The following is a 57,671-nucleotide window of genomic DNA, read 5'->3' as shown; positions in this document are numbered from 1 at the left end:
GCTGCTTATTGACTGCAAGAATATAAAAACCCCGGTGCCACCGCCCAAAAACAGGCGTGGGAAAAGGCACCGGGGACCCCCAAACGAGAGGGACAGAAGGGCGTGAAATCATGGAAACACGCAGAAGAAAGGATAACAGCAATGGCAAAGAAAACGGAACACACGGAACACGAATTCACCGTGTATTTGACGAGTTCAGAAGTTGCAAAAATGGCCGGGGTAGAGGTCGCGACCGTGAACAGCGCGCGCAAGAAGGGTGACCTGCACCCCGCCTCGCGTACCGGCAACACCTGGGGTTATTTCGAATCCGAGGTTCGCCGCTGGATGGATTGGCGTGAGGAGAACCCGCCGAAATCCCGAGCGTGGGGCTGGAATAACAGCGGCACCCCGCGTCCACATGGTGTTGAGGTCAAAGAAAAGAAGGATAAATGAGCGTTTTTTCTTGTGTTCCCCGCGCGAGCGGGGATGAGCCCGGGGCAACCGCCGGGCGAGCCGCAATGCCTTGGTGTTCCCCGCGCGAGTGGGGATGAGCCCAAAGTCCTGATTGAGGCTCTGGAGCGGCGTATGTGTTCCCCGCGTGAGCGGGGATGAGCCCTGCCATTGCATCGTCAGCTTGAGCGCGTTCAGGTGTTCCCCGCATCAGTGGGGATGTTTTAGAAAGCCTTGTTTACCAGTCCTCCCCAAAAAGGAGGGCTGGTAAACAGTGCACCCAAAAATATCAGCCTAACTATGTTCAATCCGCACCCCAGCGGCTCCGCAATGCTTCCCTTGCCTCCCTCGTCCAACCCATGCCAACTTCCGGCAAACGTTGCCAGATAACGCCCCTACTTCGTTGAATACCGAAAATGGGCGTAAAATCACCGCCGTTTCGTCTTCGCTTTAAACGGGACTTTAAGGTACGCTAGATGACTGGGTCAGGGAACCGTGCCGGTCTCACTCACCGCGCATCCGCCCGACAGACACCCGCACCCCGTACGCTGCGTCTCACTCACGCACACAGGGGAGGGAACCACCGTATCGGCCTCACTCACCGTTTACGCCGCTGTCCGCGCATCCTGCCACCCGTAACTCACTCAACTCAAACAAGAACTGAATAGGACAATCATGCCCTTGCTTACCCATCGACTCTCACGACGATTCTTTGTAAAGGGTGCTTCCGCCGCTGCTGCTGCAGGCGTACTGACCCTGCAGGCACAGGCCGCTCAGGCTGACGAAGCTCCCGCAAACCTTGCCCCGGCAACCGAGGAAACCAAAGGCCCGCGCCTCGTCATTCAGCGCGCCACCATCACCGAAACCGGTATGACCGTCAACTACACTGCACACGGTCTGCGCGAATTCCTCACCGAAGGCACCACCCTGACCGTACGCCACGGCTACGTTCGTAACGACTCTTTCGAAACTCTGCGCTCCTGGCCGCTCACCCCCGAATTTGACGGTGACGCTGACAGCTTCAGCGGTAGCGACCAGTTCCCCATCGAGCTGATGCAGGGTGAAGGTGTTGATCACGCCCTGCAGCTGGATATTTGCTCTGACCCGTGGGGCCAGGAGATTACCCACCAGATTGCTGCGCGCATCCCCATGGCTGAGACTAAGATTCTGAAGACTTCTTTCGAGGATGTTCCGGATAACCACCCGTTCGCTGAGGATATCCGCATGGCGAACCAGAAGAAGTGGCTGATGCCGAACCCGCAGACTGGCGCGTTTGAGCCGGACCGCCCTGTGACCCGTGAGGAGCTTATTGCTCTGCTGAACCACGCTGCAGGTCACGCTGGCGTGAGCGAAAACTCGGATGTTGCACCCTTCGCGGATGCGGCAGACCGCCCGACCGCGAACGCGCTGCACTGGGCTCGTGACCGTAAGATCACCGAGCCGCTCACCGGTGGCGACAAGATTGACCCGACCGCACCGGTTTCTCACGAGGAGCTGGCGGCTGTGCTGTTCCAGTACAACGCGGAGGTTCAGCTGACCGAAATGAAGGAGGGCACTGGTTCTCGTTTCCGCGACGTGCTCGGTGCGGGTACTCTGCATCGTTACGTTGCGTGGGCTGGCGCGAACGACATCGTGCTGGATGCTTCGGGTGTGTTCAACCCGACCGCGCCGACTACTCGCGCGGAGCTGGCTCGTTTCATTCGCCGCTACAAGCTGCAGAACCTGCTGTTCACTGACTTCTCGTATGTCTCCTAATTTTTAGTCACCCCTGGCACCGTGTCACTTCGGCACCGTGTGTTGGGGTGCGTGGAACCCCCGTCTTCTGGCTTTGCTGGAGGCGGGGGTTTTGCTGTGCCATGTCGTGCCTCGCTGCTGTATTGCCGCACCTCAGGGAGTTTTAGTCGGGGAGTTTTAGTGACAGGCTGTGCCTGGCATATGAAATTTTGCGTCATATATACCTGAAATCTTGAAAAATCCTGTGCGCTAAGTAAGTATTACCTAGAAGGCAAGTTAATGGCTACCTTACTTAATACTGTGTGAAGACTAGTTTCCTTCCTCGTGGGCCCACGAAACCCACATCAGAGAGCAGGAAAAACGCGGCACCTCACCACCCATCGGTGGGGGAGAGAAGCACCTCCACACACCACCCACGAAAAAGGACATACATATGAAGCTCGCATCAAGCAAGGCATTCAAGGGTCTCGCCGTTGGATCGCTGGCACTGGCAATTTCCGGCGTTGCCACCATCCCCGCATCGTTCGCGGCAGAATCCACCCGGGCAGCAAGCCAGAGCAGCGACGCTCGCACCATCACCGACAAGGCGATGGCAAAGATCACCCAGGGTCTGCCCGGTCAGTTCCAGGTCGCATACTCCAAGAAGACCAACAAGATTTGGGTTGCGGGCACTGCAGACCGCGACGAGCACGTTTCCACTATCGCTCGTATTGACGCGAACTCCCTGAAGATTGAGGCAGTTGCTGAGCTGCCCATCGTCCAGGACGCGAAGGGCTACTCCTACGAGGGTGCGTACGGTATCACCGTCGATGACGAGGAAGGTACCGTGTGGGTGACCAGCACCCGCGATAACTCCGTTGCCGTGTACGATCAGGCGACCATGAAGCAGCTGTGGACCAATGCGGGTCTGAGCAAGGACGACCCGAACTGGATTGAGCACCCCCGCGAGGTGCGTGTCGATCACGAGTCGGGTAAGGCTTTCGTGACCGGTCGCTTCTTTGTCTCGGCTATCGATCTGAAGACCAAGCAGGTTGAGAAGATTCAGCTTGAGGGCGCACCCGATGGCGGTACCCGCTACATCAGCATGAACATTCTGGTGGACGGCGGTAAGCTGTACGTGCCCGAACGCACCGGCGGCAAACTCTTCGTGATCGACACTAAGACCTTCAAGGTCGAGAAGACCATCTCTGTGAAGGGCGATAAGGACGGCGATGTTCGCCCCTCCGACGTGGCTGTTGACCACTCGCAGAACGAAATTTACGTCTCTTCGCAAGGCGTGAAGGGCGAGAACTCCGGTGTATCCGTGTACGATGCGACCACCTATGAGTTCAAGAAGTTCATCCCCTTCGGCACCCAGGCGCTCTCGCTCGATAACGATGAGGCCAATGATCTGGTGTACGTGACCGACTTCGGCACCGGCAAGGTGGGCGTGATTGACGGCGGCGCAGCAGACAAGCTGATCGCTGAGGTCGCCATGAACGGCGGCAAGGCAAACGACCTGGTCGTACTGCCCAACGGCTCCGTTATCGCTGTGGACAAGCAGGCTGGCGCAACCGCAACCGTGCCCTACGTCCTCGACGGCACCACCGGCACCGTCAGCACCTCAGATAAGGTCACCAGCAAGCCTTCTAAGGACAAGCAGGGCAACGAGGTTCCCGCCAAGACCTCCGAGATTCAGGCGAACTCCATCCTGAAGTTCAAGGTCACCGCAACCGCAGGCGACAACTCCGAGGTCAAGCAGGTCACCCCCGAAACCCGCGAGTTCCAGGGCTACCCGGCAACCGCCACCAAGACCAAGGCGGCCGACAACAACGCAACCACCCCCTCCACCGAGGCACACCGCACCGTGGACGCAAACGGTAGCGTTGCGAACATCATTCAGGGTCTGCCCGGCCAGTTCCAGGTTGGCTACTCCAAGAAGAACCACAAGCTGTTCGTGCCCACCGTGGGTGCACGCGGCGGCCTCGCTTCCTCCCTGGCACGCGTGGATGCAGACACCCTGCAGACCGAGGCTTTCGCCGAGCTGCCCGTGAAGAAGAACGACAAGGGCCAGTACGGCTACACCTCCGCGTACGGTGTGACCGTTGATGACGTGGACGGCACCGTCTGGGTTACCAACACCACCGACAACTCCGTGGCAGTGTACGACCAGCAGACCCTCAAGCTCATCTGGACCAACGAGGGCGTGCAGAAAGACGACCCGAACTGGATTGAGCACCCCCGCTCCGTTCTGGTTGACCACGAGTCCGGTAAGGCGTTCGTGACCGGCCGTTACTTTGTCTCTGCTATTGACCTGAAGACTAAGCAGGTTGAGAAGATTCAGCTTGAGGGCGCACCCGACGGTGGCACCCGCTACATCAGCATGAACCTGTTCCTCGATGGCGGCAAGCTGTACGTGCCCGAGCGCACCGGCGGCAAGCTCTTCGTCGTGGACACCAAGACCTTCAAGGTTGAGAAGACCATCCAGACTCAGGGTGAGGATTCCACCGTTGAGGTTCGCCCCTCCGACGTTGCTGTGGACCACTCGCTGAATGAGATTTACGTCTCTTCCCAGGGTGTGAAGGGCGTCAACTCCGGTATCTCCGTGTACGACCTGACCACCGGCGAGTTCAAGAAGTTCGTCAAGTTCGGCACCCAGGCGCTTGCTCTGGAGCACGATGAGGACCGCGACCTGGTGTACGTGACCGACTTCGGTACCGGCAAGGTGGCTGTCTTCGACGGCCGTGCTGACGAGGTCATCGGCGAGGTTGAGATGAACGGTGCAGCCGCGAACGACGTGACCCTGCTCAAGGACGGCTCCGTGCTGGTTGTTGACAAGAAGGACCGCGACGAGAAGGTGACCCTGCCCTACGTGCTCAACGGCACCACCGGCGAAATCACCACCGCCAGCGAGTACACCACCCTGCCCACCAAGGACCGCCAGGGTAACGACGTTCCCGCATCGGTTCAGCAGCTGAAGGCTAACTCGATTCTGAAGTTCAAGGTTGGCGTGAAGGACACCGACGCGAGCGCAGCACCGGTGGCAATCACCCCGACTTCGCTTCAGTTTGCGGGTTACCCGACGGTGACCGGTGTGAAGGCTGAGGAGTCGAAGCCTGCAGACCCGAAGCCGGCTGATCCGAAGCCGGCTGATCCGAAGCCTGAGGACAAGAAGTCTGAGGACAAGAAGTCTGATGCTAAGTCCGAGAACACCGCAGAGGCTAAGGATCAGACCTCCAAGGATCAGGCATCTCAGTCTGACTCCAAGTCTGACGCTAAGACCGGTGCACAGGACTCCAAGCCTGCTCCGGATGCTGTGAAGGCTGATAAGTCCGGTTCGGCTGTGAAGAACAGCGGTTCCTCTGCTGGTGGCTCCGATAATTTGGGCGGTGGTTCCTCGGCTGCTAAGAGCGACGCAGGTTCCTCGCAGGCTGGCTCTTCGCGTGGCGCTTTGGCGAACACCGGTGCTGACGCTGTGATGCCGCTGGTTGCTTTCGCTTCTGTGGCTCTGATTGCAGGTGCTGCTCTGGTGATGCGCCGCCGCAAGGCATAAAGCGTAGCGTTTAGTTTTCGGGCGTAAATGCTCGATGTAACGCGTGAGAAGGCGGGTATTTTCTCTTTCGGATTCTTCGAATCTGGGGGAGGGGTACCCGCCTTTTGCGTGCCTGCTTGGGCTAATGCTGGGCAGAGGTTTTAAAATATATTTATATATGTGCACTTGTCTGTAAAAATATAGGTTTTGAATGTCGAAAAAATGTGTGGCCAGCGGTGAATGTTACTGGCGCGCCTCACCTAAACTTTTACATTAATGTGTAAATATAAAAGCGTCACAACACCCCTTGTGGACAGGGTTTTTGCCTGCAAGAGCAAAGAAAAACCCCGGAAACAGCTCAACCTTCACGTGATACTGGAGGCGAATTAGGGGCTCACTCATAAAAATACAAAACACACCCACGTCGCTGCTTGTATTTTCCTGGGAAAACACTGAGGATTAGAAGGTAGGTAAATTTATGCGTTACCTGCATTTCTGCTTTTCGTGCCGTCGAATATGTCACCGCATATTCACGGGTGTCTCGTTAGCATTCGCATGCGGCATGTGAGCACTTCCGTTACACATTTGAAGGACACACATTGAACCTCACTCCCTCCTCGGGCAAAGCACTGAAGGGGCTCGCCGTCGGCTCCCTCGCGCTCGCAATCTCCGGCGCAGCCATGATTCCTGCCTCCTTCGCAGCACCGAACACCGCAAACCAGACCGCCGCCTCCAGCGCATCGGCTCCTTCCACCGCATCGCTGAGCCGCGTTGTTGACACCTCCGCATCCGTCGCGCAGATTACCCAGGGTCTGCCCGGCCAGTACCAGGTTGCCTACTCCAAGGCGAACCACAAGATCTGGATGGTCGGCGTGGGCGGTAATAGCAACCTCGCCTCCACTATTGCTCGTGTCAACGCAGACACTCTTCAGATTGAAGAAGTAGCAGCGCTTCCCTTCGAGCTGGATAAGAACGGCGAATTCGGCTACATTTCCGCGTACGGCATCACTGTTGATGACGTATCCGGCACCGTGTGGGTTACTAACACCACCGACAACTCCCTGTCTGTGTTCGACCAGAACACCATGGAGCAGATTTGGACTAACCACGGCATCGCCGAGAGCGACCCGAACTGGATTGAGCACCCCCGCTCCGTGCTGGTGGACCACAACTCCGGCAAGGTGTTCGTGACCGGCCGCTACTACGTGTCCGCGATCGACATGAAGACCTTCGAGGTTACCAAGCTGCAGTTGGAAGGCGCCCCCAACGGCGGCACCCGCTACGTCGGTATGAACATGACCGTTGACGGCGACAAGCTGTACGTGCCCGAGCGTACCGGCGGCAAGGTCTTCGTCATCAACACCAAGACCTTCAAGACTGAGCAGGTTATTCAGACCCGGGGCGAGAATTCCTCCGTTGAGGTTCGTCCCTCTGACGTCACTATTGACCACTCCGAGAACGAAATTTACGTCTCCTCGCAGGGCGTGGACGGCGTGAACTCCGGTATCTCCGTCTACGATTTGACCACCGGTGCGTTCAAGAAGTTCGTTAAGTTCGGCACCCAGGCGCTGTCCATGGAGAACGACGAGGACCGCGACCTGGTGTACGTGACCGATTTCGGTACCGGCAAGATCGCCATCTTCGACGCCAAGGCTGACCGCGTGATTGGTGAGGTTGAGATGAACGGCGGTAAGGCTAACGACCTGACCGTCACCGAGGATGGCTCCGTCATCGCAGTGGACAAGCAGGACATTGCTAACACCACCGCGGCGGTACCCTACGTGCTGAACTCGAAGACCGGTGACGGCTCCATGACCGACACCTATACCTCCAAGGCGACCGTTGACCGTAACGGCAAGGCTGTTCCCTCCTCGCAGCAGAAGCTGGTTCCGAACTCCATCGTGAAGTTCTACGCTGAGGTTTCCGGGGGCGAGTTCACCTCCACCGCGACCATTAACCCCGCTAAGGTTCCTTTCCAGGGCTACCCGAAGCAGGCTACCGCAGTGCTGATTGACCCCACCCTGAACTTCGCTGAGGGCACTGTCGACATTACTCGCCCCTATACCTTCCATGTGTCCGGCTATGACTTTGAGAAGCCCCCGGCTGAAGGTATTCGCCTGTTCCTGGTCAAGGAAGGCGAATGGTCGATGGGTTTCGACAAGCTGACCGATAGCGAACTGGCAAGCATTCAGAAGGTCTCGACCGTCGTTCCGGCGAGCGCGTTCGTCTACAACGCACGCACCGGCAAGTACTCCTTCGACGCGACCCTGCGTGTTCCCGCGAACACCATGCAGTACAGCCAGGGCTACATGCTCGGTACCGTCACCGCTGGTTCTGACGTGGCAACCAACCGTAATTACGATTCGGCTGTTTCGCTGATTGTCAACGATGCGAAGGATGCCGGCAATGCAGATAACCGCGATGAGGCTGACGAGCCGGCATTCCCGACCAATGCTTCGGCATCGCCTTCCGCATCTGCTGCAGTAGAAAAGAAGCCGGCAGTTGAACAGCCCAAGGGTGAGCAGTCGAAGGCTGAGGACGCTAACGATCAGCTGGGAACCACCGCGAAGACCGCGCCGCTGAAGAACTCTTCTTCGGTGAAGTCTGAGTCGCAGCCTAAGGGCTCTAGCTCCGATGCTCAGGTGAACGCTTCGGCTACCAAGTCTGCGCCTCAGAGCAAGGGCTCGCTGGCTAAGACCGGTGCTCAGAATGTTCTGAGCCTGTCTGCTGTCGGTGCGTTCGCGCTGATTGCTGGTGCCGCTGTGATGGTGCTTCGCCGCCGTAAGGCATAGTTTCTTGCTCTAATTTGAGCGGATGCGCCCCGTACGCTGTGCGGGGCGCATTTTTGTGCCTTGGCGCTGTGGCGTTTTATGGGGCTGTTTATTGGGCGGAGGCGGGCCGCTGTGGTGGTTGAAGCTGCCGGGGGAGTGCCTGGTTTGGCTGGAAAGGAGCCTAAACGGTAGGTCTTGCACTCGGTGTAAAATATGTGACCCAATTCACCGCTTTTCAATTTGGTTGTTTCTGGGAACCTCTGTATAGTTATATGTATTGCCAGGGAGACCTGGTAAAAGAGATGTAAATCTCACGGCCCCATCGTATAGCGGCCTAGTACTCCGCCCTCTCACGGCGGCAACACCGGTTCAAATCCGGTTGGGGTCACACTAGGAAAAAGCCTTGATTCTTTGGAATCAAGGCTTTTTTGTTTATATCTGTCTTTATTCAAGAAAGAGTAAAAGCGAAAAGCCACATGTGTTTCGAAAAGCAACCATAATGGTGGCTTCTCGAAACACATGTGGCTTCTCAGCGGTATAAAGGGGATCTGAATCTACTGTGCCGATGCCTCAGCAGAAGCAGTGGTAGCCTCCGCAGACGCAGTACCCTCAGCCGAAGCGCTCGGGCTCAGCGACGGAACCGGCGAAGCAGAAGCAGTACCCGGAGCGCGACGCACCATACGCCAAGTGCCGTCCTGGTAGTGCGCCACAACCTGACCAGCCACCGGCTTGCCCGGGTACTTGAACACCTCGGTCAGCGGCTGCACACGATCGTTGGTCTTGCTGTACACGCCAGCACCCTCAGCACCATCAATCACCATCTCGGTTGCCCAAGTGTAGTAGCCGGTGCGAGTATCCTTGGTCGGGCGGTCAGCAGTCAGCGACAGAATCATCGGACGCTCCGAACCGATCACCCAGCCGCTCTCCGAAGCGTACATGCTCTGGAAAAACTCAGCCACAGTCGAGTAGTCACCGGTGTGGTCAATGTTCGTGAAGCGTACACCGTCACCGGTCAGCAGCAGGTAGTTCAGGGTAGCCTGCCAGTACGCAATGAACGCGTGCAGACCCTCAACACTGTTCTCACGCAGCTTCGCCGGCTCCACGGGGATCGCAACGTTCACTGCCTTGTGCTCCTTGGTGCCGGGCTCAAAAGTGCCGGTGGAGGAGTAATCGGCAAGAACGACCTCACCCTTCATGCTGGGGCCGGGCTCAACGGTGGTGGTTGCCTCCGCGGTGGGGGAGACGGATGCGGTTGCGCTCGCGGTCGAAGACTCGGTAGCGGATGCACTCGCGGTCACCGAAGACTCGGAGGACTTCGAGGAACATGCGGCAAGAAGCGCGGCGGTGCCCAGACCCAGTGCGGTCAGGGCGGTGCGGCGGGTATACATGGTAGACATGGGGCTCTTTCTGAGGTGACTAAAGTATGTGCCGGTATTGAACTAATTCCAGAATATCGCAGGGGAGCGGTCAGCCCAATGTCGTGTGCGCCTCCATGACCGTAAAAGCGGCAGGAGATGACGAAAAACACGGGCCCCGAGGCTCTCACGCAGCTACGATATGACCGGGGTTCTAAACGGAGGTGCTGGAGCTGCTGCTTGAGCTGGCTGAGCTTGATGCCAGCTTGGTGGGTTCATTCCTGACCGTCCATGCACCGTCTTGATACTCCAAGATGAAGAAGAACTCGTAGTCACCGGGGCCGCTGCTTAGTGAAGCCATAGTAAGTTCCCTACCGTCTGTGTAGTGGATTTTTGCTTCCTTGCTGTAACGGCCAGTGCCCTTCCAGCGGTACTGTTGCTCGTCAACTTTCTCTGGAGCGTCCTCGACCAGCTCTGCCGAGAACGGTGCATCGGTGTCGTACACCCAGCCAGTGTTTTTCTCGTAAAATTCGACGAAGGGTTCGGCCTTGTAGATATCGTTTCGGTTCGTATCCACAGCCTTAAAGGGTTCAATATCGCCGGTAATTATAAGGTAATTGAAAGAAGCCAACCAGAAGCTTATGGCGGCGTACATGCCCTCCGTCGTCTTGGCTTTCATCTTTGCAGGAGGAATAGGCTTGGGAGGATTCTCCGCCTTCTTTGAGCTGGTCGCCGGAACGTAGGTGCCGCGTGATTCGTAGCTGTCAAACTTCAGCTCGCCCTTGTAGGAGCGCTGTTCCTTGGGCGTGCTCGGGTCGCTGAGCGGGCGAATATCGCTGGCGCAGGCGGTCAAGGAGGCGAGCGCGGCGGTGGCGGCGATGCCAAAGGCGGCGCGTCGGGTCACGAAGGTGGACATAAGGTACCCTTCAATAGATTATCGGTGTATCTATTTCAGGGTACCTTAGTGTATTTGGTTATGTTTATGATTTCTTCGTTGTCAAACCTTGGAAAATACTATAAAAGCTACGTTAGCTAACGAAAAGTGCCGTTTACCAGGGGAAAGTGTCATCATCTTCTTATGCTGCCGCTTTCCTGTACTGGCATTTTCCTGAGCCGGTATTTTCCTGTGTCGCCGCTTTGCCGTGCTGCCGCATCCTAAACGTTGAGGCCAGAATCGCTTCCGCCCGAGGATCCGGGAGAAGTCGTCGAGGAACTCTTCGTCTCAACGGTGACCATCCACGCATCGTTTCGGTATTTCAACACAAAAGTGACCTCATCGTCGCTGGAGTCACCGCTCGTCTCAGCCAGACGAATGTCCCTGTCCTCGGGCACGTAATGGAGAACAGCATCCTTATGGCTACGGGCAACACCCTTCCAGCGGTACTGCTCATCGTCAACCTTCTGCGGGGTCTCTTCGGTCAGGTCAGCCACGAGCGGCGTCTCGGTGCCGTACATCCACCCCTCATTCTTTGCGTACAACTCTACGTATGCCTTCATCTTCTGCACGTAGATGCCGTCCAGGTCCACGTCCTTGAACGGGGTAGCGTCGCCAGTAACCGTCAGATAATTCAGGGACGCGACCCAGTAGCCTATAGCTGCGTACATGCCCGAGGTCGTCTTCGATTTCATGTTCTCGGGAGGGGTGGGCATAGGCGGGTTCTCCGCCTTCTTCGTGCTGCTTGCGGGGTGGTACGTTCCGGTGGACTTGTAGCTATTGAACTTCAACTCGCCCTTGTAGGGACGCATCGAGTCAACCACGCTCGGGTCCTCCAGCGGGCGGATATCGCTGGCGCAGGCAGTCAAGGAGGCGAGCGCGGCAGTAGCAACAACACCCAGGGCGGTGCGTCGGGTAACGAAGGTAGGCATGGGAACCCCTCAATAGTTTGTTCGTGTGCTTTTAAGCGTACCCGAGCAGGTTTGTTGACACGTTCAAAGCCGGCACCTGCTCATCTGGGAGAATAGTTCAACACGACCGTACGCAGGCCATACAAACAAAAAGGGGAAGCTCCCGCACGCAGCCTCAACTGCATTCGAGAGCTTCCCTCATCACTATAAATGAACTAGGAACGCGGGTTAGGCACTAGCGCTACTCGCCTCTGAAGAGGGGGAATCAGCTTCTTCATCACTGAGTAAGAACCAGACGCCATCCTTATAGTCAAACGGAAAATTGGTTGCCTCGCTCTTGGTCGATCCATCAACCAGAGGAACAGGGTCATGACCCTCAACGCGAGCCTTTGCATTGGGATCATAGATAATGCGTCCGAGCCAATCGTAACGGTTGGGACCGCCCTCAACTTTTTTGGGAGCATCAGTCAGCAGCTGAATGGTAACCGGCGCATCCGTGTCATACACCCAGCCCTTACCGGAAGAGTAGATAAGAACAGCATTGGCGTGATCGTTCGCATAGCGGCCTTCAGGGTCAGCCTTCTTGAGCGGTTCGAAATCGCCCGTCATGAACATGTAGTTGAAGCTTGCCACCCAGTAGCAGAGGAACTGGTACATGCCCTCAACGGTCGCCTCGTTCATCTTCTCCGGAACAACAGGCTTCGGCACGTTCTGCGCCTTCTTCTCAGCCGTGGCAGGAACGTACTCGCCGTTCTTCTCGTACTTGTCGAGCTTTACGGTACCCTTGTACGACTTCTTAGCGGAAGACGACGCAGATGCTGAGGCGGATGCGCTCGCAGACTCAGAAGCGCTGGCACTCGCCGAAGCCTCACCGGAGGCGGAGCTATCAGCCAGCGGGCGAATATCGCTAGCGCACGCAGTCAGCGCCGCAGCCGCGCCAGCACCGGTAGCTGCAGCTAGCGCGGCACGTCGGGAAAGAAAAGTTGCCATGAAAAATCCTTAAATGATAAGTAGGGTAGGGGATGAAGCTCTGGAGCTTATTAACCCTATAAGTGAGGTAGATCCTCACCCATAAGGTGAACTCTGCAAAGATGCTCTAGGCGGTCTTAGAGTTAGCATCATCGGATGCTTTGGTGCTCGGGCTCGCAGTGCCCTGTCCGCGTATCTTAGTGGGGTAAGTGAACCATTTACCGTCCTGATACGACAATTTCAGGTCGGAAAGCTCAGGCTCCATGGAAGTGTTCTGGTACATAGGCCTGTTTCCCTTACCCTCAACATGCATCATCGCCTTAGAGTCCTTGGACAGCGTGATACGCCAGTAGTAGAGGGAGTCGCTACCCGATACCTTCTCAGGTTGCGGGGTCATCATCTCAGCCTGAAGCGCCTGCTCCGAACCGTAAAACCACCCCTCATTGGACTCATAAAAAGTCACGTAATCATGGAAAGACTTCACATCCCTGCCGGAGGGGTCAGCCTGCTTCAACGGCTCATCGTCACCGGTGAGCACCAGATAGTTGACGCTGGCAAGCCAAAAACTAAAGGCAGAGTATGCGCCATCAATGGTTTTCTCATGCATATTCGCCGGAGGGAGAGGCTTGGGCACATTCTGCGCTTTGTGCGTCTCATCCGCGGGGACGTACTCGCCCTTCTTCTCATAGTTATCGAACTTTACCGGCCCCAGATAAGACTTCTCAGAAGAACCATCCGCAGAGGATGAGCTAGCGGAGGCAGAGGGGCTATCAGAGGCGCTGGGGTTTGCGGAAGAGGAAGCCTCACCAGAAGCAGACGGGGAGCCGTCAGTCAGCGGACGAATATCACTGGAGCAGGCACTCAGCATCGTAATAGCGCCTGCACCGGCAGCTAGCAGGGCTGCACGTCGAGAAAGGAAAGTCGTCATCAGAAATCCTTAAATAGTGCGTATCAGAAGATGAAGAAAATTAGCTGTTGTTATCCAGGAGCATGCGCCACATGCCTTCCTTGTACTCCATGATGAACTTCGTCGTGCGAGGAATCGTCTTTTCCTCCTCAACGATAGTCGCATCAGGCTCACCCTCAATGTGGTACTTAGCGGCAGGATCATAAGCAACAGTCACAAGCCATTCATAACGGTCCTGCTTATTAGCAACCGGCTGAAGCTCATTCTCCGCAATCTCAATCTTGTACGGCTGATCCGAACCGTAAATCCAACCCAGACCCGACTCGTAGAGCTTAATCATGGTCCTAGAGTTCCTCAAAAAAGCCTTCGCAGGATCCGCCTTCATCAGCGGCTCAACATCGCCGGTCAGAATCAGATAATTCTGGGAAGCAAGCCAATAACCCATCAGAGCGTAGGCGCCCTCGGGGCTGTTTTCCTTCATCTTCTCCGGAATCAGAGGCTTCGGCACGTTCTGCGCCGGCGCATCCGCAGTCGCAGGGATGTAGGTGCCGTTCCGCTCGTAGTTATTGAACTTAATCGGACCCACGTATGAGCCGGGCGTGTGATCATCGGTAGGAGAAGGCGACGCCGAAGCGCTCGCAGAAGAGGACGCCGCACCAGAAGCCGCGCCAGACGCAGCATCAGAAGCTGAACCAGAGGAACCGCCGGAACCCTGCGACAGCGGGCGAATATCGCTAGCGCACGCAGCCAGCGCCGCAAGGATGCCGGTCGCACCCACGCCCAGGAGAGTACGTCGAGTGAAGAAGGTAGTCATCGGAAGCCCTTCGTTGGAGCCAATACAGAGCAAATCACGCCACACACCGTGGCGGGCATGCGCACCCCGTACAGACCTATCAGTACGTCAATGTATATATTTTTAAGGTTACCCGAGAGCCACCACCTAGCCCCCGCGACCACCTCAAGTGTTCAGAAAATTAAGACCCCACACCCAGCGTTTTACCAGGTGCGGGGTCTTATAACATGAAAAATCACCACGAGAGGAAACCCTCCGCCAGACGGCAACTAAGCGGCGCTAGACAGCTCCCACTTGTCGTCCTTGTACTCCAGACGGAACCTCGCCACCTTCTTCTTCGACTCATCAGCGCTCGTTGCCTTCTCAGGCTGATTCCTATAATGCCGCATCATCTTCGGGTCCATGTAGGAATAGCCTTCCCAAATAAAGCGGGTATTGTCGCTACCCGGCACCTCACGAGGAGCATCCGTCAGCAGCTCAACAATATACGGAGTTTCCGTACCGTACACCCAACCAGCACCCGACGCATACAGCTTGATCGTGCTCTGATACTTCTCCCAACCGTAGCCGTTGTAGTAGATATGTTCAATCGGGGCCGGGTTACCCGTCATCATCAAATAGTTCAAGCTAGCAAGCCAGAAACTCAAGAAAGCATACGCACCATCAACGCTGTGCTCCTTCATATTCGCCGGAGGAACAGGCTTCGGCATATTCTCAGCCGGATTCGTAGCGCTCGCCGGAACGTACTCGCCGGTCTTCTCGTAGCTATCGAACTTCATCGGACCCTTATAGGACTTACCCGAAGACGGAAGACCCGAAGCAACCGAAGCACTCGCAGACGCAGAAGGAGAAGCCGAAGCACTCGCAGACGCAGTTTCGGAGGCGGTCTCGGAGGCGGTCGCCGCCTCCGACGGAGAAGCCGAGCCGGTACTGTCGGCCAGCGGGCGAATATCGCTAGCGCACGCAGTCAACGCAGAAAGCGCGCCAGCAACGGCAACACCCAGGGCAGTACGTCGAGTGAAGAAAGTAGTCATCGGAAGTCCTTCGTTGGATCCTTCACCCCCAAAGCCGTCAGCACGAAGCTCACAACCTGCAGGTAAAGACCACATGTAGTACGTCAATGTATATACGTTAAGCGTACCCGAGCGCCCCTCCTCCGACCCCGAACATCCGCTGGGTTTTCCCCTGGGTGTTCCCTGGGTTTCCTACCCTGGGGTTCCGCAGAGTTACGGCAGAATTTTCGCAGAGTTTCGGCACAAAGAAACCCCGCCCACGGTGCATTACCGCAGGCGGGGGAGAAGCCTACCTCAAACCGTTAGACCGGAACCGATATGGTGGGGCCTAGACAGAAGAAGAGCTAGAGGAAGAAGCGGAAGCCGACGAAGAAGAGCCTTCATCGCCGGTGAGCATAATCCACTTACCGTCCTTGTATTCCACGGCAACCTTCGCCAGCTTGCCATTCGGGCTAGAAGCGGTCTTAAAGGGCTGGTCAGACTTGCCCTCAATGTGAATCTTCGCATCGGCGCTGTAGTTCATGTATGCCGGCCAGTCGTAACGGGTACCCTTACCGGACGCCTTCTTCGGTGAACCACTAGTCAGCTCAAGAGTAACCGGGGTATCCGTACCGTACATCCAGCCCAGATCGTTCTCGTACATGATCGTAAGTTCCTGCAGACCATTCACATACACATCTGCAGGGTCAGCCTTCTTCATCGGCTCAGTATCACCGGTCATTAGCGCATAGTTAAAGCTTGCCAGCCAGTAGCCAATGAACGCATACATGCCATCAACGTTATCTTCGTTCATGTTCGCCGGGGCGAGGGGCTTGGGCACATTCTGCGCCTTCTTCTCGGCAGTGGCAGGAACGTATTCGCCGTTCTTCTCGAAGTTATCGAACTTCACAAAGCCCTTATAGGACTTGTCCGAAGAAGCAGATGCGGAAGCAGCGGCCGAGGCGCTTTCAGAAGCGGAGCTAGACGCCGAACCTTCAGCCGTCGGGCGAATATCGCTAGCGCACGCAGTCAATGCAGCCAGCACACCGGCACCGGTCGCGCCCAGCGCCACGCGGCGGGACATACCAGCAGAAATGGGGGAAGGGCTCGTCATAATCAGCCTTTCATAGGAAGTCAACAAAGGAAATTGAGTGAGTTGACAACCCCATCATACCGGCAAATACACAGATGCCCATCAGCGGTCGTCATTTAGCGCCGATGACAAAGCAACCTAATACCACTGCAAAGCATCACCAAGTCTTGACATAAAGAACCCCCGCCCACGGTGCATTACCGCAGGCGGGGGAGAAGTCTATCTTAAGCCGTTAGACCTTACCTATAGGGTAGGTGCTTAGACAGAAGAAGACCCGCCGGCAGAGTCAGTCGCAGAAGAGCCATCCTCACTGCTGACCATAATCCACTTACCGTCCTTGTACTCCACACTAACCTTCGTCAGTTCCCGCGAACTATCCTCCATGAAAGGTTCATCAGGGCTGCCTTCAATGTGAATCTTCATATCGGCGCTGTAGTTCATGTACGCCAACCAGTCATAACGAGTTCTGCTACCGGAAATTTTCTGTGGTGAATCAGAAAGCAACTCAAGAGTCATAGGGCTATCCACACCGTAGAGCCAGCCCGCATTATTTTCATAGGCAACCGTCAAATTCTGGTAATTCTGCAGTGAATCCGCAGATTCAACCTTCTGCAGCGGCTCAGTATCGCCGGTCATCAGCAGATAGTTGGAACTCGCCAACCAATAACCAACGAACGCGTAAATACCGTCAACGTTCTGCTCGTTCATGTTCGCCGGAACGAGAGGCTTCGGCACATTCTGCGCCTTATGAGTGGCGGTTGCCGGAACGTACTCGCCGTTCTTCTCGAAGTTATCGAACTTCACGAGGCCCTTATAATGCTTGCCGGAAGAAGCAGAAGGCGAAGCGCTAGCCGAGGCACTGGGTGAGGCACTAGCTGAAGCGCTCGCGGATGCACTAGCAGAACCGGAAGTAGAGTTAGACGCCGAGCCATCAGCCAGCGGGCGAATATCGCTAGCGCACGCAGTCAATGCAGCCAGTACGCCGGCACCGGTTGCACCCAGTGCCACGCGGCGGGACATACCAACAGAGGTGGGGGAAGGGCTCGTCATAATCAGCCTTTCAAAAGAAGTCAACAAAGGAAATAGAGTGAGTTGACACCATCATTATACCCTAAGCACATGAATGGATATCAAATACCACTACCTATATCCTTTTGCGAAGAAAGGTCTAAAAAGCTGCAATTAGTGCACTAGGACGCTGAGGGGCTCGCAGACTCCGTGCTCTTATCAGCATCCTTATCTTTCTGAGTGCTCATAAACCAAGCACCCTCCTTATACTCCACAACAATCCTCATCGCCTGCCCCTGAGAATCTTCTGCCCTAGCCAGCGACTTATCGCGGTTGTCCCCCTCCGTCAGATGCCTCTTCGCATTCTGGTCAACCAGAGAACGAGCACGCCAGAAATAACGAATACGGTCGCCCTCAACCTGCGTGGGAGTGTCCGTCATCAGGTACACAGACATCGGCTCACTCGTATCGTAAATCCAGCCGCGCCCTGTCTCATAGAGCTTAACCATCGGCTCAAGCTCCTTATAGTATTCGCTACTCGGGTCCGTCTTCTTCAACGGCTCAATATCACCCGTCAACGCCAAATAATTAAAGCTAGAAATCCAATAGCCAATCAGCGCATAAATACCGTCAATGCTCAGCTCCTGCACCTTCTCCGGCATGAGCGGTTTGGGCACGTTCTGCGCCTTCTTCTCAGCCGTGGCAGGAACGTACTCGCCGTTCTTCTCAAAGTTATCGAACGTGACCTTACCCTTATACGACTTATTCGCAGACGGCAACGCCGGCGAAGCAGACGGGCTCACCGAAGCACTCGCGCTCGCCGATTCAGATTCAGCAGTAGCAACCGGCGGATGCACCGTACGCGCACACGCAGACAACACAGCGGCAAGACCAACACCGCCCGCACCCAACACGGCGCGGCGGCTCAAGGCGACGGGCTTAGAAGAGGAGCTTGTCATCAGCAGTCTTTCGAAGAGGTCAACGGACGAGGGGGAGTGAGTCGACACCCCCATCATACCGGGCGCACCTTATAGCAACCGTAAAACACCGGCGAACAACAAATAGCCGGGCGCATATGAAGACACCCCATAGCTGCCACACAACAAAAGACAGCTACGGGGTGAACAACGTAATACGCCTCAACTGAACCGGACGCACCGACTAACGGAGTAGCTAACGGAGCAGATGCGCAAAATTACGGCGCGCATGAGCCACCTTCGGGCTCACCACAAACGCACAATAACCCTGCGCCGGATTCAACGCGTAATAATTCTGGTGATACTCCTCAGCCTCATAGAACACGCCCAGAGGCTTAATCTCCGTAACGATGGGGGAGGAGTACAGCTGCTGAGCACGCGCCACCGCACGCTCAAACGCCTCACGCTGCTGCTCATCCGCGTAGAAAAGCACCGAACGGTACTGCGAACCGGTATCCGCACCCTGACGATCCCAGCTAGTCGGGTCGTGGCTCGTGAAGAAAATATCCAGCACCGTATCCAGGTCAATCACCTGCGGGTCAAAGCTGAGCTTCAGCGCCTCCTGATGCCCGGTCGCACCCGAACACACCGAACGATAATCAGGGTCGGGAGTATCGCCGCCCGTGTAGCCGCAGACGCTCTCCTCAACCCCGCGGAACTGGCGGTACACCGCATCCAGGCACCAGAAACAGCCGCCGGCAAGAACAACATCAGTCATGATTCCTCCTTGAACTATAAAACCACACTACCTGAAGAACACCGCCGAGCCGCATAATATTCCTGAGCTGCCGCCGCGCCACCTGCCACAATAGAGGTATGACTGAAAAACTAGAAACCCCCACCCTCGCAGAAGTCGTCGACGCCTTCCACACGCTCTTCCCGCCGCAGCTCGCCGCCGGATGGGACGCATCCGGCCTCGTCGCCGGACGTGGCGCCGCTAAAGTGAGCACCGTCCTCTTCGCAGTAGACGCCCTCACCGCCACCGCTGAAGAAGCTGTAGCCGAAGGCGCGCAGCTGCTCATCACCCATCACCCGCTGCTGCTACGCGGCGCAAAGTTCATCCCCGACAGCGACTACAAAGGCAACGTTCTGCACACCCTCATCGAAGGCGGATGCGGCCTGCTCGGCGCGCACACCAACGCCGATGCCGCCGTCGAAGGTGTGAACGAAGCACTCTGTGACGCTATCGGTCTGATTGACCGCGAACCGCTCACCGAAGCGCAAACCCAGGTACTTGACGAGCAGGAACACGCGGTAGGCACCGGCCGCCTCGGCACCCTGCCCGAAGAAATCACCCTCAAGGAGCTTGCAGAACGCCTCGCAGCGGCACTGCCCGCAACCGCCGGTGGCCTGCGCATCGCCGGACGTGCCGACCAGCCGATCCGCCGCGTCGCCCTCTGCGGTGGTGCCGGTGACTCTCTCTTCGACGCGGTACGCGCCACCGACGCGCAGGTGTACATTACCGCCGACCTGCGTCACCACCCCGCTAGCGAATTCCGCGAAACCGCACGAGTCGACGGCAGTAACATCGCCCTGATTGATTGCTCCCACGCCGCCAGCGAATCCCTCTGGCTGCAGTCGGCGGCAAACCGCCTGCGCGCCCTGCTCGCTGAGCGCGGTTTCACCATCGAAACGAAGCTGTCTGCACTCAACAGCGACCCGTGGGACTTCACCGTCTCCACCGGCGTGGCAACCGGTCAGGATGCGCGCTCGGCAAGCACCGCCGCAGCCCCCGCGTGGGAACTCTAGGGCGAGAATTCTAGGGGCGAGAACTCTAGAAGAATCCGCGCGGATTCCCTCAGCGCGTAAGAGCCCGGGCACCCCGTCCGTTGTGACGAGGTACCCGGGCTAGAACCGGCCCGGCCTACTTAGTTACCTGGCCTACTTAGTTAGCAATGCGATACAGGCCGGTAGTGATAGGGTTCAGCACACGATGCCGGTAATAAAACAACATCCAGTCCAATTCAATGCGGGTCACAGCATGATTCGGTTCAAACATGCCGGTCTCGGGAGTAATAACATTCTGCTGGGTAGCCCACAGAATCTCACGGTAGAACGCGGAATCCGGCGTAACATCCGGGAAGGACGAAACACCCGATACTTCCGGTGAACCAGACGCACGGTAAATCATTGCGGCAACGGTTGCATTCGTGAGACCGTCCTCCGCGTGGAACTTTCCGTCAGGTCCGCCGAAAGTAACGCCCTTTTCACGAGCCCAAATGTAGGCGGCGTAGTTCGGATTGTCCGTCTTCACATCCGGCCACGGAGAGACTTCAGGAAGGTCCACCTTGGGGCTGCCCTTCATCTCATAAAGGGCGGAAGCCAGCTCACCGCGGGTGGCAGGCTGCTTCTGTTCCTCGTCGTTCAGCGATGTCGAAAAGTACATACGTTCCTCTACGGGTACGTAAGCATTCGTGAACCGCTGGACACCCTCAAACTTCAAATCCTGGTGCGCCAAAAGAACGCCGCGGTGCTCCGGGGCAAAACCCACCATCGGCGTGATGAGAGTCTTATCCGTCTTGCTGGGGTAACCGTAGTCGCTCCACGCCTCAATGACGTACTGCTTGGACGGATCCAGCGTGTTCGCGGGAATCTTGAGATTGACGAAAGCGAAGCCTCCCTCCAGGCTCGTCTCGTATTCATCATCGCCTTGGACGTAATGCTTCATCTCGCTCATGACCAGGACGGGGGAACCCGTGCCCTTCTCGCGAATGACGTACATCATGCCCTCAGCACCGGGGATGTCAGTCCCTACGAAGCCCTGACCCTGAATCAGCAGCTCCTGATCCTTCGTGGGGTCCTTCAAAGCGTCGTATTTCAACTTAGGTGCGAAGGTATCGAAATGATAATCATTGGTGCTCAGACCGTGATGCGTCACAACGTTCTTGCGAGCCCAGATATCCTGAACGGTTGACTGCGGCTGGCCCTCGGGCTCGGCAAGGATGCCAACCTCGTAACGCACCTTGTCCAGAGTCATATCCGGGAAATACTCCGTGAGAGTGTAGTAACTCGGCAAAGTATTAGCTTCAACCTTCAGCGGGGCGACAAAGGTGCCGTCATCGTCAATGGTGAAGTCCTTGCCCTCTTCAAACCGCAAGAGGGTATCGGTCACCTGATGGGCGTTGTAGGGGACGTTCTCCTCGGGCGCGATGTAGATGACTACCTTGCCGTGCTGCTTGCGCCACTCCTTGGTGAAGCCGGTGCCCAGAACCGTAATTTTACTGTCCTCACCGGTGTACAGGCCGTCGCCCTCTTGCTCGAAGACGTCACGGCCGTCCTGGTAGTAGTAATCCTCATAGACAACGGTGAAAGACGGCTCATCCGCGACGTCCTGAGTTGCAGGGGTGGGGGTATTGGCAGTCGGTGCGTTAGCAACGGGCGCGTTTGCGGTGGGCGCTGCGTCCTGGGCTAACGCCGGGGTCAGCGGCAGGACCATCGCGCTCGCCAGTACGAGCGCGCTACAGTTGCGGGCCGCGTGGAAGAATGAAGACTTAGAGTTCGGAAGCGAGGACATGAGACATCCTTAAAGTTGTTTCTCCGGGGCTTCGCGAGCTCGCCGGTAGGTAGGGAATCTACCGTTGAATCTGCGCACGCCCCATGAGAAAAGTGGTTGAAAATCCCCCTCGGTTTCGGGGATATTCTCACCCTATCAAAGCGTTGAACGATTGTCAGGAAACGCTCAAGGAATACTTTAAGGTTTCGAGAAATCTCACACCGCGGTAGCTGTTAAAAGCTGAACCCCGCGCCCCCGAACAGAAAACCATTCGGGAACACGGGGGATTCAGAGAACTATCCGATGCGCCGCACTCGCCCTCAAGGTAAAACCCGAGGGGGACGCGGGCGGGCTAAACGACCTTACTTAGCGCGAGCCTGGAACGCCTCAATCAGAGTCTCCAGCTCACCATGAGTCACCATGTGCTGAGCGTCAAAAGCGCCGCTAGCGTTCAGCACCACCTTGTTCTGCTGAGCCCACAGAATCTCACGGTAGAACGCCGAACCCGGAGCCACATCGCTGTAGGGAGAGTTGCCCGTCACCGCAGGAGAACCAGCCGCACGGTAGGCGAACGCCGCAACGGTAGCATTCGAAATGCCGGCATCAGCATGGAACTTGCCGTCCGACCAGCCGAAGGTAATACCCTTCTGACGAGCCCACACGTACGCCGGGAAGTTCGGGTCGTCGGTCTTCACATCCGGCCAGGGGGAAGTCTCAGGCAGCTTCACCTCGGGGGTGCCCGCCTGGATGTACAGGGCAGCCGCGAGCTCACCGCGAGTTGCGGGGGTCTTCAGCTTCTCATCAGAAGGAGCAGGCTTCTGATCGTCGTCCTTCTTGGGATCCTGAGCGTTGGGCAGGTTCGCATCCTTGTAACCGTTCGTGCCGTTCAGGTCCAGGTCCTGCCATGCGAGCAGGGTACCGCGGCCCTCGGTGGACTTGCCCACGACCGGTGCGAGCAGCTCGCCCGTCTCGCTGTAACCGTCATTAGCCCAAACCTCAATCACGTACTTCTTCGAAGCATTCAGAGTGTTCGCCGGAAGATGCACGTTACCGTACAGGTTGCCGTCACGGTACGCCGAAGACTCGGTGGGGTGGTCAAACTCGATGATGTTGCTGGTTGCCAGAACCGGGGTGTTCGAGCCCTTCTCACGAACCACGAACTGGACACCCTTAACGGAGTCGATATTGCCGTGGAAACCCTGAGCGCCAACGTTCAGATCCTGCGATTTTGCGGGATCAGCCACACCGTTGTAACCCAGACGTGGTGCGAACGGCTCTGCCCTCTTACCCAGAGTATTCAGAACCTGAGTGCTCACCACGTTCTTGCTGGTCCACAGCTCCTGAGTGGTCAGCGGCTTCTGACCCTTCTGCTCAGCAACCACGTGAATCTCGTAGCGGACATCATACTTGGTGCCGCCGGTCGGATCCTGGGCGTAATCGTCATCAACGAAGTAGTAGGCGGCAAGCTTGTACGCCTCAACCTTCAGATCAGCCTCAAAAGTGCCGTCATCGGCAATGGTGAAGTCCTGACCCTCCACAAAGCGCAACATCTTCGAAGTCGGAATCTCGTAGCCGGAGGGCGCGTAGTTCGCGGGAGCAATGTACAGCGCTACGGTGCCGTGCTGGGCGCGCCACTCCTTCGTGTAGCCCGCGCCCTTCACATGGACGGTACCGCCCTCGGTCGTTACGAGGAAGATGTTTACGCCGTCGTAGTTGTAACCATTGGGGAGAGACACATCCAGGGTCGGGGTAGCCGCAGCGACCTGGTTGGCCGCCTGCGGGGTAGCGGCAACAACGGCGGCATCAGCGGCAGGAGCCGCATTCTGAGCCAGCGCCGGGGTCATCGGCAGAACCATAGCACCAGCCAACGCCAGCGCGCCGCAACCCTGAGCTGCGCGGAGGAAAGAAGACTTAGAGTTCGGAAGCGAGGACATAGCACATCCTTAAAGTTGTTTCCCGCAGAGCTCTGCGGAATCAACGGCGGGTAGGGAATTCGCCGTTGAATCTGCACGCCCTATGAGAAAAATGGTTGGAAGCCCCGTCGGTTTCGGGGACATTTTCACCCTATCAAACCCTCCAAATGATGTCAGGGAACACTCAAGGGAGGCTTGAAGGTTTTGAGACATTTCACAGGTTGATCAGCCGGTAAAAGCTGAACCCCGTGTGCCCGAACAGAAAACCTGCTCGAGAACACGGGGTATTCAGCGTAGAACTAGTCCGCCTTACTTAGCGCGGTTCTGGAAATTGAACAGCATCTGCTCCAACTGACCACGATTCACCAGGTCCGTCGCATTAAAAGAGCCGAAATCCGGATTAATGACATACTGCTGAGTGGACCACAGAATCTCACGGTAGAACGCAGAATTCGGCTTCACATCGGTAAAGGAAGACACACCTGATACCGCCGGGGAACCCGCTGCACGGTAGGTGAACGCCGCAACCGTAGCGTTCGAAATACCGGCATCCGCGTGGAACTTACCATCAGACCAGCCGAAAGTAATACCCTTCTGACGAGCCCACACGTAAGCGGTGTAGTTCGGGTCGGTGGTCTTCACATCCGGCCAGGGGGAGACTGCCGGGAGGTTCACCTTGGGGCTACCAGCCTGAGCGTACAGCGCCGCAGTCAACTCGCCGCGAGTAGCGCGCTGCTGCTGCTCCTGGTAGGTGAGCTTCGAGGTGAAGGTCTTGTATTCTCGCGCGGGCGCAGTAGCATCCGCGAAGTCCTGAACACCCTCAAACTTCAGATCCTGACGGCCCATAAGAACACCGCGGTGCTCCGGCGCCAAACCCACAATCGGGGTGATGAGGGGCCTGTCCTTCTTGGTGAGGTCGTAGTCGTAGTCGCTCCACGCCTCAATGACGTACTGCTTAGACGGATCCAGGGTGTTTGCGGGGATCTTGATGGTGCGGTAAAGAGTGCCTCCCTCCAGGCGGGTTACGCCATCGGGACCTTCATAGTAGGACTTCATATCGCTCATCGCCAGGACGGGGGTGCCGGTGCCCTTCTCGCGAATCACGTACATGGCACCCTCACGGCCAGGCAACTCCTCACCAACGAAACCCTCACCCTTGACCAGCAACTCCTGATCCTTCGTGGTGTCCTTCAAAGCATCATACTTCCACTTAGGTGCCAGGACCTGCGGATGGTAAGCGCGGGTGTACATCGGGTGGTGGGCGATAACGTTCTTGCGAGCCCAAATATCCTCAATGCTCGACTGGGGCTGGCCCTTAGCCTCGGTCAAAATACCCGTCTCGTAACGCACCTCATCCAGGGTGATACCCGGGAAATAATCGATGGGAGTGTAGAAACTCTCCAGCGCCTTAGCCTTGACGGTCAGCTTTGCCTCAAAAGTACCGTTATCGGCAATGGTGAAATCCTTACCCTCTTCAAAACGGAGCATCGACGTGGAAGGCTCAGCGTTACCGGGGCGGTCCTTCGTAGCAGCAATGTAGAAGACAACGGTGCCGTGCTGCTCACGCCACTGCTTGGTGAAACCGGCACCCTTCAGGGTCACGGTGCCACCCTCGCCGGTGTACAGAATACCGTCATAATCAGTGGAGTACGTCGGCTGTGCCGCTGCATCCTGAGCAGCCGGCTTGGGGGTCACAGCATTTGCCGCCGGTGCATTAGCAACAGGTGCCGCATCCTGGGCGAGTGCCGGAGTCATCGGCAGAACCATAGCGCCAGCCAGCACCAGTGCGCCGCAACCCTGAGCCGCACGGAGGAAAGAAGACTTAGAATTCGGAAGCGGGGACATGCATCATCCTAACGGGTCGTACCCACCGGGATGATGCAGGTTCATAGGGTTTCTGGGGGTGAGAAATCTCCGTCGGATCTGCGCCAACCCAATGAGAAGTGGTTGAGTATCCCCGTCGGTTTCGGGGACATTTTCACCCTATCAAACCCTCAGGTAGATGTCAGAGAACACTCAAGAGAGGCTTGAAGGTTCTGATGGTTTTCACAGGTTGACCAGCCACTAAAAAATGAGCCCAGCAAACCAAACTCAGCAAGCCAAACCCCGAAAACAGAACCCCGCGCTCCCGAATAGAAACACCACTCGGGAACACGGGGTTATTCGTGCGACTAGTCGATAAGCAGAGCCAGTTTAGCGAGCCAGCTTATCGAGACTGGAAAGCAGTCAGAACAGTCTCCAGATGGCCGCGAGTCAGCAGCTGCTTAGGAATGAAATAGTGACCACCGTACACAGTAGGCAAATTCTGGCTCGCCCACAGAATCTCACGATAGAACGGAGCACCAGGCTTAACATCCACATAGGGAGAATCACCCGTCACCGCAGGAGAACCCGCCGCACGGTAAGTGAACGCCGCAACGGTAGCGTTCGAGATACCAGCGTCCGCGTGGAACTTGCCGTCCGACCAGCCGTAGCTGATGCCCTTCTCACGAACCCAAATGTACGCAGCGTAGTTCGGGTCGTCAGTCTTCACATCCGGCCAGGGCGACGTCTCAGGCAGCTTCACCTCGGGCGCGCCAGCCTGAAGGTACAGAGCCACCGCCAGCTCACCGCGGGTAGCGCGTTCCTTGCGCTGCTCATCGGTCAAGCTAGGCTTCTTATCCTCAACAGCGTCAGAGCCCTTGAAATTCAGGTCCTGAGAAGCCAACAGCTCACCGCGACCCTCGGGCGCCTTACCCACAACGGGGGCAAGGAACTCGCCGCTCTCGCTGTAGCCGTCATTAGCCCAGACCTCCACCACGTACTTCTTCGAAGCATCCAAAGTGTTAGCCGGAACCTTCACGGTGCCGTTCACTACGCCGTTCACATACTCAAAGGCACGGTCGTGGTGGTTGTACTCAATGATGTCGCTGGTCGCCAGAACAGGGGTGTTCGAACCCTTCTCACGGATTACATACTGAACACCCTTGACGGAGTGAATCTCACCGTAGAAACCGGTACCCGAGAAGTAAATGTCCTGATCAGTGGTGGTATCGCCAAGAGCCTTGTATTCCACCTTGGGGGCAAACGGACTGGGACGGAACGCCTGAGTTTGCACTGCAATACGGCGAATCACATTCTTGCCAGCCCACAGATCCTCAATGGTCAGCTGGGGCTGACCCTGCTGCTCAGCAACCAGGTCAACCTCGTAACGCACATCGTAAGTCGGGATACCGGGGAAGTAGTAGCGAGGCTCATAGTAGCGCTGAAGCACGTCCGGCTTGACCGTCAGCTGAGCATCCAGGGTGCCGTCCTCAGCAATGGTGAAGTCCTTACCCTCCTCAAAACGCAGCGGCGTATCATCAGCGGGCAGTAGGCTACCGTCGGGAACACCCTGAGAAGCGGCCAGGTAAACCGCCACCTTGCCGTGCTTTTCACGCCACTCCTTAGTGAAACCCGAACCCTTCACGTGGACGGTACCGCCCTCAAAGGTGTACAGCAACTGAGCCTTGCCGTCGTACAGAACCTCGAACGTCGGAGCGTCCTCCTGGGTGGCCTTAGCGCCCGGAACATCCGCAGCCGTCGTGCCGTCAGAACCATTGAAGTTCAGCGTCTGAGAAGCGAGCAGAGTACCGCGACCCTCGGGTGCCTTGCCAACAACGGGGGTCACCAGGTCTTCGCTACCCTCCTGGTAGCCGTTGTTGCCCCATACCTCGACAACGTACTGCTTTGCCTTATTCAGGGTGTTAGCGGGAATCTTAACGTTACCGTTGAGGAGCCCATGCTGGTACTGGAACGCATACTCGGGGTCGTTGTACTCGATGATGTCGCTAATAGCCAGGACGGGGGTGTTCGAGCCCTTCTCACGCACAACAATCTGAACACCCTTCGGGGAGTTAATATCGCCGTTGAAACCCCAACCTGAGAAGTTCAGAACCTGATCGTTACCGGTATCCTTCAAAGCGTTGTAGCTCCAATGAGGAGCGAACTCATCAGAAGTAGCAACAGGATTCTCGCGGACGCGATCATCCGGCAGGGAACCAGCAACAGCCGCCGCAGGAGTATCCGCGGCAACATTCTGAGCAAGCGCAGGAGACATCGGCAGAATCATCGCGCCAGCCAGCGCCAATGCACCGCAACCCCGTGCTGCACGGAAGAAGGACGAAGCCTTGAAATTCGGAAGAGCGGACATAATCATTCCTTATTGGTCGAACCCATCGCGCCAATGCAGTTTCTAAAAGGGGAGTGAGAAATCTTCGTCGAATCTGCGCCAACCCAATGAGAAGTGGTCGAATATCCCCGTCAGTTTCGGGGACAATTTCACCCTATCAAAGGGCTGAACAGATGTCAGGAAACACTCAATAGAGACTTGAAGGTTCTGAGGGTTTTCCCAGGTTGACCAGCCGCTAAAAACTGAGCCCAGCAGGCTAAAGCCCGAAAAAAGAACCCCGCACTCCCAAACAAGAGTGCGGGGCCGCCAAACACGCTAAAGCAAAGCGCTAAAACAAAGCACAGAAACTAGGAAGTGCAAAAACTAGGAAGTGCGGAAGTACAGGTACATCATCATCGCAACACGACCACGAGAGGTCTGAGCCGTCGGCTCAAAAGCATTACCCTCAGACACCGTCGACACGCCATGGCGAGACGCCCACACAATCTGACGGTAGAACGGAGTCGCAGACGAAACATCGCTAAACGGGGAAGTACCCGACATCTGAATCTTCTGCGCACCATCAGCACGGTACAGAAGAGCCGCAGCAGAAGCGTTCGACAGGCGCGCCTCCGCATGGAACTTACCATCAACCCAACCGGACGTAATACGCTCCTGACGCGCCCACAGGTACGCATCATAGTTCGGGTCAGACTCATCAACATCCGCATACGGCGAATGCTCCGGACGGGTTACCGCCGGCGAACCCGCCAGCTTATAGAACATGGTGATCAACTCGCCACGAGTCACCGGATCCTCAGCACCAAAGTGGTCCTCAGAAAGCGGCTCCATCGTCTGAGTGCGAACAGCCCAACGGATACCCGCATAGTACGCAGAATCCTCAGGGGCATCAGCAAACATAGTGTTCGCATCAGGCGCGGTCACGGACGGACGCAGAATCTTCGGGCCCTGTGTCGAAGAACTCGACGCCAGAGGAGAGGAGGTAGCAGGCACCGAAGCAGCTACCGGCGCAGCAGTATCCGCCGAAGAAAGACGCGCCTCCGACGAATCATAAAAAGAGAAAAGAGGTGAGAACGGCAGATACAAAACACCCGCCAACGCCACAGCGCCAACAGCCAGCTCAATACGGCGGCGCTTACGCTTCTTAGCGGCATCCTGAGAAGAAGCCTCGGGGGTGCCCTCCGGCGCCAGCAGAGGTGCAGAAGAATTATGGGCAGCATTAGTCGGCTGCTTAAAATCCTGGGACATGAATCCTCGATGTGGTTGATGTATCGGTGTGTGATGGGCTCCCTCTAGTTCTACGCACCCAACCGGAAACGGGCGCGCACCAAGGGGGCGCAACAGTCCTAAGCATAAACCACAGCTTGAAAAATATTAATTTACACTCCATGGAACATTCTTGAAAAAGGGGAGTGGAGCACCCCAAAAATCCACCCAATAGCGGGTACCGCATGAGGTGCGCCCCACATGCGGTACAGCCCACACTAGCGTGGCAACCGGCAAAAATACCTCGAAAAACCGCGGAACAGCACCGGGCGACAGTCCCGCACGCGCCCCTACAGATACCTTGCAGTCACCTCATAAACACCCCGCAATGGCACAGAAAAGCCGGGCCGGCGGGATAAAACCAACGTTTCATCGCCGCCAGCCCGGCATAATCCATAGACCCTAGAGACTAGTCCTAGCGAACCTTATAAAGCCCTAGTGAACCTTATAGAGCCCTAGCGGACCTTGTAGTTCATCAAGAAACCAGCCAGCTCACCACGGCTCACCAGCGCAGACGGGTGGTACTCAGAGCCCGGGAAAACCTGTAGCTTCTGCTGCTTAGCCCAAGTAATCTCACGGTAGAACGCAGAGCCGACCTTTACATCGGTGTACGGCGCCTCAGTCGCAACAACCGGCTTCTTACCATCGAAACGGTACAGGAACGCCGCAACAGTAGCGTTAGAAACAGACGCATTCGCGTGGAACTTACCATCAGACCAGCCGAAAGTAATGCCCTTCTGACGAGCCCAAATGTACGCAGTGTAGTTCGGGTCATCGGTCTTCACATCCGGGTACGGGCTAGTAGCCGGCAGGGTAACCTTCGGGGAACCAGCCAGGCGGTACAGCGCAACAGTCAGCTCACCGCGGGTCGCATCATCATTAACGCCGAACCAATCCTTCTCACGAGAATCAATCAGCTTCTGATCAGCAGCCCACAGAACAGCCTTGTGGTTCGCGTGAGCAGCCGGAACATCAGCGAAACGCTCATGAGCCTTCTTGTTCGCAGACTCACCGGTCAGAGTCAGGTAATCGGCAGCGATGCGCTCGCGCTGACCATCTGCGTAGTTAATGGTTACGAAAATAGCGTAGCGGCTATCCTCATCCAGCTTGGTGCCGTCAACGTTAACGGTGGTCTCAAATGCGCCAGTTGCCACACGGTCAGAGTTCAGAGTGATGCTATCCAGAGCCTCACCGGTCGGGTTGCCGTCAGCCTCAGCCTCAGAGAACAGAACGTTCACGGTAGCGCCAGCCGGAACCTTGAAGTCCTTACCCTTCACACGGATAGTGGTCGAAGAGCTCAGATCCACCGTGTCAGTGCTCAGGGAAACCGAAGGCGAAGCAGTCTTAGCGTTCTCGCCGTTCACCGGAACAAACGCCTGAGTGCTCAGCGCCTGGCTGTTCGCCTCATCGTTATCTTCCGGAACGTTGAACTCGAAAGTCTGCACAACGTAGGAGCTGCCGGACTTCAGGGTGCCCGCCGGGATGTCCAGAACCGTCGAGAAACGGCCGTTAGTGTAACCCATGTACTGGCCAAAGAAAGCAGAGTAAGAGGTGAACTTAGCCTCCGACTGAGCCAGCGCGGGGCCGGTCGCCTTACCGGTCGCCGGATCAACCGCACGAACCGCCACAATTAGCGACTCGCTACCGTTGTACGAAATGTTCTGGAAACCGGCACCGTTCACGGTGACCTTAGTGTTCTCAGAAGCATTCACCGACGAAGCGTCGTACGACAGAGTCGGGGAATCAACGGCGGGAACATCCGCAACCTTCAGTTCAGCACGAACTTCATCCGCGGGAATCCAGCCGTCTTCAGCGTCATCGCGGTAACCGAGCACAACATCGAAGGACGAGCCATTGGCCTCCAGATAGTTAGCGCCGATAGAAGCGGTCAGGTTCACGGTGCCGTCAGCCGCAAAGGCGGAGGCGGGAACATCCTGAACATAGAACGGGTAATCACGCGGGCGGTGCGGCGGGAAAGCAACGCTTTCACCCTTCGGAACAACGTACAGGCGGAACGACTTGCCTTCAACGAAGTCCTTGGAGAAACCGGAGCCGCTAACGGTCACGTTGCCGCCCTTGAGAATGTCAAAAGTGCCGGAGGTAACCTGCAGACGCTGAGCACCCTGAACCTCACCCTGTGCAACAGCCTGGGCAGCTACCGGAGTAGCAGGTGCGGCAAACGCGGGGGAGAGGGGCAAGAGCATGGCGCCCGCCAGGGTGATGGCGCAGCCGCTCTTGGCCATGTTTTTGGGTAGCGCAAAGCGCATGTGGTTGGGAAGTGAGGACATTGTTATCCAATCAGTTTTTATCGGTGTCACGCATCGAGTGTGGTGCGCATAAACACCGTAGCAAATAGTTAAGACGTGCTGGAACCTGAAAGGTCATCAGTGCGAAAAATGCCTGTGTGTTTTATCGCATGTCTTAAGGTGAAGTATAGCTTTAAAAAGTATGTGCATGACGTGGAAAATATGCCTAAATAGTGTGCTGATAAGCACAAACACCGGTCACTGTACAAAAAAGAAAGCACAAAAAACCCACCGCATTCGAAAAATTCGCACCTATGCAACCTCTGCAGGTTGAGAATATTCACAATGCGGTGGGCAAGGCAACATAAAAGTCACCCACAATAAAAGTGGCACATAAACAGAGCCATAAAGTCGCCTATTTGACGAAAGCTACCCAAAATAGCTAACACCACGGCGAGACACTATGTGAGACGGCTGCCGCCGTGCTCCATGCGGTACAGCATCGTAGCGAGTTCCGTGTGCCCAATAAACGACGGCACATACGCCTCATAGGTAGACTGTTCGCTGATATAACCCCAAATGCGCTGATCAATCGCCCACTGGGACTCCTTACGGAACGAGTAATGCCAGCCAAGAACAGTATTCCACCCGCCTTCAGAAAAACCACCCGGCAGACTACTCTTCTTTGACGCCGAAGAAACAGGACGAGGCTTTGCCGCAGGAACCTTACCCTGCGCCCTCTGATACCTATACAGGAACGCCACCGCCGAAGAATTGTAAACCTTCGCATCCGGGTGGAAATTGCCATCCGCCCAACCGAACGTAATGCTTTGCTGACGAGCCCACACAATCGCGGCATAGTCCGGGTCGCTAGGCTGAACATCCGGATACGGGCTGGCCTCCGGAAGCTCAACCTTCGGCGAACCCGCCAACATATAGAGAGCCACCGTCAGATCACGGCGCGTTATATTCTCAGAAGAATAGGACTCTGATTTGGGAAGCTGCTGAGCCTTGTACCACCTCTTCGCAGCCTCACCCTCCTCAAACGCGTTCACCACCAAACCAAGGTCAGTAGAAACAACCTGCTGCACAGAATCCGCGGCACCACCCTGACCGGGAAGAACCTTCTCCACCACTAACTTGTAACCGCCCTGATAATTGAGCGCCTCACCGGGAACAGCGAGGGTCGCCTCCGTGTAACCGCTCTGGATACGGTCAGCCGCAATATCCTGCTCCAGCGCCTTCTGACCCGTCAGATTGCCAGAAGCATCCGTAGCCTGCAGCGAGAAACGGTAATGACCCTCGGTGAGGTTCGGCAGATTCACGGCACGCACCTGCAACGTGTTCTTCTCCCAATAGGGGCTCACCTGCGGTGAATCAGAATAATATTGGTCCCTCTGCTGCGGCTCAACACGCAGAACCGGGGCGGCATCCTTCACCTCGGTGTTCGAGTTGGGTGAGCGCACCGGAATAAACGGGGCAACATCCGTCAGGAGGCTACCGGGGACCTTCTCCTCATCTGGATTCGGGAAGAAGCCGCTGTAGACGCCAATCATGTACGACTTGCCCGGCTGCAGAGTGCCCGCAGGAATTGTCACATCCGCAGAGAAATAGTTGTTGAGGAAACTCCAGCAATAGTATTCGCCGCAATCCGTATAACGAACTGCATGCGTGAAAACGGGTTTGCCCACCATCTTTCCCGTTGCAGGGTCAACCTCATACAGCATCAGATACGCCGGGGCGCTCCCCGGCTCAAGAAGCTGCTTAGAGAGAATATGGTAGCCCTCAATCTTCAGCTGCGTATCAACCCAGGGGTTATCAATCGCCGGCATGCTGTACACATAAGTAGTCTGACCCGGCTCAGGGTCCTGAGTCAGGCTGAGCGGAGTGTGGGCAGTAAGACGGGGATCCTCATACTCCTCGGCGTTCGGCTCGCGCTCGCCCGCCGGGTAGTAGGTCAACACCACGTCAAGGGCAGGCGAAGGGATCGCCCGGATGGTCTGCTTCTTGACCTCGAAGGTGAAGGTGAGGCTTCCGTCCGGGTTGTCGTGGACGATACCGTCTTCTCGAAGATGATCGACCTTGCCACGGTACAGGGGATTTTGGGTTGCCTCACTGGTACGGGACCACCCGTAATCGGTACCACGGTTCACGAGGCCGAACTGGAAGAGCTTGTACTTCTTACGGAACTCGGGGCTCAACGGGGAGGTCGTCACGGACACCGTGCCTCCCTGAGAAATGTTGAGGGTGCCGGTAGTGACCTTCAAATCAATCTTGTCAGCATCGCTAATACCGGTTGCGGCATCCGCCTCAGCGGCGCCGGGGGCGGCAGCTACGGGGGTTGCCTGCAACGATGCGGCAGGGGAGGCGGCGCCTACCTGAACGGGGGCCGCTTGAGCAGTCTGTGCGGGTTTCGCCGGTGCCGCATCAGCATGCACAGCAGGGGTGACCGCCATCGCCGGGGCCATGCCCAGCAACAGGGAGAGGCTGATTGCCTTCTTGCCCTGAGTCTTTAGAGTGCGGGCATTTTGGGCAGGGGCCTTTAGGGCGGGCATCTTAGCACCCTGAGCGGTGGTTGGTCGGAAGAAAGAAGACACGGTTATCCCATCTAATGTTCTGCACAGTGGTTTTCTGCGAGGTGATTGAAGCGAGTGAGGGAAAACGTTGAGTGAATGGGGGGGGAGAGAGAAATGAACGGTGAAAATGAACGAAAAGTTGAGTAGAAGAGGGGGCGCACCATGCGTCTTAGCGAAAGTGCTGGCGGGCTGAAAAGCCGGGCGAATCAGCCCGCCATCACCGATTGTAAAGCAACACAGTATCAGGCTGTGTGGCCGCGGGAGGCGACTCTCAAATAACTACTTCAGGGTAACTACTTGAGGTGGCTGCCGCCGTGCTCCATACGGTACAGCATGACCGCCAAGTCGTCGGTGGGCGTTTGCTCCCAAGTAAAGTACTCGCGTCGCCCATCCTTGGCGTAGCCCCAAATACGTTGCTGTACAGCCCACCGAGATTCACGCCAAAAAGCGCTACCCTCCTCCAACTCCGTAGCCCAATTCTTAGTGCTCAGCTCAGAATCCTTCGACCCCGGCAAGCTACCGTTACGAGGCTGAGGTGCGGCAGTCGGCAAGCTGGGGGACACCTTACCATGCGAACGCTGATACCTGTACAGGAACGCGACAATAGAGCGAGGAGAAAGCTGCACATACGGGTGGAAATTCCCGTCAACCCAGCCAAAGGTCACACCCTGCTGACGAGCCCAAATATATGCCGCATAATCCGGGTCATCCGGGGTGATATCTCCATAAGGACTCGTCGCCGGAAGCTCAACCTTCGGCGAACCCGCCAGACGGTACAACGCCACCGTGATATCACGGCGCGTCATATAGCTGTTTCTACCTGACTCAGAAAACTCAGGAAGAATCTGACGATACCTAAACCACTCCCAGGCAACATCTCCCTCCTTATCCTTCGTCACCTCCAGCTGCAGGTCCTTCGAAATAAGCTGCTCAACCGACTCAACCGCCCCGTCCTTACCGGTAGTCACCTTCTCCAAAACGAGCCTGTACGAGCCGTCATAATTCAGCGCCTCACCGAGGACGTTCAGCTTCTCATCCACCGTGCCGTCATGGATATTCTCAGCAGCAATATCCTGCACCAGTGCCTTCTGACCGGTCAGTCGTCCCTGCTCGTCAACATACTGCACTGAGAAACGGTAAGAGACCCCAGGCTGCTTCTTCAGACCCATAGCACGTACCGGCAGAATATTTTCCCCATCATAAGGGCTCACCGTCGTAGCCTTCAGAAACATCTCAGGGCTAGCTGATTCCTTATTCGGTGAACGTACCGGGATGAAATCTGCAACATCCTTCAGCAGCTCACCGGGGTACTTCTCATCCTCCGGGCGATCATAACCGTAAAACCCGATCTTATAGACCTTACCCGGCTTAAGCGTGCCTGCAGGAATCGTAATAGACGTCTTAAAATGCTCATTCAGGAAGCCGCTACAGAACTCACCGCAATCCGTATACCGAATCCAATCGGTGAATGCTGGTTCGCCTACAATCTTTCCGGTCTTCGGGTCGACTTCATAAAGAGCCAGAAGCGCCGGACCTCCCAGGTCTTCACGATTACCGCTCGTAGTAATGTGGAACCCCTCAAGCGTTAGAGTCGTATCCTTCCACGGGTCATCAATCGCGGAGGCTCCGAAAATGTACTTCGTCTCGGTAGGCTTAGGGTCCTGCACTACATTAATAGGTGCACGCGCCACGAGACGGAAATCAGACTGCCAAGGCCCCGGATGGTAGCCCTTCTGGTAGTACGTCAGAATGACGTCGAAAAGAGTGCCTTCTTCAGCCTCAATAATGAGCGGCTGAACATTGAGGAAGAAGGTGTAGCTCCCATCCGGATTTTCTACCATCTGCTTCGGGTTGCGGTCACGGTCAAAGACGTAGCCGTACTGGGTACCCGGCGTGCGGAAGTAATTATGCCCAAGATGGAAGTAAGAAGAACCGCGTTCGACCAGAGAAAATTCGTAGAATTCGTAATTCTGACGGAACTCAGCACTGAGCGGAGGCGTAGTCAGCGTTACGGTGCCGCCTCGAGAAATGTTGAGAGTCTCGGGAGAGACTTTAAACCCGTCCATTTCAGGGTTGCGGGGCTCTTCTCGCACGTGCGGAAGCGTCTGCTCAGACTCGTTAACATCCTCTTGTGCCGCAACGGGGGAGGCGGGGGTCGCCTGTGCCGGTTGCGCCGGGTGTTCGGGAGCCGCCAGCGCTGCCGGGGTGATACCTGCAAGCGGGCTCAAACCTAGCAACAGTGACAGACTGAGCGCGCGGGCGCTCGCCGGGTGGCGCGGCGCAGTTGAGCGGTACCGGGCGCCTCGTGGTGTGAAGAATGAAGACATCATTATCCCATCTACAAAAAACTGTACGGTGAGTGAAGCGAATGAACAGGTGAAGCGTGAATAAGTGAAGTGAGCGAAAAAGTTGAGCGAATCAAGGGTCGGGAAACCGGGGTGCTGCTCATGGGAAGATTCCCATCGGGTAACGCTCCCGATTCCCCTCACCGGTGCCTGTAAAGGATGCTAGGGGCGGGACTGATCTAGCTGTTGAGCCTGCGGCACAACGACTCGAAGAACACAGTCCGCCAGCCCCCTCACGCACCGAAACTAATCGAGACGGCTGCCGCCGTGCGCCATGCGGTACAGCATGACCGAGAACTCCGAAGATGAAACAGTATCCGAACTGAAACCCTCGGCATAGCGGTGATCATAATCCGTATAACCCCAGATGAACTGCTGAGTAGCCCACAGCGACTCCCGCCAGAATGCAGTATCCGTACGCTCATAATCGGACCAATGCGAACGCGAAACCCGAATCTGAGAATCACCCGGAACACTACTGTTCTTGGGCACAGACGAAGACGGCAAACTGCTCGACTCCGGCGAAGACGCAGGGGCTAGCGCTCGTTGGTACCTGTACAGGAATGCCACCGTCGAGGCAATCGAAAGGTTCGCCTCCGGGTGGAACTTGCCGTCCGCCCAGCCGAACGTAATACCCTTCTGACGAGCCCAAATGTATGCGGCGTAGTCCGGGTCGTTCGGTGCCGCATCCGCGTAAGGGCTGGTTGCAGGCAGCTCAACATGAGGCGCGCCCGCCAGACGGTACAGTGCCACCGTGACATCGCGGCGACTCAAAACGGTCTTACTCTCATCCAGAAGAGCCTGCTGCTTAACCCACTCGACAGCAGCCTTCTGCTCCTCGGTAGTATTCGCCAAGAGATCAAGATTCTCAGAAGCTACCGACTCGACCGCATCCGCGGCATCGTTCTTGCCGGGGGTTACCTTCTCCAGAACAACCTTGTAAGACCCCTCATAATTCAGTGCACTACCGGGGACGTTCAGCGTCTCCTCAGTGGCACCATCGTGAATGCGCTCAGCGGGGATAACCTGCTCCATAGCCTTCTCACCGGTCAGCTCGCCGAAGATATCCGTTGCCTGAACCGAGAAACGGTAATAGCCCTCGGTAAGCTTCGGAAGATTCGAGACACGCGCGGTGAGAGTATTCATCTCCTGATACGGGTTGACGCGCTTATACGGAATGTACAAGTCCGGCCGCGCTACAGGCTGGTCAGGGTTCGGCTGGTTATCGCTCGGCTGCTCCGACTGTACCGGAAGGAACTGCGCAACACTGGTCAGCAGGCTACCGCTATAATCCTCTTCACCCGGGTGGGGAAGATTAGAACCGTAGATACCAATCATGTAGAGCCTACCCGGCTTCAACGTACCTGCCGGAATCGTCATCTTCGTGCCGAAATAGTTATTGCGGAAACCCGTACAGTGATGCAGGCAGTTGCCCGTCAACGGAACAACATGGGAGAAAACAGGACGTCCCATAATCTTTCCGGTAGCCGGGTCTGCCTCGTATAGAGTGACGTACGCCTGGCTGTCGTATCCACCTACGATATTCGGGGGAAGAATATGGTAGCCCTCAACCGTCAGAGTCGTATCCTGCCACGGCTTATCAATCGCCGAAATGCTGTAGCGGTACGTCGGCTGGTCAGGCTCAGGGTCGCGCACCGTGGGCAAGGGAATTCGTGCCGTAAGACGATAATCTTCATACGGATAGTCGTGCGGGTCAGGCTTATCGGACGGGTAGTAGGTCAGCACCACATCGAAGAGCGTACCCTCCGGAACCATCATCCACTGCTTCGGAATGTCAAGAGTGAACGTGACGCTCCCGTCAGGATTATCGTGGGCCTTGCCCTCAGCGCGGAGGCCGGCAACCTTGCTGCCGTACTGCGCCTCAGGAAGGGGATTGCCGTAATATGGCTCAAGGTAATTCTCACCGCGCTCCACAATGCCGAACTCATACAGCGTGTACTTCGCGCGGAACTCGGCACTCAGCGGCGCGGTGGTCACAGAGACGGTACCGCCCTCAGAAATGTTGAGGGTGCCCGAGGTGAGCTTCATGCCAACCGGGTTATCAGGCTTATTCTCCTCAGCTGCGGGGGAGGCGGGGGTCGCCTGTTCCGGGTCTGCCTGAGCGGGGGTTGCCTGTGCCGGCTGGTCCGGTGCTACCTGGGTCGGTGTTGCCAGAGCCGCCGGGGTGATACCGGCAAGCGGGCTCAAACCCAACAGTAACGACAGGCTGAGTGCGCGGGCGCTCGCCGGGTGGCGCGGAGACGTGGAACAGCGCCGGGCGCCTCGTGGTGTGAAGAATGAAGACATCATTATCCCATCTACAAAAAACTGTACGGTGAGTGAAGCGAGCGAAGAAGTCGAGCGGATAAAGCGTGAAAAGAAAACCCTCAACAGGGGAGAAGAAGCCCCGTAAAGCCTGGCGTCGGGCAAAAGAGCCCACAGAGGCAAGGAAGAAAAACAGAGGTGCACCGGCGGGCTGAAAAGTCGAACTACGCCGAACATTCCAGCCCACCGGTCACCCCTCACCACAACCGGGCGCTACCTGAGGTGGCTGCCGCCGTGCTCCAAGCGGTACAGCATCAACGCCAAATCACCAGAGGAAACGAAAGAATAATCAAAGCCCTCATAAACGTGTTCCTTGTCAACGCCGTGATCCCACACGGCGTAACCCCACACGCGGTGATCAACAGCCCACTGAACCTCACTCCAGAAAGCGGTACCCTTAAGAGCCTTATGCTGCCAGCCACCGGAACTCTGGGGCGCATCCTGGTTACCCGGCAGCGAAGAAGAGGTCGGTGCCTTCGGCGTGACCTTGCCCGTCGCCTTCTGGTACCTGTACAGGAACGCCACCGTCGACGGGGCCGAAAGCTTCACCTCCGGGTGGAACTTGCCGTCCACCCAACCGAAGGTAATGCCCTTCTGACGAGCCCAAATGTACGCGGCGTAGTCCGGGTCGCTTGTTGCTACATCCGTGTAAGGGCTGGTTGCAGGCAGGTCAACCTTCGGGGAACCCGCCAGGCGGTACAATGCCACCGTCACATCGCGGCGCGTCAGATTGCTATTCCTGGACTGCGGCGAAGGATCAGGCAGAATCTGACGCTCAGCAAACCAGCGTTCAGCAGCCTGCAACTCATCCTTATGAGTCAGATTCACGGGAATATCCTCGACAGCAAGCTGCTCCACCGACTCACCGGCACCATCCTTACCGGGGGTTACCTTCTCCAAGACCAGACGATAAGCACCCGAATAGTTCAGCTGCTGAGCGATCGTCAGATTCAGCTCCGCCCTGCCGTCCTTGATGAGGTCAGCCGGGATTGCCTGCTGGAACACCGTCTGACCGGTCAAACGCCCCTGCTCATCAACGTGCTGCACCGAGAGGCGGTACGATCCTTCACCCAGCGCATAGAGCTCGGTAGCGCGCACCGTAAACGAGTTCGTCTGCGCGTACGGGTTCAGTTTCACCGACCCAAGGTGCAACGCAGGATGTGCGGTTTCCTGATTGGGGGAACGCACCGGAAGGAACTCAGCAACATCATTCAGCATAGACCCCGGAGAATCTTCCATGCCGGGGTAAGGCAACCCGTCCCCGTACATACCAATAAAGTAGAGCTTGCCCGGCTTCAACGTACCTGCAGGAATCTTCAGCTCCGTGCTGAAGTAGTTGTTGCGGAACCACCTGGAGCTAACTCCGTTGTACGTGTAGTCCACCTGCTGAGTGAACACAGGTTTACCCACCATCTTTCCCGTTGCAGGGTCAGCCTCATAGATAGCAATGACCGGCGAATCATTAGAAATCAGTTCCCTAGCCCGCACGAGGACATGGCGTCCCTCAACCCGCAGCGTCGTATCCTTCCACGGGTTATCGATAGCGGACTGACTGAAGGTGTAGGTCCCACGGGTCGGCTGCGCATCCTGAACCACATCAATATGGGCGCGGGCATACAAACGGTCCGCCAAACTCCAAGGTTCCAGCTCAGCTTCATCCGACGACCAGTAGTACGTCATCACCACATCGAAGAGCTCACCGTCGGCAGCCTCAATGTACTGCGGGGGAACCTCAAACGTGTAGGTGAGGCTACCGTCCGGGTTCTCCCGCACCTGGGGCTTCAAGTCCTTGAGAAACCCGCCGTACTCGTCGAGAGGCGCATAACTATTGTGTTCCGCATACGCGTACAACGATCCGCGCTGCACCAGAACCAGCTCGTAGAAAGTGTACTTCTTACGGAATTCAGCGCTCAACGGAGAAGTCGTCACCGACACCGTGCCACCCTGAGAAATATTGAGGGTTCCCGAATCGACCTTCAACTGAACATTTGCCGGGTTCACCCAATCAAAAGCATCAGCGGCAAGAGGCGCCATCGGAAGCTGGGTGCTCACCGTGAACTTATGGTGACCGTACGAATACTCATAGTCCGAGAACACCACACGCACTTCAGCCACTGAACCGCGAGAAGTCGGCCTATAGCTGGAATAACCGTCAACCTTATACTCAACCTCCACGGTCAGAGTACCGTCAGCATTGCGGGTTACCAGCTCGTCACGCTTATAGTATTGGTCGGCTACATCATTCTTCGCAAAAGGTGCCTTCTCACCAGAGGTAGCGTTATAAATCGCCACAGACTCAAGGTAGTACCCCAGGTCCACCTCGGGTGAGATATTAGAAATAGTCACCTTATAGACGCGGTCCTGACCGGGATCAAAATCCTGCGCAGCAACAGATACCTTCGGCAGGGTATTCCTGAACGAATTATCCTGATATGCCATGCGCGCAGGGTGATTGCCCACAGGAACGAAGGGGAACTTACGCGACAGCTTCTTCCACCCGTTCCCCCCGTGGGTTTCTACACCGGAAACATCCAGGGAATACCCCTTACCGGACTTCAGGACTCCCGCAGGGATAGTAATCTTCTTCTGGAAATAGCCGTTAGGAATCAGACCCTTGAAAATGCGCTGATTCTCTTCCGTATCCGGTGCCTTCAGCTCACCAAGCGAAGCCACATTAGAGTTCGTGACCTTTCCCTGCTCATCATGCTCGGACAGGGTGAAGTCCACGGAGCTGACATCCTGAAAACCGGTACCCGTCAGCGTCACCTCAATCGGCTGGCCGGAAGCAATCTGCTCCTCAGAAATAGCCGAAACATCATAGGTGATGGAGGGGAGCTGCGCCTTCGGGAGGTTGAACTCCACCGGCAGCGCCGTACGGACGCGATCCTCAGTGTTCCACGCATAGGGGTGCGCATCGTCTACGGGGCGGTAGGTCAGAATGACCTCGTACTCCAGATTTGCCGGCAGGCTATTCGCCGGAACCGTCAGGTCAGCGCTGAAACTGCCGTCAGCAGCCGGAGCCGGGGCATCAAAGACAAGGCCGCGGTGATCGACCTTCTGGTAGGGGTTAGCGTAGGTCGAAGAGCCCTTCGGAGCAATCGTGAGGCTACGTAGCTCATGATGCGCCAAGAACTCGGGGCTCAACCCGGTACCCTCCACGTGCACGGTACCGCCGTGAAGAATGTCGAGGGAGCCGCTGGACACGCGCAGGGTCGGCAGGGAAGCATCCTGCTTAGCACCCTGCACGGGAGTGTTCTGCGCAGGTTCGTTCTGCGCAGGTTCGTTCTGGGCAGGCGCGTTCTGCGCGGGTGTTTCTTGAGGCGCTGCCAGCGCCGCAGGAGTAAGACCTGCAAGCGGGCTCAAACCCAGCAACAGCGACAGGCTGAGCGCGCGGGCGCTCGCCGGATGGCGCGGGGTCTCAGAATGGTGCGGGGCACCTCGTGGGGCGAAAAATGAAGACATCATAATCCCATCTACAAAATTTATACGGTGATTGAAGTGAGTGAGTAGATGAAGCGAGTGAAGAAGTTGAGCGGATAGAGCCTGAAAAGCCAGGCTAGGGGAGAAGAAGCCCCGTAAAGCCTGGCGTCAGGCAAGAGAGATCGCCGGGGAGGGGAAACAGAGGCGGCACCGGCGGGCTGAAAAGCCGAACTACGTCGAGCATCCCAGCCCACCGGTTACCCCCTCACCGCGACCGGGCGTTACCTGAGGTGGCTGCCTCCGTGCTCCATACGGTACAGCATCACAGCCACCTGACGGTACGACATCTTGAAGCCGTCAAAGCTCTCATAGAAGTAACCTTGATCAGGCATGTAACCCCAGATACGTTGCTCAATAGCCCAGCGAGACTCACGTGAAAAAGCAGTCTCCGGGCTGATCCAGAGCCGCCAATGAGAGCTAAGTGGGAAATGCTTCTGTTTCTTCGGGTTAGAGTCCGGTAGTGAAGGAGACGTCGGTAAGCTTGGCGACGCCTCCCCCTGGGATCGCTGATACCTGTAGAGGAACGCAGCCGTGGAACGGTCCGAAAGCGGCTCATTCGGGTGGAAGCGACCATCAACCCAGCCGAACGTAATACCCCGCTGACGAGCCCAAATAATCGCGGTATAGTCAGGGTCATCCGGCGTAATATCCGTGTAAGGGCTGACTGCAGGAAGCTCAACCTGCGGCGCACCCGCTAACCGGTACAGTGCCACCGTCACAGAACGGCGGTTCACTGATTCCCAATCGCGATCAGTGGGGTAGCCTGGCAGAATTTGACGGTTCACAATCCATTTCCTGGCAGCCTCCATTTCCCGTTCCTGACTGATATCCAAGTCCAGATCTTTGGAAGCAACCTGCTCAACCGAATCGACAGCGTCACCCTGATTTGGGGTTACCTTCTCCACAAAGAGCCTATAGGCCACCTCAAAATTCAGGGCATAGCCGGGAAGAGAAAGCGTCTGCGCCGTACGACCCTTCTGAATGCTTTTGGCAGGAATCACTTTCTCCCAAGACTTCTGCCCGGTCGGACGGCCATGATCATCAATCGGCTGCAAGGAGAAACGGTAGTAGCCCTTGGTCAGCGGCGGCAGACCCAAAACAGTCACCTTCAAAGTATTATTCTCGCGATAAGGGCTCATCTTATCTCCCGAGACGTAGATGCTGGTGGGAGCTGCATCTTGCTCCGGGGTACCTACCGGGATGAAATCTGCCACATCGGTCATCCATGCACCAGGGTATTCCTCGGAACCCGGGCCAGGATAACCACCGCCGTAGAAACCAATCCTGTACAGCCTGCCCGCTTTGAGAGTACCCCCGGGAATCGTGATAGCCGTACTGAAATGGTCGTTCAAGAAACTATCACAGTACTGATTGCACCTGGTGTAATTCAGATTCTGCATAAACACAGGCGAACCAATACCCTGCCCGGTCACCGGATCAACCTCATAGAGGGTCAGGACCGCCGGGCCTTCAGGACCCCAAAAGGTGCTTTTCGAGAGGATATGGAAACCCTCAACCGTCAGGGTTGTATCCTCTTCCGGGTGCTCGATAGAAGATGAACTGAAAAGGTAGGTGGTCTTCGTAGGTTTAGCGTCCTGCACCACATCGGTAGGAGTGCGGACTACCCGGCGATTCGACCACGTCAACGGATCCGGCGCATACTCATTCGACGGGTAATACGTCAGTACCGTATCGAAGAGAGTCCCCTCTTTAGCCTCAACAATATGGGCGGGAACAACGAGTGTGAAAGTGAGGCTACCATCCGGGTTCTCTCGCACATTACCCTGCTGCTTGAGGTCCCTAACCATCCCACCGTACTGAGTGAGGGGAACATAATTATGGTGCCCGACATGGACGTACGTGGAACCACGTTCCACCAACGCGAGCTCGTGGAACGTGTACTTCTGCCTAAACTCGGCGCTCAACGGAGAAGTTGTCACCGACACGATACCGCCCTGAGAAATGTTGAGGGGGCCTGTCGTGACCTTCAAATCAATGTTCTCCAGCTCAGAGGCGGGATCGCCACCCTGTACTTGAGGCATCTGACGGGCCGGTGTTTCTTGAGTAGTTGCCTGCTGCGTGTTCACAGGGGATGCGGGCGCCGGCTGAGCCGCCACCGGCGTCAAAGCCAGCAGCGGAGACACGCCCAACAGCTGAGTCAAACCCAACGCCAGGGAAGCGCCCGCAACTTTTCGGCGTGCGCCACGGGCAGGCTTAAAGAATGAGGACATCATTATCCAATCTGAATTTTCTGCATGAATGAGGGTGAATGAGAAAAGAAGTTGAGAGGATCAATGAGTGACAGTCCACCGCGCTGAGCCTACGCCAAATCCACATCGTGGAGGACCCGTAGCGGCGGCATGCTGAAGTGCAATTTCAGCCTACCAACCCGCGTCTTAGACATTCAATGAAAACACGAGAAAAACATTCCAATAAGAGTTATAAGACAAAAAATTCGAAAATTACGCCCCCGGTTTTATACAAAGCCCGACCCCCAAAAAGACCACACAATAGAGAGACAAAAATGGAAGCATCACCAGCACTAAAAACCGCACCCAGCAGCGCCTGCACCAGAAAACGGGCACACGAAAAAAAGGGGCATACAAAAAGGGGCGGTGAGAGAAAAACTCTCGCCGCCCCTTCTATAGGCCATAGGCCACTATCTTCAGCTGCTGTTCTCAGAGATCAACCCAAGCTAAAACATGTAGGTTAACCGCCCGGTTCACGGCACCTGCCAAATCTTAAGCATCGATATAAGGGCTACTGGGGATGTCAATCATGTCCAGCATTGACAGGACACGAGCCAGCTCCTCGCGGGTAGCAATCTTGGTCGGACGGAAATCCTTGCTCTTATTGTGAAAGCTCGTATCAATATTCACCGACGAGTGCAGCCACACCGACTCGGTGTAGAACGGGGCACCCGGCTTCATGTCCTGCGGGGTAGTGGGACGGAACCACGAAGGACGACGGCCGGGGGTAAGCATAAAGTAACGGTAGAAGAACGCTGCCATCGTAGCGCGGCTAGCCACCGCCTCCGGGTGCATCTTACCGTCAGACCAACCCGAGGTCAGACCATTCTGGTATGCCCAAATGTATGCCGAGTAACGCTCATCCTTCGGGGACACATCCGGGAACGGGGAACGCGCCGGAAGCTTAACCTTCGGCGAGCGGGCGCCTCGGTAGATTGCATCCATCAGATCGCTGCGGGTCACCGCACGCTTAGGGTAGAAGCAACGTTCCTTATCGAGCAGCAAAACCTTTGCCTTACATGACCTGTAGATATCGGGAGCGTACTCGCCATCCATATCAATATCCACAATGAAAGGTGCCCACGCAAACTCAGTGTTAATCGTCGGGCGAACCTCAATAGTACGCAGGATGGTGTACTGCTCACGGCGCGGACGAAGAGACAAGCGAATCCCGTAGTCCGCCTTCGGGCCACCAGTGACCTCGCGAGAAATGACGTGGTGCCTCACGTAGGGGTCATTCTCGATGCGCTTCTTCGGCTCAAGAGCGAAGAAGTAGAACTGCGTGAAGCCCTTCTCCTTGGTGTAGTAGCCAGCCTCAATGTATGGGGTGTACAGGCCAGTATCAAGCACAGCCTGCAGGCCTGTAATCTCGTAGCTGAGGTTGAAGCCGCTAATATCAAACGACGCCTCGGTAATCTTGAACGTCAGCGGGGTGGTCATAACGTCCAAGGTGGCAGCCTGGGCGCTCTGCTCGCCGGCATGGTGCGCACCCAAAGCGCCAGCGACTGTTAGTGCTGCCGCACCCTTAAAAAGGGCGCGACGAGAGGAAAAAGTAGACATATCATTGTCCCATCGATGTGTTTCTGAGTGGTTACTTCTACGCTAGCAAACCAATAACCATTGGTTAAGCCTCTAGTCGTTTGCTATGCGTACGCGGCGTGACGTGTTTCCATGTGTGCTGAGTTGAGAATGTGAATGCTAGTGAGTGATGTACCCGCCACCAATGGCGAGACGTTTAATACTATAAGCACTTCTGTGCACAAAAAGAAGGCGGATAGATAGACACTACCCGCCTTCTGCCCCGCAAAAACCTACCCGCTTAATGTGGGGAAATGTGGTTTTACAGGGGGAAATACAGACTTAAGCCCCTAGAAAAATAGTTAAAAAATTTTCAATATGATGCAAAAAATAGGCGAAAACAAATAGTTGGGCGACCTACTGCTCATGTACCAGCAACGTCAAAACGCCTGCCTTACGCGCCGTCGGCAGGGTGCACTCCACCGACCAGTCCGCGCTGATCGCCTCCAAAAATTCGGCAATACCAGCCGTAGAACCATCAATAGGACGAGCCGCCAAACCCGACTGAATCAGGTAGCGCGCAAACAGGCCGCGGTAATGCTTCGCCATGTGCGAGACGACCTTACGCGACCCATCAGCCGCCACGCGCTCCACGCGAACCGCCAGAGTCTGCGACGGGGGAGTCACCCACGACTTCGCGTACGCTGCAGAGCGGCAATCCAGAATCAGCTGGTCCTTCGCGGTTGCCTCCAGTACGGTACCCAACGCACCCTTCCAGAAGGATGCAAGCGCACCCACCGAACCCAGCTTCACGCCCATCGACAGGCGGTAGGCGGGAATTGCGTCCTCGGGGCGCAGAATACCCCACAGCGCCGAAGAAATCAGCAACGACCAGTGCGCGGCATCGCGTTCGGCGGGGGAGAAGCTCGCATAATCCAGCGCCTCAAAGAGCACACCCGTGTAGGTGCGGATCGCGGGCTGTGCCGGTTCGGTCAGCAGGCGCGTATTGCGTTCCACCTCTGCTGCGAGGGAAGCACCCACCTTGAGCTCTGCAAGGGCGTCGGGACCCGAGCTGACAGTCGCCAGCTCCTCCAGGACGCTCTCACGCTCAGCGGTCAGTTCGGGGAACGAGAGGTCAGCAAAGCATACGGGCGCGTTGCCTGCGGGGGCGGGGGTCTTACCTTCGGAAGGGGGAAGAAGAATCAGCATCTCTCCAGTGTACCCGTGAGACGCCGGGTAGCTACGAGGCGCAGTGTAGTTGCGAGGTTCCTGCATATGCCCGCGAGGCTGCTAGTGTGCCTCCTCGTACCCCTACGTACCCGCGAAACAAACCCGGGAAATAGCCACCTCCAAGGGTGTGCGTATAATGGGTTGGGTGAAACGGGCCGTCTGGGCAATCGCGAGGCACACGTGTTTCGAGGAAAGTCCGGGCTCCACAGCACAGGATGGTGGATAACATCCACTCGGGGTAACCCGCAGGCCAGTGCCACAGAAAGTAAACCGCCGCGGTTCGCCGCGGTAAGGGTGAAAGGGTGGTGTAAGAGACCACCAGCGGGCGCGGTGACGTGCCCGGCTAGGTAAACCCCATTCGGAGCAAGGTCAAACAGAATACGCTATGGTAGGGTAGTGCGCCCGATCCCCGTCAGCTTCCTTCACGGAGGTGGGGTGCGTATTCGGGTAGGCTGCTTGAGACGTGCGGCAACGTACGTTCTAGATAGATGATTGCCTCGAAACGCCCCTTCGGGCGGCGTTTTAGACAGAACCCGGCTCATAGGATGACCCGTTTCACGCTACCGTTAGCTGACGGAAAAATCATCGGCTGACAGAAAACGAAGACCGCGAATGCACTCTAAAAGCGCATTCGCGGTCTTCGTTTTAAACTCCTCGAAAGGCCTCTGACCTTCAGAAGAGCCCGTGATTAGTGGCCGAACGGATCCGGATCCACGCCGGGCGTCCACGAGTTACCGTCAACGGTCCAGCCTTCCTTCTTCACGACCTTCTTCATCTTGCCGGTCCACTTCTTGTTCAGACGGTTCACGTACAGCTTGCCGTCCAGGTGGTCAGTTTCGTGCTGCATGCAGCGTGCGAACCAGCCGGTCGCCTCAAAGTGGACGGGGTTGCCGTGCTCGTCAAGACCGTTCACGGTCACCCACTCGGCGCGCTTGAGGGGGAAGCCGTAACCGGGGAAGGACAGGCAGCCCTCTTCCTCCTCGTACGGGTCCGGGTCAGCGGTAGAAATCTTGCCCAGGGTCAGTACCGGGTTGATGATGCAGCCGCGCGGGGGAACGCCGTCCTCATTCTCCATCTTGTAGGTGAAGATGCGCAGGCCCACACCAATCTGCGGTGCCGCCAGGCCCACACCGTTGGATGCGTCCATGGTCTCGTACATGTCAGCCACGAGCTCCTTGAGCTCATCATTAAACTCGGTGACGGGTGCCGCGGGGCGGTGCAGAACGGGGTTGCCGTGAATAACGATGGGGCGAATAGCCACGGAATTATCCTTTGCTTGTGTTGAATGGGAACTGTTGAACGGGAACTTGCCGGGTACACCGTGTGCGGGTGAACCGGATTGAGGGTAAGCGAAAGGGCCGTTACGGATAACCATAACGACCCTTTCCATCGGGGTGATCGACGGGGGTTGAACCCGCGACCTCCTGGACCACAACCAGGCGCTCTGCCAACTGAGCTACGACCACCATGTGCTTCGCTTGGTTTCCCTTGCGATATGCAACGGATACTACTGTACAGGAGATTCAGAAACCTGCCAAGTTGAAAAGCCGTGATGCTCGTTACATGCTGTGCTTACGCCTCGGACGCCTCTGCCGCCTCAGAAGCGGATGCCTCAGCCTCGCGCTCAGCCGACTCGCGTGCGGCACGCTCCGCCTCCACCTCACGCGCAATCTGCGCCGAAGCAATTGCATCCGGGCCCTGCGGCACAAAAATGGCGCGGCGGTAATACTTCAACTCATCAATCGAGTCCTTGATATCGCCCAGCGCGCGGTGGTTACCGGTCTTCGCCGGGGCGCTGTGACGAGCCGCCGGGTACCAGCGCGACGCTAGCTCCTTAATGGTCGACACATCAATCACACGGTAGTGAAGGTGCGCCATGACCTCGGGCATGTAGCGCTCCAAGAAGCGCTTATCCATGCCCACCGAGTTGCCGCCCAGCTGCGCCTTGCCCGCCACCGGAACATACTTCTTGATGTAACGAAGCACCTGCTCCTGCGCGTAATCCATCGACACACCGTGCTCAATATCGGGTAGCAGACCCGACGCCTCATGCATCGACCGCACAAAGTCATTCATATTCTCCAGCGCACCGGCAGGAGACTCATCACCGGGCTTAATGACGAACTCAACGCCAGAACCCAGAATGTTCAAATCGGCATCCGTTACCAGAACGCCCACCTCGACGAGAGCGTCGTTCTCCACGTCCAGGCCGGTCATCTCGCAGTCAATCCATACAATACGTTCACTAGAAATACTCACCCTCCCACTCTACCCCTAAACGCCGCCGACCGGACTCCCACGATGTCATAAAAACACACAGGTAGGGGAGTCGATGCGTGTCCACAAGCGCTTTCGTAACAGTGATTCTCACAAGTGCGTCCAAGGGCTCCGGTATGATAAAAACCAGAACGACGATGCAGACAGAAAGGGAGTTATGCGCGCACCAAAGGAGCTAGCACACCGGCTCACCACCCCCGGCGCACACGACGCACCTCTCTCACCCAAACTCTTGGACTACGTCAATAACCACCGTCTGCGCACGGTGATTATCGGCACCATCGGCTCCATCATGGTCACCCTCGGCTCCTACGCCGTCGGCTGGCTCGCCGACAGCTCCAGCTTCTGGCGCTACGACATTATTCGAGCCATCCGATTCGAAGCCACATGGGTCATCACCGGCATCATCATGCTCGCCCTCGGCGCTATGATCATGTGCCGCGAATGGCTGCGAATCTACCAGAAAATGGGCGACTGGAACGAACCCAACACCATGCGTTGGATGATTGCAGTCATCACCAGCTGGTCCCTGCCGCAGGTTTTCGCCTTCACCATCTACAGCCGTGACATGTTCTCCTACTACGGTCAGGGCATGGTCATGGCGCACGGCCTCAACCCGTACAAGCACGGTGTCTCTGAAATCTCGAATTTCATGCAGAACGGTGCGGACCCCATGTGGGCGGAATCCCCGCCCCCGTACGGACCGGTCTCCCTCAAGCTCGAAGAGTGGATCGTGCGCCTGGCGGGGGAGAACATCGACCTCTCCCTCTTCTACTTCCGCCTGCTCTCTGTGCTCGCGGTCATCGGTATCCTCTTCTACGTGGCAAAACTCGCCCAGGCGCACGGCTTCAACCAGGTCCGCGCTCTCTGGCAGATTGGCCCGAACCCGCTGTTCATCGCATCGTTCATTGCCAGCGGCCACAACGACTCGCTCATGACCATGTTCATGCTCGGCGGCCTCTACTACGCCAAGCGCTACCGCGACACCTGGTGGGGTGGCCCGCTCGGCGTGACCTTCGTAGCCCTCGGCGTTGCCGTCAAGCCGCTCGCCCTCGTAGTGCTGCCCTTCGTGGGTCTGCTCTGGGCGGGTAAGAACGCCTCCTGGCCGCGCAAGTTCATCTTCTGGGCTCTCTCCGGCGTGCTGCTGCTCGCCGAAATGGCGCTCATGGGCTGGGTAACCGGACTGGAATTCGGCTGGATCAAGGCACTGTCCACCACCGGCGGCCAGTACATCTGGTACACCCCCTTCGGCCTGGTCATCGGCGCCGCCTCCCTGTTCGTTCAGGGCGACGCCTTCGAGGTCATCCGCAAGCTCATCGAAACCGTCGGCAAGGGCATCGGCATGCTCGGCGCCATGGCAATGGCATTCGTCGGACGCGACCGCAACATCGTGCGTCACGCCGGCCTCGCCATCCTGTTCATGCTCCTGTGCAGCCCCATGATTCAGCCCTGGTACCTGCTCTGGGCAATCCCGATGCTCGCCGCAACCGGTCTGCGCTCGCACTTCCAGCTCATGTGGTACTTCATCACCACGCTGTTCTTCATGGCGTACGGTGTGAGCGACCAGCTGAATGTGTCGCCCTACCTGCGCGACTTCAACCAGGACATGGGCCGACTCATCGCGACGGTCATCTGCCTGGGCTACATCATCTACCTGGTCGCCCTCGACCCGGCAACCCGCCGTCTGGTGTACGTGAGCCTGCACCCCACGCAGATTCGCCGCACCACCATCCGCTTGTGGTGGCAGTTGTTCCCCGGCGCATCAAGCCGCCGTGCACGCCGCCGCGATGTGAAGAAGGCAGAAAGGGAAGCCGCCAAGGTAGGCTCCTAGCGCGAACTCCTAACGCGCCAGCCTGGCTTAGCTCAGTGGAACAGCTCCCGCGTGAGAGGCGCGGTGCATGAGAAGCATAAATTCTCATGTACCCTAGAGGAAGGCCTCAGTAGCTCAGAGGATAGAGCAGGAGCCTTCTAATCTCTTGGTCGGGGGTTCGATTCCCTCCTGGGGCGCCACATGCAAAAACCGCCCCGCACCCTAAACTCAGGGTGCGGGGCGGTTTTCTTTATGCTTTTTGCGTTGGTGTGCCGCGAGGTGCCGGGCGGCTATTTCTTGGCTGGGATTACTTCTTGGCCGGGGCTACTTCTTAGCGGGGTTCGTGTCCTTGCAAGAGTTGAGGACGCGCTCCATAACCTTCTTCTCGTCCGCGGTCACCCACAGCTTGTACTTCGCCTTCACGTGCACCTGGCGTGCCACGTAGGTGCAGCGGTAGGCGGTGTTGCTCGGCAGCCACTCGGAGGCGTCCGCATCGGACTTCTGCTGGTTCGCCGGGCCGTCTGCTGCGAGCAGGTTCTCCGGGTCGTTCGCCAGCTGGCGGCGCTGCTCCGCGGTCAGATCCTGTGCGCCGGTCTGCCATGCGTTCGAAAGAGCCACCACGTGGTCAATCTGCACAGCCGAGGAGGTCTTCTTGCCGCGCTTGAACTCGATGGTTTTGCCGGTGTACGGGTCATCCAGAGTGCCACTAATCACGGTGCATGCGTGGGTCCTGACCTTGAAACGAACATTGGTCAGGTCGCGGCGCAGAATATCGTCACGAGTGTTGCACTTGTTACCGTCAACGTCATCCCAGGCGGGTCCGAACTGATCACGAGAGTAGCCGGCCTTCGACGCGCGTTCCTTCACCTGCAGGGACGCCAGCTCACTCTTTGCGGTCGCCAGATCCGGTGCGAGCGCGGTCGCGGGATCAACCGCCTTGTACGGGTTCTTGACCTCGGCGAGGGTTTCCGTGGCAACGGTGGTTTCTTCCTCGTCGGTGGCGGAGGTCGTCGCATCCGAACCGAGCAGGCCGTCCACACCGTTCTTGCTCACATAGACCAGGCCAATAATCAGCACGATCACGGCAAGCACAGCGAGCAGACCGTAAATGAGGCGCTTCTTCTGCGGGTCCATCGAGTCGGGCAGCTTGGGCAGGTTGCGCTGTAGCTGCCGAAGTTCCTGTAAAGAAGGCAGGTTGTTGTTCGCGGGCTTTTTGCTCACGGATTCTCCAAGGCGGGTAGACGGGATGCGGCTGAGTGCACCGCATCATCAAGGATAGAGGGCGCGGGGCTGAAATAGTGAACTTGAGGGCAAAAATAGCCGCCCCGATGCTGAGATACCTGTCACGATGCCGGATGGGGTGGGGTTTTGTGGAGGTAGCTTTGGGGTCGCGGGCGTGATGCCGGCGGGGGAGTGGTCGTCATATTTCTGCAGGGAGTGTGTTGCTCGCGGGCAAATTTTGAAAAAACGGGGTGAAAAGTTCAAAAACTTTATCCACAGGCGGCACCCAAAACCGTAAAACGCGAGGTTATCCACAGAAGCGGTAATCACCGGGTGCAGGGATAGCTCAGCCCTGGCAGGGTGGAAGAACCCACCCACTAGTTTCTAAGGAGAAACCATGAGCGACACCATCCTGATCCGCGGATTTACCGCCTCCGACCCGGCACTGAGCACCCTGCCCAACGGGGTGCCCGTCGTGAACTTTCGCCTCGCCAGCACCCCGCGCTGGCAGGACGCCACCGGCACCTGGAAAGAAGGCACCACCAACTGGTACACCGTGAAAGCCTACCGCCGCCTCGCCCAGAACATCGCCACCTCCATTGAGAAGGGGCAACCGCTGGTTGTGAGTGGCCGCCAGCGCATTAGCCGCTGGAACCGCGAAGACGGCACGCAGGGAACCACCGTGGAAGTGGATGCCCTCGGCATCGGTCACGACCTGAACTACGGTACGAGCACCTTCGCCCGCACCGTGGAGAAGCGCACGGTCAACGAGGGTTCCGTGCAGGGTGCGCCTCAGCAGGACGCAACGCAGCAGAGTATGCCGCACTCGGGCGCGCCGTTGCAGGAGGCGCCTCAGTACACGCAGCAGTATGCTCCGGCGCAGAACGGTGCATCCCAGGGCGGGGGAGCGCAGAGTGACGAACCCCCCTTCTAAAAGTGCTCCCCGGATGCTTGCATAAACGTGGACGCATTGGGATAATGGAGCATTGTGTTGACATCGGGCACGCCCCTGCCGCAGGGGGGAGAGCGACCAACGATGTCAACCTTCGGGCACCAATCCTGTCCGAAGCATGAAGTTTTCTGTCCCGCAGTGGGGCAGAGCAATCTGAGTCTATTTGACCTGCGGCAGATGACTCTGGAGATCTACAACTATGCAGACTCTTGACTTCCTCGACAAGAAGTCCCTCCGTGACGACATCCCCGCATTCGGCCCCGGTGACACCCTGAACGTTCACGTTAAGATCGTTGAAGGTAAGAACCACCGTATCCAGGTCTTCAAGGGCTTCGTCGTTGGCCGCCAGGGTGCAGGCGTTCGCGAGACCTTCACCGTCCGCAAGGTTTCCTTCGGTGTTGGTGTTGAGCGTACCTTCCCGGTTCACTCTCCCTCCATCGAGAAGATCGAGGTTGTGACCCGCGGTGACGTCCGTCGTGCAAAGCTGTACTACATGCGCGACCGCCACGGTAAGGCTGCTCGTATCCGCGAGAAGCGCGAGTTCTAATCTTTATAGATACAGAATTCTGTTGCAAACCGCTCCCCAACCGCATTCCGCGGGCAAGGAGCGGTTTTTGCATATTCTGAGAACCTTGCCGCTCTCAGAAAATAAAAGCCCAAGAGCACAAGCACTCTCGATACAATAGCTAGGTACCGTTTCACTCGAGCTAGGTATCTCTCAAACGAAAGGCTCACTCCAGCATGGCAGACGATAAGAACACTGCGAACACCAGCCCCTTCCCTGAGGGATACCAGCCTCAAAGCCGCCGCGAGCGCCGCGAAATGGAAGAATACTTCGCGCGCCTCGCCGCCGAGAAGGCAGCAGCTGAGAAGACGGCTACCGATCAGAATGCCGCAGCGAAGAATGCCGAGCGCGAAGAAGCCGCCGATGAGGAGAACACCGCAGACGTGGAAACCACCAAGGACTTCTCCGAAATGACCCCCAAGGAACGCCGCAAGGCTAAGCGCGCCGAACAGGCAGAGCTGACCTACTCCCAGGCGCAGGAAGAAGGCCGCCTCGGCGAATGGTTCTGGGTGCAGGCACGCGAGGGCGGCACCGTCATCCTCTACGCGCTGGTCATCGCATTCCTGGTCAAGACCTTCCTGCTGCGTGGCTTCTACATTCCCTCCGGCTCCATGGAGCAGACCTTGCAGGTGAACGACCGCGTGTTCATTAACGTGGCGGGCTCCTACTTTAGCGAGCCCAAGCGCGGCGACGTGATCGTTTTCAAGGACTCTCAGGGTTGGATTCCCTCCGCTCAGAAGTCCAGTAGCCCGCTCAAGGACGCCCTGTCCTTCGCGGGTATTCTGCCGGATACCTCCTCGAACTTCCTGGTCAAGCGCGTTATCGGCACCCCCGGTGACGTGGTCGAAAGCGACGGCAACGGCAAAATCAAGGTCAACGGCGTAGAAATCACCGAACCGTACCTGTACCCCGGCAACCCGCCCTCGGAGGTGCCCTTCAAGGTGACCGTGCCCGCCGGCAAGTACTTCGTGATGGGTGACCACCGTAGCAACTCCGCCGACTCCCGCTACCACATTAGCGACGGCACCGCGTTCATCTCCAAGGACGACGTGCAGGGTAACGTGTTCGTGGTGGCGTGGCCGCTGAACCACTTCGGTCTGCTGCAGGATCAGAGCTCGGTGTTCTCCTCGATTCCCGCACCGACCTCCACCCCGAGCGAGTAAGCGAGCTTGGGAATGATGGTGAGCGCCCAGAAGAGCGCAACGAAACCCGCACAAGCTAAGCCCTCGAAGGCAACCCCGCCCGCCGCCGACCTCGAGTACGAGCAGCAGCTCTTCGCCTCCGGCGCCCGCACGGTTGCCGGAATTGACGAGGTGGGCCGCGGCTCCATGGCGGGCCCGGTCACCGTGGGCGTCGCAATCCTCACCCCGGACGCCACCCTCGAAGTGGGCGGGCTGATCGACTCCAAGGCGCTCTCACCGGCACGTCGCGAATCCATGGTTCCCAAAATCCGCCAGTGGTGCGCCGTGGCGGTCGGCCACGTTGAACCGGCAGATATTGACCGGCTCGGCATGACCCTCTCGCTGAGGCTTGCCGCCCAGCGTGCGCTCGCCGAGCTGGCGCGCCGCGGATACCGTGCCGACGCCGCCCTGTTGGACGGTAAGCACGACTGGTTCACCCCTCCGCAGGAGGACCTGTTCAGTGCGCTGGCACCGGATCCGGCGCAGGCACACTACAACGCGCTGCTCGCCCAGGCGTGGGAGGGTGCAGGGGAGCCCGCGCAGATGCCGGTGACCATGGTCATTAAGGGCGACTACAAGTGCGCCTCCATTGCCGCCGCATCGGTGGTAGCGAAGGTAGAACGTGATGAGCTGATGGTCCAGCTGGATACCCGCTATCCGGGGTACGGTTGGGCAAAGAACAAAGGCTACGGATCCGCCGCTCACCGCGAGGCGATTAGCGTGCAGGGCCCCTGCCTGCAGCATCGACTGTCATGGTCGCTTCCGGCGACCGCCGAGCAGATTGAGGCCGCCGCGGCACAGCGCGGCTAGGGCGCGTGGCACTCCTGAAAACCGCGCCTCGGAAGCTGGCGAAAACCTAACGTGCCACCGCTGAATCAGTACTAACCAGGAAAGGAAGAGCAGTGAGCGCAGAAGACCTCGAAAACTACGAGACCGACGCCCAAATGGCGCTCTACCGCGAATACAAAGACGTCATGTCGCTCTTTAGCTACGCGGTAGAAACCGACCGACGCTTCTACCTGGCAAACCAGGTGGACGTCACCCCGCACGTGCAGGACGGCACCCTCTACTTTGAGGTGAGCATGAGCGACGTGTGGGTGTGGGATGTATTCCGCTCCAACCGCTTTGTGAAGAAGGTGCACGCCTACTCGGTACGTGACGTGAACGTGGAGGAGCGCCTGCCCAACCAGGAGTTCACCGTGCCGGAAATGCCGGACTTTAACACCTAGCTCACGCCTGATTCACCGCATTGCCGGGGGAAGCAGGCGGCTGCTGAGCTACCGGGCGGCAGCGCTGGGTGATGAAACCGCGTGATAAACCAGCACGAATATGACGCGGCGAATCGGCACTCGAGCGGTGTTTTTGAAAAATATGCCCCAAAATTTCAAATAAATGGCTGTGGATAACCTCTAATTCCTTCTGGGAACCGAGGTTATCCACAGTTTTTCGTTAACCGCGTTCGGGCACGCGCGCGGCGGGCACAGTAGAAGCACTACCGCTATCTACCGGGGGAGAGACCCATGACAACAGCCCGAATAACAGCCCGCGCCGCAACCCGAAGCGCACCCAACAGACCCCTGCTCCGCAGAACCTCGCCTCGCGCCCACAGCGTCGGTAGGTGGGGCGAGGAGCTGACCGCCCGCATCCTGGAGACGAACGGCTACCGGATTCTGGAGAGGAATTGGCGACCGCCCGCCGGACTGGAACACGAACAGATCCGCGGTGAGCTCGACCTGATCGCCATTGACCCCGAGGACGAACTGGTTTTCGTTGAGGTCAAGACTCGCAGCAGCGAAGACTTCGGGCACCCGTTCGCATCCATTGACCGCGATAAGGCGCGCCGCACGCGCTCGCTGGCGATTCTCTGGTGCAGGCTTCGTGAGAACCTGGATTTTCCGCGCTTTCGCATTGACGCTATTGCGGTGACCGGAACCTGCGAAACCTTCACCTTCGAGCATCTGAAGGCGGTGGCGTAATGGGATTCGCACGCACCTATTCCGTAGCGCTCGTGGGCCTGCGCGGGCACATTGTTGATGTTGAGGCTGACATCTCGCAGGGCCTGCCTGGCTTCGTGCTGTTGGGTCTGCCCGATACCGCCCTCAACGAGTCGAAAGAGCGTGTGCGCTCCGCAGCGAAAAACACCGGCATCACCCTCACTCAGCACCGGCTTACGGTGAACCTGACCCCGGCGACCCTGCCCAAGCGCGGCTCGGCGTTCGATCTAGCCATTGTGGTTGCGGCGCTGCAGGCGGAGAAGAAACTGCACCCCAGCGGCGATAGCGTCTTCCTGGGTGAGCTGGGCCTGGACGGAACGCTACGCCCCGTGCCGGGCATCCTGCCGGCAGTTAAAGCCGCCGTGGATGCCGGACACCACCGCGTGATTGTGCCCGCCGAAAATGCTGAGGAGGCGGCGCTCATTCCCGGCGCGCAGGTGAGCGGTTTCCGCTGCCTGGCTGAGGTTTTTGCCGCGCTCGGCGCTGAGAGCCAGAA

General features: G+C 57.2%; 41 protein-coding genes, 3 tRNA genes and 1 other RNA gene (1 of these 45 running past the window's edge). 16 read left to right on the top strand and 29 right to left on the bottom strand.

Going from position 1 to position 57,671, the window contains the following annotated elements; genetic code table 11:
• Positions 1-141 precede the first annotated feature (141 nt).
• From LPB405_RS01105 to LPB405_RS01085, 5 genes are all read left to right on the top strand, one after another.
• Positions 142-432 carry a helix-turn-helix domain-containing protein gene (locus LPB405_RS01105; protein ID WP_219101615.1) on the top strand — a complete coding sequence of 97 codons (291 nt, stop codon included), beginning with the start codon at positions 142-144 and terminating at the stop codon, positions 430-432.
• A 672-nt stretch (positions 433-1,104) separates the two neighbouring features.
• Complete coding sequence (locus tag LPB405_RS01100) at positions 1,105-2,184, top strand: S-layer homology domain-containing protein (RefSeq protein ID WP_219101614.1); 1,080 nt, start codon at positions 1,105-1,107, stop codon at positions 2,182-2,184.
• 412 nt (positions 2,185-2,596) lie between these two features.
• Positions 2,597-5,695: an LPXTG cell wall anchor domain-containing protein gene (locus LPB405_RS01095; protein ID WP_219101613.1), complete on the top strand. Its 3,099-nt coding sequence runs from the start codon at positions 2,597-2,599 to the stop codon at positions 5,693-5,695.
• Between the two features lie 578 nt (positions 5,696-6,273).
• Positions 6,274-8,466, top strand: a complete 2,193-nt coding sequence (locus tag LPB405_RS01090; RefSeq protein ID WP_219101612.1) for an LPXTG cell wall anchor domain-containing protein — start codon at positions 6,274-6,276, stop codon at positions 8,464-8,466.
• A gap of 294 nt (positions 8,467-8,760) precedes the next feature.
• A tRNA-Glu gene (locus LPB405_RS01085) sits at positions 8,761-8,833 on the top strand.
• A gap of 166 nt (positions 8,834-8,999) precedes the next feature.
• Here the strand turns inward: LPB405_RS01085 and LPB405_RS01080 are convergent.
• The 11 genes from LPB405_RS01080 to msrA all read right to left on the bottom strand — a co-directional run bounded on the left by LPB405_RS01080 (position 9,000) and on the right by msrA (position 19,102).
• Positions 9,000-9,842, bottom strand: a complete 843-nt coding sequence (locus LPB405_RS01080; protein ID WP_219101611.1) for a DUF6318 family protein — start codon at positions 9,840-9,842, stop codon at positions 9,000-9,002.
• Positions 9,843-10,014: 172 nt separating this feature from the next.
• A complete protein-coding gene (locus LPB405_RS01075; protein ID WP_219101610.1) occupies positions 10,015-10,716 on the bottom strand; it encodes a DUF6318 family protein in 702 nt (233 codons plus the stop codon).
• Between the two features lie 239 nt (positions 10,717-10,955).
• Complete coding sequence (locus LPB405_RS01070) at positions 10,956-11,666, bottom strand: DUF6318 family protein (RefSeq protein WP_219101609.1); 711 nt, start codon at positions 11,664-11,666, stop codon at positions 10,956-10,958.
• 207 nt (positions 11,667-11,873) lie between these two features.
• The gene (locus LPB405_RS01065; protein ID WP_219101608.1) at positions 11,874-12,635 is read right to left on the bottom strand and encodes a DUF6318 family protein; all 762 of its coding nucleotides are present in this window, start codon (positions 12,633-12,635) and stop codon (positions 11,874-11,876) included.
• Positions 12,636-12,741: 106 nt separating this feature from the next.
• The gene (locus LPB405_RS01060) at positions 12,742-13,542 is read right to left on the bottom strand and encodes a DUF6318 family protein (RefSeq protein WP_219101607.1); all 801 of its coding nucleotides are present in this window, start codon (positions 13,540-13,542) and stop codon (positions 12,742-12,744) included.
• A 40-nt stretch (positions 13,543-13,582) separates the two neighbouring features.
• Positions 13,583-14,335 carry a DUF6318 family protein gene (locus LPB405_RS01055; RefSeq protein ID WP_049362168.1) on the bottom strand — a complete coding sequence of 251 codons (753 nt, stop codon included), beginning with the start codon at positions 14,333-14,335 and terminating at the stop codon, positions 13,583-13,585.
• A gap of 248 nt (positions 14,336-14,583) precedes the next feature.
• Positions 14,584-15,348, bottom strand: a complete 765-nt coding sequence (locus LPB405_RS01050) for a DUF6318 family protein (protein ID WP_219101606.1) — start codon at positions 15,346-15,348, stop codon at positions 14,584-14,586.
• Positions 15,349-15,655: 307 nt separating this feature from the next.
• Positions 15,656-16,420: a DUF6318 family protein gene (locus LPB405_RS01045; RefSeq protein WP_080974517.1), complete on the bottom strand. Its 765-nt coding sequence runs from the start codon at positions 16,418-16,420 to the stop codon at positions 15,656-15,658.
• Between the two features lie 237 nt (positions 16,421-16,657).
• On the bottom strand, positions 16,658-17,449 hold the full coding sequence (locus LPB405_RS01040; RefSeq protein WP_044150520.1) for a DUF6318 family protein: 792 nt from the start codon (positions 17,447-17,449) through the stop codon (positions 16,658-16,660).
• A gap of 140 nt (positions 17,450-17,589) precedes the next feature.
• On the bottom strand, positions 17,590-18,366 hold the full coding sequence (locus LPB405_RS01035) for a DUF6318 family protein (protein ID WP_065423899.1): 777 nt from the start codon (positions 18,364-18,366) through the stop codon (positions 17,590-17,592).
• 214 nt (positions 18,367-18,580) lie between these two features.
• Positions 18,581-19,102, bottom strand: coding sequence for a peptide-methionine (S)-S-oxide reductase MsrA (gene msrA / locus LPB405_RS01030; RefSeq protein ID WP_049345412.1), 522 nt, complete (start codon positions 19,100-19,102; stop codon positions 18,581-18,583).
• A gap of 98 nt (positions 19,103-19,200) precedes the next feature.
• Here msrA and LPB405_RS01025 point away from each other — a divergent pair, with 98 nt between their 5' ends.
• Positions 19,201-20,133: a Nif3-like dinuclear metal center hexameric protein gene (locus LPB405_RS01025; protein ID WP_219101604.1), complete on the top strand. Its 933-nt coding sequence runs from the start codon at positions 19,201-19,203 to the stop codon at positions 20,131-20,133.
• A gap of 136 nt (positions 20,134-20,269) precedes the next feature.
• Here LPB405_RS01025 and LPB405_RS01020 read toward each other — a convergent pair whose 3' ends face one another.
• From LPB405_RS01020 to LPB405_RS00960, 13 genes are all read right to left on the bottom strand, one after another.
• A complete protein-coding gene (locus LPB405_RS01020) occupies positions 20,270-21,898 on the bottom strand; it encodes an S-layer homology domain-containing protein (RefSeq protein ID WP_219101602.1) in 1,629 nt (542 codons plus the stop codon).
• A 341-nt stretch (positions 21,899-22,239) separates the two neighbouring features.
• On the bottom strand, positions 22,240-23,811 hold the full coding sequence (locus tag LPB405_RS01015) for a gluconolactonase (RefSeq protein ID WP_219101600.1): 1,572 nt from the start codon (positions 23,809-23,811) through the stop codon (positions 22,240-22,242).
• A gap of 288 nt (positions 23,812-24,099) precedes the next feature.
• A complete protein-coding gene (locus tag LPB405_RS01010) occupies positions 24,100-25,635 on the bottom strand; it encodes an S-layer homology domain-containing protein (protein ID WP_219101598.1) in 1,536 nt (511 codons plus the stop codon).
• Between the two features lie 361 nt (positions 25,636-25,996).
• Positions 25,997-27,961, bottom strand: a complete 1,965-nt coding sequence (locus LPB405_RS01005) for a gluconolactonase (RefSeq protein WP_219101596.1) — start codon at positions 27,959-27,961, stop codon at positions 25,997-25,999.
• 342 nt (positions 27,962-28,303) lie between these two features.
• Positions 28,304-29,188: an S-layer homology domain-containing protein gene (locus LPB405_RS01000; protein ID WP_219101594.1), complete on the bottom strand. Its 885-nt coding sequence runs from the start codon at positions 29,186-29,188 to the stop codon at positions 28,304-28,306.
• Between the two features lie 473 nt (positions 29,189-29,661).
• Positions 29,662-31,494: an S-layer homology domain-containing protein gene (locus tag LPB405_RS00995; RefSeq protein WP_219101592.1), complete on the bottom strand. Its 1,833-nt coding sequence runs from the start codon at positions 31,492-31,494 to the stop codon at positions 29,662-29,664.
• A gap of 419 nt (positions 31,495-31,913) precedes the next feature.
• Positions 31,914-34,049: an S-layer homology domain-containing protein gene (locus LPB405_RS00990; RefSeq protein ID WP_219101590.1), complete on the bottom strand. Its 2,136-nt coding sequence runs from the start codon at positions 34,047-34,049 to the stop codon at positions 31,914-31,916.
• 272 nt (positions 34,050-34,321) lie between these two features.
• A complete protein-coding gene (locus LPB405_RS00985) occupies positions 34,322-36,256 on the bottom strand; it encodes a superoxide dismutase (protein WP_306823288.1) in 1,935 nt (644 codons plus the stop codon).
• Positions 36,257-36,619: 363 nt separating this feature from the next.
• Positions 36,620-38,683 carry a hypothetical protein gene (locus LPB405_RS00980; RefSeq protein ID WP_257604938.1) on the bottom strand — a complete coding sequence of 688 codons (2,064 nt, stop codon included), beginning with the start codon at positions 38,681-38,683 and terminating at the stop codon, positions 36,620-36,622.
• A 228-nt stretch (positions 38,684-38,911) separates the two neighbouring features.
• The gene (locus LPB405_RS00975; RefSeq protein ID WP_219101588.1) at positions 38,912-42,163 is read right to left on the bottom strand and encodes an S-layer homology domain-containing protein; all 3,252 of its coding nucleotides are present in this window, start codon (positions 42,161-42,163) and stop codon (positions 38,912-38,914) included.
• Between the two features lie 236 nt (positions 42,164-42,399).
• Positions 42,400-44,412: an S-layer homology domain-containing protein gene (locus tag LPB405_RS00970; protein ID WP_257604937.1), complete on the bottom strand. Its 2,013-nt coding sequence runs from the start codon at positions 44,410-44,412 to the stop codon at positions 42,400-42,402.
• Between the two features lie 507 nt (positions 44,413-44,919).
• Entirely contained in the window at positions 44,920-45,987 is a 1,068-nt protein-coding gene (locus LPB405_RS00965) for an S-layer homology domain-containing protein (protein WP_012903668.1), read from the bottom strand.
• Between the two features lie 375 nt (positions 45,988-46,362).
• Positions 46,363-47,154, bottom strand: coding sequence for a YaaA family protein (locus LPB405_RS00960; protein ID WP_219102028.1), 792 nt, complete (start codon positions 47,152-47,154; stop codon positions 46,363-46,365).
• 172 nt (positions 47,155-47,326) lie between these two features.
• Here LPB405_RS00960 and rnpB point away from each other — a divergent pair.
• Positions 47,327-47,732: RNase P RNA component class A (rnpB, locus tag LPB405_RS00955), an RNA gene on the top strand.
• A gap of 131 nt (positions 47,733-47,863) precedes the next feature.
• On the opposite strand, the gene def is transcribed toward rnpB, so the two are convergent.
• From def to orn, 3 genes are all read right to left on the bottom strand, one after another.
• Positions 47,864-48,436: a peptide deformylase gene (def, locus tag LPB405_RS00950; RefSeq protein WP_049327087.1), complete on the bottom strand. Its 573-nt coding sequence runs from the start codon at positions 48,434-48,436 to the stop codon at positions 47,864-47,866.
• A 132-nt stretch (positions 48,437-48,568) separates the two neighbouring features.
• Positions 48,569-48,641: transfer RNA gene (locus LPB405_RS00945), tRNA-His, on the bottom strand.
• Positions 48,642-48,747: 106 nt separating this feature from the next.
• Complete coding sequence (gene orn, locus LPB405_RS00940) at positions 48,748-49,434, bottom strand: oligoribonuclease (protein WP_049341386.1); 687 nt, start codon at positions 49,432-49,434, stop codon at positions 48,748-48,750.
• A 175-nt stretch (positions 49,435-49,609) separates the two neighbouring features.
• On the opposite strand from orn, the gene mptB reads away from it, so the two are divergent.
• Together mptB and LPB405_RS00930 are read left to right on the top strand one after the other, a co-directional pair.
• Positions 49,610-51,283 (top strand): polyprenol phosphomannose-dependent alpha 1,6 mannosyltransferase MptB, encoded by a 1,674-nt coding sequence (gene mptB / locus LPB405_RS00935; protein WP_219101586.1) that lies wholly within the window; start codon positions 49,610-49,612, stop codon positions 51,281-51,283.
• Between the two features lie 103 nt (positions 51,284-51,386).
• A tRNA-Arg gene (locus LPB405_RS00930) sits at positions 51,387-51,462 on the top strand.
• Between the two features lie 124 nt (positions 51,463-51,586).
• Here LPB405_RS00930 and LPB405_RS00925 read toward each other — a convergent pair.
• Complete coding sequence (locus tag LPB405_RS00925) at positions 51,587-52,483, bottom strand: HNH endonuclease family protein (protein ID WP_219101584.1); 897 nt, start codon at positions 52,481-52,483, stop codon at positions 51,587-51,589.
• Positions 52,484-52,880: 397 nt separating this feature from the next.
• On the opposite strand from LPB405_RS00925, the gene LPB405_RS00920 reads away from it, so the two are divergent.
• The 5 genes from LPB405_RS00920 to LPB405_RS00900 all read left to right on the top strand — a co-directional run bounded on the left by LPB405_RS00920 (position 52,881) and on the right by LPB405_RS00900 (position 56,410).
• The gene (locus LPB405_RS00920; RefSeq protein WP_049341384.1) at positions 52,881-53,417 is read left to right on the top strand and encodes a single-stranded DNA-binding protein; all 537 of its coding nucleotides are present in this window, start codon (positions 52,881-52,883) and stop codon (positions 53,415-53,417) included.
• Positions 53,418-53,634: 217 nt separating this feature from the next.
• Positions 53,635-53,982, top strand: a complete 348-nt coding sequence (gene rplS / locus LPB405_RS00915; RefSeq protein WP_049337710.1) for a 50S ribosomal protein L19 — start codon at positions 53,635-53,637, stop codon at positions 53,980-53,982.
• A gap of 194 nt (positions 53,983-54,176) precedes the next feature.
• Positions 54,177-55,163 (top strand): signal peptidase I, encoded by a 987-nt coding sequence (lepB, locus tag LPB405_RS00910; protein ID WP_219101582.1) that lies wholly within the window; start codon positions 54,177-54,179, stop codon positions 55,161-55,163.
• A gap of 15 nt (positions 55,164-55,178) precedes the next feature.
• The gene (locus LPB405_RS00905; RefSeq protein WP_257604985.1) at positions 55,179-55,991 is read left to right on the top strand and encodes a ribonuclease HII; all 813 of its coding nucleotides are present in this window, start codon (positions 55,179-55,181) and stop codon (positions 55,989-55,991) included.
• Positions 55,992-56,083: 92 nt separating this feature from the next.
• The gene (locus LPB405_RS00900) at positions 56,084-56,410 is read left to right on the top strand and encodes a DUF2469 domain-containing protein (RefSeq protein ID WP_049337707.1); all 327 of its coding nucleotides are present in this window, start codon (positions 56,084-56,086) and stop codon (positions 56,408-56,410) included.
• A gap of 1 nt (position 56,411) precedes the next feature.
• On the opposite strand, the gene LPB405_RS00895 is transcribed toward LPB405_RS00900, so the two are convergent.
• Positions 56,412-56,621, bottom strand: a complete 210-nt coding sequence (locus LPB405_RS00895; protein WP_141755851.1) for a hypothetical protein — start codon at positions 56,619-56,621, stop codon at positions 56,412-56,414.
• An 80-nt stretch (positions 56,622-56,701) separates the two neighbouring features.
• Between LPB405_RS00895 and LPB405_RS00890 the strand changes: the two genes are divergently transcribed.
• Together LPB405_RS00890 and LPB405_RS00885 are read left to right on the top strand one after the other, a co-directional pair.
• A complete protein-coding gene (locus LPB405_RS00890; protein ID WP_012903656.1) occupies positions 56,702-57,157 on the top strand; it encodes a YraN family protein in 456 nt (151 codons plus the stop codon).
• Positions 57,157-57,671, top strand: partial view of a YifB family Mg chelatase-like AAA ATPase gene (locus LPB405_RS00885; RefSeq protein WP_219101578.1) — the 5' portion only. It continues 1,024 nt past the right edge of the window; the window shows 515 of its 1,539 coding nt (coding positions 1-515); the start codon lies at positions 57,157-57,159; its stop codon lies off the right edge, out of view. The genes LPB405_RS00890 and LPB405_RS00885 overlap by 1 nt, the downstream gene beginning before the upstream one ends.

This window comes from Rothia mucilaginosa (assembly GCF_019334805.1).
GTDB classification, from domain to species: domain Bacteria; phylum Actinomycetota; class Actinomycetes; order Actinomycetales; family Micrococcaceae; genus Rothia; species Rothia mucilaginosa_C.
Note: the sequence above shows the minus strand (reverse complement) of the source record. Positions and strands in the feature narration are given on the sequence as shown.

Excerpts from the sequence above, each read along its gene's own strand:
- LPB405_RS01105 (WP_219101615.1), top strand. The coding sequence starts at position 142 with ATGGCAAAGAAAACGGAACACACGGAACACGAATTCACCGTGTATTTG.
- LPB405_RS01100 (WP_219101614.1), top strand. The coding sequence starts at position 1,105 with ATGCCCTTGCTTACCCATCGACTCTCACGACGATTCTTTGTAAAGGGT.
- LPB405_RS01095 (WP_219101613.1), top strand. The coding sequence starts at position 2,597 with ATGAAGCTCGCATCAAGCAAGGCATTCAAGGGTCTCGCCGTTGGATCG.
- LPB405_RS01080 (WP_219101611.1), bottom strand. The coding sequence starts at position 9,842 with ATGTCTACCATGTATACCCGCCGCACCGCCCTGACCGCACTGGGTCTG.
- LPB405_RS01075 (WP_219101610.1), bottom strand. The coding sequence starts at position 10,716 with ATGTCCACCTTCGTGACCCGACGCGCCGCCTTTGGCATCGCCGCCACC.
- LPB405_RS01070 (WP_219101609.1), bottom strand. The coding sequence starts at position 11,666 with ATGCCTACCTTCGTTACCCGACGCACCGCCCTGGGTGTTGTTGCTACT.
- LPB405_RS01065 (WP_219101608.1), bottom strand. The coding sequence starts at position 12,635 with ATGGCAACTTTTCTTTCCCGACGTGCCGCGCTAGCTGCAGCTACCGGT.
- LPB405_RS01060 (WP_219101607.1), bottom strand. The coding sequence starts at position 13,542 with ATGACGACTTTCCTTTCTCGACGTGCAGCCCTGCTAGCTGCCGGTGCA.
- LPB405_RS01055 (WP_049362168.1), bottom strand. The coding sequence starts at position 14,335 with ATGACTACCTTCTTCACTCGACGTACTCTCCTGGGCGTGGGTGCGACC.
- LPB405_RS01050 (WP_219101606.1), bottom strand. The coding sequence starts at position 15,348 with ATGACTACTTTCTTCACTCGACGTACTGCCCTGGGTGTTGCCGTTGCT.
- LPB405_RS01045 (WP_080974517.1), bottom strand. The coding sequence starts at position 16,420 with ATGACGAGCCCTTCCCCCATTTCTGCTGGTATGTCCCGCCGCGTGGCG.
- LPB405_RS01040 (WP_044150520.1), bottom strand. The coding sequence starts at position 17,449 with ATGACGAGCCCTTCCCCCACCTCTGTTGGTATGTCCCGCCGCGTGGCA.
- LPB405_RS01035 (WP_065423899.1), bottom strand. The coding sequence starts at position 18,366 with ATGACAAGCTCCTCTTCTAAGCCCGTCGCCTTGAGCCGCCGCGCCGTG.
- msrA (WP_049345412.1), bottom strand. The coding sequence starts at position 19,102 with ATGACTGATGTTGTTCTTGCCGGCGGCTGTTTCTGGTGCCTGGATGCG.
- LPB405_RS01025 (WP_219101604.1), top strand. The coding sequence starts at position 19,201 with ATGACTGAAAAACTAGAAACCCCCACCCTCGCAGAAGTCGTCGACGCC.
- LPB405_RS01020 (WP_219101602.1), bottom strand. The coding sequence starts at position 21,898 with ATGTCCTCGCTTCCGAACTCTAAGTCTTCATTCTTCCACGCGGCCCGC.
- LPB405_RS01015 (WP_219101600.1), bottom strand. The coding sequence starts at position 23,811 with ATGTCCTCGCTTCCGAACTCTAAGTCTTCTTTCCTCCGCGCAGCTCAG.
- LPB405_RS01010 (WP_219101598.1), bottom strand. The coding sequence starts at position 25,635 with ATGTCCCCGCTTCCGAATTCTAAGTCTTCTTTCCTCCGTGCGGCTCAG.
- LPB405_RS01005 (WP_219101596.1), bottom strand. The coding sequence starts at position 27,961 with ATGTCCGCTCTTCCGAATTTCAAGGCTTCGTCCTTCTTCCGTGCAGCA.
- LPB405_RS01000 (WP_219101594.1), bottom strand. The coding sequence starts at position 29,188 with ATGTCCCAGGATTTTAAGCAGCCGACTAATGCTGCCCATAATTCTTCT.
- LPB405_RS00995 (WP_219101592.1), bottom strand. The coding sequence starts at position 31,494 with ATGTCCTCACTTCCCAACCACATGCGCTTTGCGCTACCCAAAAACATG.
- LPB405_RS00980 (WP_257604938.1), bottom strand. The coding sequence starts at position 38,683 with ATGATGTCTTCATTCTTCACACCACGAGGCGCCCGGCGCTGTTCCACG.
- LPB405_RS00975 (WP_219101588.1), bottom strand. The coding sequence starts at position 42,163 with ATGATGTCTTCATTTTTCGCCCCACGAGGTGCCCCGCACCATTCTGAG.
- LPB405_RS00970 (WP_257604937.1), bottom strand. The coding sequence starts at position 44,412 with ATGATGTCCTCATTCTTTAAGCCTGCCCGTGGCGCACGCCGAAAAGTT.
- LPB405_RS00965 (WP_012903668.1), bottom strand. The coding sequence starts at position 45,987 with ATGTCTACTTTTTCCTCTCGTCGCGCCCTTTTTAAGGGTGCGGCAGCA.
- LPB405_RS00960 (WP_219102028.1), bottom strand. The coding sequence starts at position 47,154 with ATGCTGATTCTTCTTCCCCCTTCCGAAGGTAAGACCCCCGCCCCCGCA.
- mptB (WP_219101586.1), top strand. The coding sequence starts at position 49,610 with ATGCGCGCACCAAAGGAGCTAGCACACCGGCTCACCACCCCCGGCGCA.
- LPB405_RS00920 (WP_049341384.1), top strand. The coding sequence starts at position 52,881 with ATGAGCGACACCATCCTGATCCGCGGATTTACCGCCTCCGACCCGGCA.
- rplS (WP_049337710.1), top strand. The coding sequence starts at position 53,635 with ATGCAGACTCTTGACTTCCTCGACAAGAAGTCCCTCCGTGACGACATC.
- lepB (WP_219101582.1), top strand. The coding sequence starts at position 54,177 with ATGGCAGACGATAAGAACACTGCGAACACCAGCCCCTTCCCTGAGGGA.
- LPB405_RS00905 (WP_257604985.1), top strand. The coding sequence starts at position 55,179 with ATGGTGAGCGCCCAGAAGAGCGCAACGAAACCCGCACAAGCTAAGCCC.
- LPB405_RS00890 (WP_012903656.1), top strand. The coding sequence starts at position 56,702 with ATGACAACAGCCCGAATAACAGCCCGCGCCGCAACCCGAAGCGCACCC.